Raw genomic sequence first — 57,671 nt, 5'->3', positions numbered from 1 at the left:
AACGCAGGCCACACCGGTCTTGTTAGAGATACAAATGGTTCATCCTGTAAGTCCTCAATATGTATCTCTTCCTTCTCAGCAAGTGGATGCGCCTTCGGTAAACATAACGTACAAGATAATTTTTGAATAGGCTCTAATTCTAGTAATTGTGTTGCAATTGGTGGCCGTAAAAACCCAATATCAATTCGATTATCATGTAGTGCATAAACTTGATCTGGCGTCGACAATTCATGTAGTGCAACAGATACTCTCGGAAATTTCTTTCGGTACTCCCTAACGATAGATGGTAAAATATCATATATAGCTGCCCCTACAAACCCAATTGAAAGAGATCCAACCTCGCCCCTTTGTGCACTTTGTGCAACTTCTACTGCTTTGTCAATTTGATGAAATGCTTTCTTTACTTCTTTTAAAAACATTTCTCCCGCTTCTGTCATCTCAACTTTCCGCTTCGTTCTTGAAAATAATGTAACTCCCATTTCTTTCTCTAATTGCTGAATTTGTTGACTTAGTGGTGGTTGTGTCATTTGCAAACGAGCAGCTGCTCGTCCAAAATGTAACTCCTCTGCCACAACAACAAAATATTGCAAATGCCGTAATTCCATTTCAGATCCCCTCTTCAATTAATATGCATAATATATTAATAACATATCATTTATATATTAGACAAATATTTTTAAAGAACGTATAGTAGAAATTGTTACTTCTTTTTACAATTTTTATGTAAAAAGTGAAAGAGGTGTTCTTATATGAAATGGTGGAAATTAAGCGGACAAATTTTACTATTATTTTGCTTCGCTTGGACAGGTGAATGGATCACGAAACAGATACACCTCCCTATTCCTGGAAGTATTATTGGTATTTTTTTATTATTAATTTCATTAAAATTTAACCTAGTGAAAAAAGAGTGGATTCAAGCCGGCGCAGATTTTTTACTAAAAGAACTTATTTTATTTTTCATCCCTTCTGCTGTCGCTGTTATCCGCTACAAAGATACACTATCACAATATGGTATCGATCTCATTCTCATTATTATGATTAGTACCCTTTGTGTAACCATCGTCACTGGAATCTTAACAGAACTGCTATTAAAGCGGAAAGGATCAGCACAATGATCGGCTTTTTTTGTTTATTATTAACACTATTAACATATTGGATTTCTAAGAAACTCTATCAGCGTTGGAACTGGAGTATACTTTCACCGCTTCTCGTTTGTCCCATCATTTTAATTGCTTTATTACTTGGATTAGATACTTCTTATGAAACATATGATACTGGTGGCCATTGGTTAACTGAACTATTAAAACCAGCAACGGTAGCTTTTGCATGGCCTATCTATAAATACTTTGATTTATTAAAAAAACATGCAAGTGCGATTTTAATTAACGTCATTGTCGGTTCGTTATTATCTGTTATTACTTCGGCTCTTCTAGCAGATGCTTTTCACATTGATTCATCACTAGAACAAAGCTTAGCACCACACATTGTCACAACACCAATTGCAATGGCAATCTCGGAAATGATTGGTGGTATGTCACAATTAACAGCTGTATTCGTTGTACTTACAGCACTAACAGGAGCACTCTTAGGTCCTTCTCTTATTCGCATATGCCGCATTAAAACCGCTATCGCAAAAGGTATTATGCTAGGTACGAGCGCAAACGGGACTGGTACTTCAAAAGCTTTCGAAATTGGACCTGTTGAAGGTACCATTGCAAGTTTATCCATGCTTCTAACAGCTGGGGCTAGTTTAGTCATCGTGCCTGTTTGCTTATCTTGGCTACATTAAACAATGCTATACGCCTATTCTATATCCTTTTCTTCATCTTAATTAGAATTTCACTTCAAATGTCTGTCTCTTTTATATAGATATAATTATGACCGTGTAATTTTATCCCGCATTAATGGGCAGTAAGACTCCCATCTCAAAGTTCAGGGCATACAAAGAAGTTAGGTGGGAGACTAACTTCCCGTAAAAGCCCGATTGGTTCAACTAATAATCAGTGTGGGACGAAGCCCCCCCACTGATTAAAGTTTCACTTTATGAGGAACCAATAATTTTTCAATACATATCGGCAGCATATCTAATAGTGTTTCAAAGGCATAATTTACATCCAGTCGCTCCGTCCATTGATGTGCATCTTTTCCTACTGGCCCCATATTTAATACTGGAACATCAAATTCTTCTAATTCCTGCAGCGGAATGGAATAACCTTTATTCCATAATGGCATATTGTCTACAAGTGAACTCATCGAATCAGCTGGGTATTGTAAGCCGACATAACTCAAATCTGAAATTCCCCCAAAATAATTTTGATTTTTAAATGTAATTCCATGATTGTAGTGAGCATATCTTTCCATTTCCACAACTACCTCTTTAATTAAAGAATTGCGACGAGAACTCACAGCTGGATAGTACGGCGGGGCAAAGAAAAGTACTATCATCGGTGCCTTTTCTTTACATAAAATAGCTAATTTATCAACTAAATCAATTGTTACCGCACGATCATCTTTATCTCCTCTATTTTTTATAACAGTAGATTGAATATCATCTATTTTTTCTTGCCCATGTTGTTCAATTGCATAAGCGATAAGCTCTTCATATGTTAATACATTTACTTTGAGATTAGGTGGTATGAACGGATTATACTTAGAAAAACGATAGGCTTGCTTCTCATACGACTCCTCGATTTTCTCTGCCACTTTCGTTATCTTTTGATGTAACAACGAGATTACATCTGTCATCGTTTTTTCTAGTAAGAACAAATTAAATAATGTGACTGCGCGATGAGGAATTTGTACAGAATAATCCTCCTTTAAGTCCCTTTGAAACAAATTAGTTGGCGGAGGACTCGCTTCACCTTCTACAACATCACAAAGTTCCGTATTCAACTCTAGTTCGGCTGTCAATAATGAAGCCATATAATTCGCATTTAATCCTGCAAAAGGTTCGCCTACATGTGTCTCTTTTCCATAACAAAGAAAGCCAGGTAACACCTTACCAATGGAACCAGTGTAAATATACTTATTTTGATCACCAGGATGACGCGTAAACATAGGCTCTGAATTTAGGACCGTTTTATATTCTAAGTTATGTTCTTTTGCTAAATCTAATAATCTTGGAACAGCAGCTCTCATCCCTACAGAGTTTACTTCTTCATCCGGAACAGCTAATAAAAGGACATTCCCATCAAATCTTCCTTCACAAGCTTGCTCAACCATCGCCATTTGCAAAGCTAGACCACATTTCATATCCATAGTTCCTCTACCAAATAGCCACTCCCCTTGTTCTATATCTTCACGTACATGGTCTGGTAGCTCATCTTTATGGGAATAAAACATAGATGTTAGTTTTTTAGGATGAAATGCATCTGCTTTCCACACTCCATAATCCTGTACATCTACAACGTCAAAGTGACTAACAAGAATTACGGTATTTTTTGTATTATTATTTTTCTTTACTAGAGCAGTAACGAAATAACGTCCATCTCCCGTCGGATTTTTTTGCAAATGATGCGGATTTTGTTTGAAGTAGTCTAAAGCAGATAATTGTTCCACAACAAAATCTGGCAATATAACTTCAGCTTCCGACCCAGTAATACTAGGAATTTCAACAAGATTGCTTAATAATTGAACCAATCGTTCTTTTGATTGCCACTTTGACATATACATCCCTCGTTTTCCATATTATGAAATTATATTCCACTATACGAACAAAAAAATGACGACAGGCTATCAAAATGATTATTCTGATGTTCTGCCGATTTTTATTGATATTTCACGAGCTGCCTGTTTTACCTTACTAATAAGAAAAGACAGTCGATCATCATTAATACGATGACTAATCAACCCAATACTTAATGCTCCTACTACTTTATGATTGAATCCTATAATCGGTGCAGCTACTGAAGCTGTTCCTTCTGTTTTCTCCCCATAACTCACAGCATATCCTTCATTTCTTATCTGCTTTAGTTGATCAAAAAGAACTTGCTTTTGTTCTGATGAAGAAGAAAGGAAATGTTCTACAATGTGTTCCATTTCATTTGTTTTCATATTGGCAAGCATCGTTTTATTTGCGGCGCCAATCAAAAGCGGAATCTGTTCCCCTAAGTTATCGATCACTCTAATTTTTAAAGGACTATCCATTCTTTCAATAATAATAGATTGTGTTCCATTTGGAATGTTCAAGTAGACACTTTCCTCAACTTCAGCCGCTAAACGCTTCATTACTTCTCTTGCAATAGATCTGTAGTCTACCTTCTCTAATTGACGTAATCCTATTTCCATCCACATTGGTCCAGTTGTATACTGTTTTGTTTCTGGAATTTGTGTAACTAACCCATGCTCCATTAAAGAGTTAAGTAATCTATGTACTGTACTAACCGGAAGATGTGTTCTATCAGCTATATCAGAAATAGCCCAATACTCTTTTTCATTTGTAGAATTCAATAACTTAATAATACTTATCGCTCGATCAATAGACTGTACCATAACTCGCCTCAACTTTATTTGTAATATGTTAGTACCTTAATTAACTATCAATTTAGCAAAAATCCGGACTGAAATCAATTAAATGATTTAATTTTCCGAAAATAAAAATATCAATTTGAAAACGCAAACACTATTTAGCCGGCGGTGGAAAATTACAAGACTTACAGTTCAGAACTCCACTTTATCCTGTTGTACCAATTCTTGGTTTTGGATTGTATGGCATTATATTAATAAGTCTTATCTTTATCCCTGAGCAAAGGCTAGGAATATATTGCACTGTACCATTTATCATCTTTTGTTATACCTACTATTACATCAAGATAAAGAAAAAAGGTACTCATAACACTCATACAGAAACTAAAATTAGCAAAACTTTGTAATACTATATCTTCCCCTATTCTTCTCATTGAAAATAAAGGAAAATACTGAATTTGTAACGAAAGACTATATCAACTTCAAAGACAACTCATTCCTAAAAATTCAAGCGGAAGGATGAGAGTATGATTTCTAAATATGTTGTGGAGTGTGTCTTTTGTGAAGAAAACCGAAAGTCTCGGCAAGCAACTGTCACCGTGTCTGCCACTTCTCATGCACTTGCCATTCAAAAAGTAAGAGATGAATGCAAACGCCGCTTTGGAAAAACACTTCTATTACAAACAGAAATTACAGAGGAATTAATTGAACAAAAACAAGAAAGCTGACCATGAATTGGTCAGCTTTCCTCATCCGATCATATTTTCACATGAAGATTAGGGGCATCCTCTTTAAGGATCGGGATTTCACCATTATGTACGTTCCATAATGGACATCGAACAATATATTTCTACACAATGAAATATTGAATAGAATAGGGCAAAACTTGTTCGCATTTTTAGAAAAGGGATAGGGATATAATACTAGTAATACGTCGAATACTCGAACGTTATACTCATTATATTATAGTAAATCCTTTTATATGGGAAATATGAATTACTTACATAATCCATACATAAAACATATTAATATCTTATTTTATATGTTTCGGATTACGAAATACTATCATTGCTAATACCGCTCCAATTAATGCAAGTGTCATATCCCACTGTGTATCCCAAACATCTCCTTGCGTTCCAAGAAACGCTTCTGCGCTTGTTCCCGTTAGTTTTGCAACTGCAAACTCTAATAGCTCATATAATGCACTAAACGCTAAGCAAACTGATACTACAAGTAGCATGAGCCAGCCTCTTTGTTGTATCCCTACTACCTTTACAAGTACTTCTCTTGTTAGTAATGCTGGAACAAATCCTTGCATAAAATGCCCGACACGATCGAAGTAATTTCTTTCTAAATCATACGTATCGCGAAGCCAATTAAATACTGGTACTTCTGCATACGTATAATGTCCCCCGATGAGTAAGATTAACATATGAATCCAAACCCATATGTATGTAGACGTTGTAAATCGAAAATATCGATATGTAATCATTAACATGACTACTAAAACAACTGCCGGCGCGACCTCTAAACACCATGTAAAAAAATCCTTTGGATATATTCCAGATATAAGCAGTGCCAGCCAAAAACTTACAAACAACAATTTATGAAGATGAACAGCCATACTACTCCCCCATTATTTGCTTTCTTACTCTATTAATAACATACATCCAGCTAAAACAGGTGTCATAATCATTGAAAACTTCAAAACAATACGAGGTGCATAATTTGTAAACTTCGCTCCTATATACGCTCCGATCATTGTTCCCATTAAAACTTGCACTAATAATAAATAATCTAAATACCCTTCAGAGCTATAACCAACCCCACCACCAATGGCAATTGGTAGAATAATAAGCATTGTAGTCCCCACTGACTGTTGAATTGATAAACCTAACACCACCATGAGTCCTAGCTGAATAAAAGGGGCTGATCCAATTCCAAAAGCACCTGCCAATCCACCCGTTATTAAACCTAACAAAATACATTTCCCTAATATAACAACAGATGCCTTCTCTCCTATGTTCATAGACATTTTCTTTTGATTTTGAAAAAAAAGTAATCGAATAAACATAAATATCGCTGATAAAAACAACATACTAGCTGTAAACCAATGAAGAAGATGCGCTGGAATCACCGCTCCAAATTTAGAACCAATATATGATCCAACAGCTCCAAATCCCCCAACAATACTACCAATTTTCAATGTAACATTCCCTTCTCTATAATGACTCACCATTCCAGAAAATGTTGTAAATGCCATTGCAGTTAGTGATGTCGCAAGAGCTATATGAATTGGAACTTGAAATACGAGAGTCAGTACACCAATAATAAATCCAGCTCCACCAGCTCCAACAAAGCCTAATAAGATTCCCATTAAAAACATTGTTATAATAATAGCCACTTTCTTTCCCTCCAATAACTCTATTATCTGATAGATTTCTTTTTATGCAAATAAAAAAGCATCCTACCCGGATGCTTTCACTCTTTTTCTATATTCCCCATATGTACTTAACTAATCTTGGTTAATCAAAATCACAGCCGGTCCGGATACGACCACCCCAGCTACTTCAATTTTTTCAAATTCTTTAACTGTAATAGATATAACTCCTTCTCGTTTCATTAATTCCTTACTCAAGGCTTCAGTCGGTATTTTTTTCACCGTCTTACCTCCTTTTCATTCTTGTTACTTTTTATCGGTAATATCTCGTCATGAAACTAGCATGTAAGATTATGAAATTGTTCCAATGCATCTATATATACACTCTCCCTCCCATGTTCATTCCTTATTCCATAAAGAATATACGATTCCTTTTTGTTACATATTGAAAAAATTAAAAAAGCATCCTGTACGGATGCTTCCATCATTTTGATTCACGTGAAAATTTTGTATACACACCAATACCTGCAAGTAGTACTCCTAATCCCGCGAACATTGTACCTAAGCCTAAAAAGAATGAACCTAGTGTTTGTAAATCTTCCATATATGTATCCCCTTTTCTATTATCTCTATATTCAATACAATCAATTATACATAATTTACCATTTTTATTCTATTTATTTTTATCTAAAATAGGCGAGAATACTCCCACCTCAAGGAATGTGAAGGGCGTAGCCCAATGAGTAGGTGGGGGATGAATCGCCTTCGGACAAGGGATGGCGATTTACCATCTCGATTGTCCGACTGCTCGAGTGCTACTTGTAATAAATGAAAAATAGCATGGCGCTTGCGTACGAGTACAAAAAACCTTTTGCTCTTTGTATACGTCTATTCTCTATAAAAGAGTTATAGGAAATCGTAATACTACTGTTTGTTTTTCCATGTCTTCACTCTTGAAAAATATACAAAATATACTAAAAATTATATAATATGTATGTTATAACACGTGAGGAGGTGAAGGTCATGATTGTCAATAAAGCATACAAATTCCGTATCTATCCAAACAGAGAACAAGCAATTTTAATCAATAAAACAATTGGTTGTTCTCGATTTGTATTTAATTATTTCCTTTCTAAATGGAACGATACATACAAGGAAACAGGAAAGGGTTTAGCGTATGGAACATGTTCAGCAGAACTTCCGAAACTGAAGAAAGAATTTGTTTGGTTAAAAGAAGTAGATAGTATTGCAATACAGTCATCTGTCAGAAATCTTGCAGATGCGTTTGACCGTTTCTTCAAGAAGCAAAATGATGCACCACGCTTCAAGTCTAAAAAGAACAAAGTACAGTCCTACACAACCAAGCACACCAACGAAAATATTGCCATTGTAGCCAACAAAATAAAGTTGCCAAAACTTGGTCTTGTTCGCTTTACGAAAAGTCGTGAAGTACATGGTCGCATGCTACATGCTACGATTAGACGTAATCCAAGTGGCAAGTACTTTGTATCACTGTTAGTTGAAACAGAAATACAAGCGTTACCTAAAACCGGATCATCTGTTGGTGTAGATGTTGGATTAAAAGATCTTGCTATTTTGAGCACAGGAGAAGTTTTCACGAATCCTAAATGGTTTCGTACATTGGAAAAGAAGTTAGCTGATGCACAACGTATTCTTTCCAAACGCGAGAAAGGTTCTTCAAATTGAAACAAACAACGTATCAAGGTTGCAAGAATCCACGAACGAATTACCAACGCAAGAACAGACTACTTGCAAAAAATCTCTACTAAAATTGTCAAAAACCACGACATCATTGGTATGGAAGATTTGCAAGTGTCGAATATGCTGAAGAATCATAAATTAGCGAAAGCAATTAGTGAAGTATCTTGGTCGCAATTCAGAAGCATGCTTGCATACAAAGCAAAATGGGGCGGTAAACAAGTTGTTGTTGTATCTAAAATATACCCTTCTAGTCAGCTATGTTCTTGTTGTGGCTACCAAAACAAAGACGGTGAAAATCTAAATCTTCGTGAATGGGATTGCCCTTCTTGTGGCACGCATCACGACAGAGATATTAACGCAGGACAAAACCTTAAAAACGAAGCTGTAAGACGAATGCGCCATGCCAATGATGAACATGAAAGCAATATATAGAAACAAATAAAAAAAAACATAGACATACAATGTTCCCCACAATAAAGCATCTCTATACGTCCCCAATGAAAATCCCCTTTATCACATCAAATTTTTTACATCTTTATTTCTTCCATATGTTCAACAATTTCTTTTATTTCTCGTAATTCTTGTACTGTATATAGCACTTTCCCTTCCAATCTTTCATTTCTAAAATAAGTAACAAGTTGCTCTCTATCTTTCAACCTAGGCAGTACTTCATTGGAAAGATCGATCATTTCATTCTCACTTCCCTTTGTCTCATTTCCGAAATATACAATTGACTTTACTTCTTCTTTTAGAACTTGCGGATTTATCTCTTTCAAATAATCATATAAAATTGTTGAGAGGCGTTTCGCTTTATAAACAGGGTTCCCAACATTCTCCACCTTTAAAATCATTGAATCTCCCTTTTTCATAAAAACAAATGTCTCTTCCTTCTCATATTCATGTTGATATTTACCAATCTCATCAATCATAAATGAATATACTCCTGCATTTTCTTTCGTCAATCCATGTATCATTCTTCCTTGCCACTCTGTTGTCTCAATTACATATATTCCTGTTGGTAATAACAATAAATGATCAACTCGAGTACACCCCATTTTATTTCCATTTCTACTATGTACTTTAGGAAGAAATATATTGGGAATAATGTGTAGTTCGTCTTCAGTTATGATTCCTTGCTGAATAAAACCTCGTTTCATATAATGTAATATTTCATGCGTATTCATTTCTTCACTACTTTTAGAATACGCTCTTAACTCTGTAATAAGATTTTGCAGCATATATATATCATTACTATGTTTTTGCTCCATCTCATTACGTTCTTTATTATGTTGCACAGCTAATTGATTTTTCATCATTCTCATACTTTCTACTTCTCTAGCTGTACTCTCTTTTAAATTATGATATTTTTTACGCTCTACGTTTTTTAATGTTTCCTGCTTTTCTTCATAATCCGCTACAGTTGCAGCTATCTCACTTTGGTAGCGTTCTATCGATTGCGTTTTTTCAAACTCCAGTTGTTGTTTATCCGATTCTAGCTGTTTCATCTTATAAAACAGGACAAATACTCCAGCTAATAAACCTAAAATTACACATATGAGTATATATTCCATCTTTTTTCTCCTTCATTACTTCATATATTGTTATAGCATACAAATAAAAAATATAAATCCTTACTTTGGTTAGTTAGAGAGAACTTCCGGCTATGTATACCTTCCTATCAAATCCCAAGTAAAAACAGAGACAAGTCACCGTTTCTTCTTAACAGCGACTTCTATCTCAAAAATTCAAAGTGAATTTATATATTTCATTATACTATGGTATTAATGCAATTCTATGTAAATTTAGGATATTTTTTCATTATTAATCCATAAACAAAGATTCATCAAAAGAAACCTTCAAGAACCTTGATACTACAAGGCTTTCTGAAGGCTCCCTTTATTCTGAAGTAAATACATATTGTAATATAATCCTTGCTTGCTAAGTAACTCTTGATGCGTCCCGCGTTCTACAATTTCCCCTTCATGCATAACAAAGATTTGATCAGAATCTTGTATTGTAGACAACCTATGTGCAATGGCAATTGTTGTTCTACCTTTTCTCATGCGCTGCAATGCTGTTTGAATGGCTTCTTCTGTTTCTGTATCAATATTTGCTGTTGCTTCATCTAGTACTAACACTTTCGGATTTGTCGCAATCGTTCTCGCAAAAGCAATAAGTTGCCTTTGTCCACTTGAGAATGCAGCCCCTCTTTCTACGACTTCTGTATCATACTGCTCTGATAGTTTCTCAATAAACGTATTCGCTTGCACAAACTTTGCAGCTTCCTCTACTTCTTCATCGGTAATACTTTCACTATACATACGAATATTTTGCTTTACATTTCCAGCAAATAAGAAGGCATCTTGCAGTACAAGCCCAATTTTTTTTCGAATTTCCCGCTCTTCGAATCCCCCTAAATTCGCACTATCTATTTTAATGCTTCCTGATTTAATATTATAAAAACGCATCAATAAGTTCATAATTGTACTTTTTCCGCTTCCAGTATGCCCAACAAATGCAACTGTTTGCCCAGGTTTTACATGGAACGATACATTTTTTAAAACATCACGTTTTCCATCGTATGAAAAGGTAACACCTTTAAATTCAATTTCTCCCGCGTGTACTTTCGGTTCTTCGTTTCCTTGTTGAACGGGTGCTAAATCGTTCTCATCCATCAAATGAAAGACACGTGACGAAGAAACAAGCGCTTGCTGAAAAAAAGAAAGTTTCATCATCATCTCATTTACAGGTTGGAAAAAGCGATGAATATAGTTAACAAAAGCATATAATACACCGACTTCAACCGGACTATTTAAAGCGTCAATCCCAAATAAAGCAAGTACCAATGCGATAGCGATAATATGAACAAGGTCTGTCGCTGGCCGTAAGAACAAGGCATCTAATTTTAACGTACGACGCCCAGCACTATAATGTTTATTATTCACTTCTTCAAATTCTTTTCGCATCCGTTTTTCCTGGCGAAAGACTTGCACAATATTCATCCCTTGAATCGATTCATTAAGCTTTGCATTTAAAATACTTAATTGATTACGAAGTTCTAAATAAAAAACAGAGCTCTTCCGGCGATACATCGCCATAATAGTGAGCATAATCGGAATTAATAAAAGAGAACATAATGCAAGTTTGACATCAAGTAAAAACATTGCTACTAAAATCCCAACTAAAAACACAACATTTTTTACAAACGTAGATAACACACTTACATAAAAATCTTTAATCGCTTCTGTGTCATTTGTTATACGAGAGACAAGGGTACCAATTGGCGTACGATCAAAAAAGCTTAGTGATAACCGTTGTACATGTTCATACACTTCAACCCGCATGTCTTGCACAATTTTGAACGCAGTATTTTGGAAATATAGTAAATTTAAATACGTAAATAAAACCTTAAATAAATGAGCAACCATATAGAGGACAAATAAGGTTACAAGTGCTGACTGTTCAAATTTACGCGGAATTAAATGTTCATCCAAAAACTGCTTAATTAAAAATGGCCCCATCATTTCTGTCACCGTTGCCCCAACTAGAAATAAAAATGCCAGTGACAATAAACCTTTATACGGTTTCATATAAGAAAGTAATCGCCATAAATCACTTCTTTTTTTCTCAGCCATTATATGCCCCCCTTCTCAACTAGCGCTTCTAATTGCTGGTTTTCATACATCTCTTTATACCAACCTTCTTGGCCCATTAGTTCTTCATGTGTACCACGCTCTACAATTTTCCCTTCATCCACAACAAGAATAAGATTTGCATGTTGAATCGCGCTTAGCCGGTGCGCTGTAATAATCGTTGTTTTTTGTTCTCTTTCCCGTTTCAGTGCGGTTAAAATTGTTTCTTCTGTCTTTGCATCAACTGCAGATAAACAGTCATCTAAAATTAAAATTTCAGCATTTGTTAGTAATGCACGTGCGATAGAAATCCTTTGTTTTTGCCCACCTGATAAAGAAACCCCTCGCTCCCCTACGACTGTTTCATAGCCTTCTGGAAATTTCAAAATATCATCATGAATACAAGCAATAGTAGCAGCACGCGTAAGTTCTTTATATGTCGCATCCGCCTTTCCAAACGCAATATTCTCCTCTATACTTGCTGAAAATAAAAAATGGTCTTGCGGAACATACGAAATAGCAGATCGAATACCATGCAGCGTCATATCACGAATATCTTTCCCTCCAACTTGCAATGTTCCGTTAAAATGATCATATTCTCTAATTAAACATTTTAGTAATGTCGTTTTCCCTGCACCAGTACGGCCAACAACACCTAATGTTTCACCTTTTTTTAATGTAAAATGAATATTTTCTAAATTGAGCGTTTCATTTCTCTTATAGGAAAATGAATCAATTGCAAACGTTATATGACCGCTTGCCTCTTTATGCATTGCCCCATCTTTATTCACAACATCTGAAGTTTGAGATAAGATTTTTTCCACACGGTCATAGGAAGCACGACCACGTTCCATAATATTAAATAGCCAGCCAAATGCGAGCATCGGCCAAACAAGTGTCCCTAAATATGTTGTAAATGTAATTAATTCGCCAACTGTTAGTTCCCTGCGAACAACCAATAGCGATCCATAACATACAGCAATTAAGAATGAAAAACCAACAATAAGAGAAATTGTTGGATCAAATAATGAATCGATACGCGCAACTAACATGTTTTTGTGTACAACATCTTCTGACTTCTTCCGAAATGCTTGCAAATCTTCTCTTTCTTGACCAAGTGAGCGAATTACTTTCATCCCGCTCATACTTTCTTGGACCTTATCATTAATCTCAGAAAATGCCTGCTGCGCTTTATGAAAACGTCTATGTAATAAAGTACCATAATAATGAGTCGAAATCGCTACAATTGGCATTGGAATTAAACTTAACAGCGTTAATTTCCAACTAATTGTAAAGCCCATCGCCACAAGAACACACCCACCTACAGCTAATGAATCAACAAGCGTTAAAACGCCCGCTCCCGCTGTTTGTTGGATCGCTTGAATATCGTTTGTTGCATGTGCCATTAAGTCACCTGTACGATGTGATTGGTAAAAAGATGGACTCATGTTTGTAAAGTGCTCATATAATTTCTTTCGTAATTGACGCGCAAGCTTTAATGAAGACCCAAAAATCATGATACGCCATATGTAGCGTAGTATATACATAGTAATCCCAACACCCACTAAAAGAACGACCCACTGTAACAACTTTTCAGATGTGAGCGTATTGTTGTTAATTTCATCTACAACAATGCCAATTACTTTTGGTGCAACAAGTTCAAGCAGTGCGACACCAAATAACAAAATAATTCCCGTTATGTACGCCCGTTTTTCTTGTTTAAAAAACCACGCTAAATTTAAAAATACTTTCATTATATCCCCCTCCCTTGAAATGAGCGATGTTTTCAGTTTATCAAAAACACAGAATTTTTAAAAGTTTTAAATATCAAAAATTTCCAAAAGGAAAGGACACTCTTTCCGAGTGTCCCTGTAGCGCTTATTTCATTTGTTGTTTGTTCATTGCGCTCATCATTTGATTGATTTTCTTTTGGGATGGTTTTTGTCCCATTTGCATCATCATCATTTTTAACATTTGTTCATTAATTGGTGGATTTTTTTGTAAGTAATTCATCATATATTTACGGGCGATGAAAAATCCTAACGCCACGCCTGCTACTAGTGCTAATACTCCCACTAGAACAACTACCCAAATCGACATATATTTTCCTCCTTCATGTTGTCTATATTACAGTGTACTAAAACCTTTTCAATAAGACAAGATTGTATTCGACATTTTTTACACATATGTTCGTGCTTGTTTCAGAGGATTTAGCCAACCATACTTTTTATTTTCATAATCCATTGCTAAAAATGTCAATTCGCATTTCCTGAGCACTTCAAAAAAAGTCGTTTCCATCGATACATTTCCAGATGTACTCATTTGAATATATTGTGATTTCACCGTTATTTCGCCATATTCCGCTCCCGTATAAAGCATGTGTGTATGATGTATTCTCTTATACTTCCCACAGCTACGTAAAGCCTGTTCTAATTTATGATGAATTTTCATTACTTGTAATGGTATCGTAATATACATCATCTGCTTATATAACACTTTCTTTTCTGAAAGGGAACCAGATTCTGAAAATCGAGCAAATAAATCAAAAAACAAATATTCACGACCAAAGTACGCCTTCGCAATCTCTTCTTGAATTAAATACAATTCATACGTTTTCATGCTTTCCCTCCCGATCTGGACAACCTTTTTTCTCTACATTATATAGAAAAAAACACGCAATGATTGTCTGACTACGGAGAAAGAAAAAACTTTTTCTGTCGAATAAACTCATTTACATAAAAAAATCTCTCCATGCCGGAGAGATTTTTTACAAATCATTAAAGCATTTCTTTTACTTTACGAACAACATTTTCTACAGTAAATCCATACTCTTCCATAATCTTCTCACCAGGAGCAGAAGCACCGAATGTATCAATGCCTAGTACATCTCCTTCAAGACCTACGTAGCGATGCCATCCGAATGTAGCACCCATTTCAATTGCGAAGCGTTTTGTTATAGATTTTGGTAATACAGATTCTTTATACTCAGCAGTTTGAGCTTCAAATCGATCCATAGATGGCATGCTGACAACAGCTGCATCAACACCATCTGCTGCTAATGCTTTTTGTGCTTCAACAGCTAGACTTACTTCAGATCCAGTTGCAAGTAGGATTACATCAGCTGTTTCTTTCTTACTTGGAGAAACTACATATGCACCTTTTGCTACTTTTTCATAAGTATCGTCTTTTGCACCTTCTAATGTTGGAAGGTCTTGACGAGTTAAAACTAATGCAGTTGGTGTTTTTGTAGACTCTAAAGCTAATCTCCAAGCCGCAACAGATTCGTTCCCGTCAGCTGGACGAATAACAGATACATTTGGCATTGCACGAAGCGCTGCTAATTGTTCAACTGGTTCATGTGTTGGACCATCTTCACCAACAGCGATACTGTCGTGTGTAAATACATACGTTACAGGCAATTGCATTAATGCTGCAAGACGAATTGCTGGACGTAAGTAATCAGAGAAGACGAAGAACGTACCACCGTAAGTTTTTAAACCGCCATGAAGTGCGATACCGTTCATTGCTGCACCCATTGCAAACTCACGTACACCGTACCAAATGTTTTTACCGCTGTAATCAGCTCTTGTAAAGTCTTTTTCGTTATTCATGTATGTTTTGTTAGAACCAGCAAGGTCCGCAGATCCACCGAAGAATGATGGTACAGACTCTGCAATTGCATTAATTACAGCACCTGAAGAATTACGTGTTGCTGCTTTTGATCCTAATTCATAAGTTGGTAAGCTTTGTTCCCAACCTTCTGGAAGAAGACCGTTCATTGCTGCTTGCAGTTCGTTTGCTAATTCTGGATATGCTTGTGCATAGTCACCAAGCATTGTATTCCACTCAGCTTGAGCAGTTTCACCAACAGCTTGTACTGTTTTACGGAAGTTTTCATATACTTCTTCTGCTACATGGAAGTCTTGTTCTGCAGTCCAAGCGTATGCTTCTTTTGTTAATTTTGTTTCGTCTACACCAAGTGGAGAACCATGTGAAGCTGATTTTCCTGACTTGTTTGGAGAACCGAAACCAATTGTCGTTCTTACTTCAATTAGTGTTGGGCGTTTTTCGTCAGCTTTCGCGGATTCAATTGCTTTTGCAATTGCTTCAACATCGTTTCCATCCTCAACACGAATCACTTGCCAGCCGTATGCTTTGTAACGATCTTCTACACTTTCAGAGAATGAACGATTTAGATCGCCATCTAGTGAAATGTCATTAGAATCGTATAGTACAACAAGACGACCTAATCCTAAATGGGCAGCTAATGAAGATGCTTCAGCAGAAACGCCTTCCATTAAATCACCATCACCACAAATAGCGTATGTATAATGATCAACTACATTATACGCATCACGGTTGTATTTTGCTGCTAAATGTCTTTCAGCCATCGCCATACCAACAGCGGTTGAGATACCTTGTCCAAGTGGACCAGTTGTTGCATCTACACCTGCTGTATGACCATACTCAGGATGTCCTGGAGTTTTGCTACCCCATTGACGGAAGTTCTTTAAATCATCCATTGTTACATCGTAACCAGATAAGTGTAATAGGCTGTATAATAACATTGAACCATGACCTGCAGATAATACGAAACGATCGCGGTTAAACCACGTTGGATTATTTGGATTATGTTTCATAAATTTCGTCCATAATGTATAAGCCATTGGTGCTGCACCCATTGGCATTCCTGGGTGACCAGAGTTTGCTTTTTCAATCGCATCAATGGATAATGTGCGAATCGTGTTGATAGAAAGTTGTTCGATTGAATGTGACATGCTATTCTTCCCTTCGCTTATAGTAGTAAACGTTTTATACATCTATATGATATCTTCCCTCGCAAGATTATACAACATGTATCGACAAATATGTTGATATTTTTTCGATTTTTTATGAAAAAAACGATGGTTTTAGAAATGTATGGGTATTCAATCTGTCATACTTTTTCATTATTTTTATTTTATAAATACAATGAATTATCTGTATATTTATTCGTAACTAATGCTTTTCTCATTTATTCCCCCCTGTCTTCTTTCTCCATTCTCATTCATTTACAAAAGTCACAACTATATTGCATGCTTATTTTCTCTATTGCTGCCTATTGTATTTTGACTAAACTTCAAACTCCAAAATGCAAAATGTATCCTTTTCCTTCCTCCACTTTATGAAGCAATCTAACTAAAGACTCTAATTTTTCACAAAGAATATCTCGGTCAAACATCAGTCTTTCATACTCTCCATCTGTATCATAACCATTCGTCCATTGAAATGAACCTGTCAGTTTGATATTTTCAGGAGCTAGCGAAAACAAACCAATTAATGAACGAAATAGTTTCCCTGCCATTTCTGCCCCTTCTTTCTCAATTTTTGTAATGCCATAATAATGAAGTCCAAATCCCTTTTCTCTCTTAGAAGGATTATAAGTAGGAATCCCATATAAAAAGTCTGAAATATACATAATAATTTCATCATGTAATATGACACAATCTTCAATAATTGTTCCATCTTTATAAAAAAATGCACTGTCATTCCAAGAAAAATCTTCAACACCTAGCTCTCCTTGTTCATTTGGAACAAATACAAATTCATGTTGCAAAGCCATAGCATCCATCCCCCCTTTTGTACATCTTACGATAAGCTAAAAATATGTTCATTTCTTTATTCTCTCACCCAATCACTATAGCTACATACGAACACCTAACCATTCATTTATGCTCTGTATGGACATGAATGCTATCACTACTTATCGATGTCACGCCAAGGGCTTGTACACATATATGATAATGCAACATCTTTCCACTCACATTCCATTTCAAAGACCAACCGTCCGCTCCATTACTATCATATCCGATTAATTCTCTTTCTTTCCATGTTGCTGTACCCGTTGGAACGAGCCAAAATAGCATAGTTTCCGTATTTTCCGCTTTCACATATACCATAATCTCTGTTGCTTCTTTTGGAATTAGAATCCAATTATTCACTTCTGGCATATTTGTATATGTTTTTATAATCCCAGGAAGTGGTTCGTGTATTCGCAAAGGCTTAACTACAACAAAGGCACTTATAACGCTACATAAAAACAACACTTTACTAAAATAAAACATCCTATCCCCCCATCGCATACTAGTATTGCCTCAAATCTTTTTCATATAAATAGTTACAAACTCTATTCAAATCCAACCAAAAAAAGACAAGTTTTCCTAGACACCGGATAGCTCGTCTTTCTCATAATAAACTTCACCAATTTGATTGATTTTTTTCGCAAGAAACTCATCCTCGATATACTTGTTCACCCTACATGAGTAATCTCCAAATTTCGCTTTTATATAATCCGTTTTCGAATGGAACTAGAAATAAAATCAATAATAATAACCATCAGAATAATCCCGAGCAAAATAATTCCTACACGAGACCAATTTCGAGAGCTTAACGCAAAAATAAGGGGTGTACCAATCCCTCCGGCTCCAATGACACCTAATATAGCAGCAGATCGAACATTAATTTCAAACCGATAGAGCGTATAAGATAAAAAGTCAGGCAATACTTGCGGCAAAACCGCATACCAAAGTACTTGAAAACGACTGGCTCCGGTAGCAATCAATGCCTCAGTAGGACCTTTCTCTATATTCTCAATCCCTTCAGAATATAATTTCCCAAGCATACCAATCGAATGCACCCCTAAAGCTAGAACACCTGCAAAAGAACCAGGACCGACTGCTTTTATAAATAAAAGAGCCATCACTAATTCAGGAAATGTACGAATAAAACTTAGTACAAACTTTCCCGTTCCAGAAGTCACTTTCCCCGTACTCATATTCGCAGCTGCCCAAAATGCAAATGGCACACATAAAAAGGCTGATATAAATGTACCTAATATTGCAATTGCTAATGTATCGATTAAACCGTGCAGCAAATCCTCACCATCTGGTAAAGATACATATGCCCAATCTGGATTGAATACCCCTGTCATAATTGCCTTTGTAATTTGACCGGCTGTTTCTTTTATCCCATCAATCGGTACTCCTGAAAATGCCCAAATGTATAAAGCAGCGAGTGCAATAAAAATACTTAAACGATATATACTTAATCTCTTTGGTTTTGGCACCGTTATTGTCGTCTTACTCATCACAATTTCTCCCGTAATACTGTACTTATATAATCAATTAGCAATACAACAACAAGTGTATATATAATAATAGAAGCTGTTTGTTGGTATTGTAAAAATCCAAGCGTACGATCATAATATAATCCGATTCCACCAGCGCCAACTAACCCTAACACAGCCGCTGCACGTACATTCACTTCAAATGTATATAAAACGTAGGAAACGAAATGCGCCGTTACTTGTGGAATGACTGCATACACAATCCATTGCACTTTATTGGCTCCAACTGCCGTCATTGCTTCTAATGGCCCCGGATCAATTGATTCAATCGATTCATATAATAATTTCGCAACAAGTCCAACTGAAAAAAAAGTAAGAGCTAAAATACCAGGAAGCGGACCAATTCCAAAAATCGCAACAAAAATTGCCGCTAACAATAAATCTGGTACCGTCCGAATTATATTTAGAACAAATCGAGCTGGGCCATAGAAAAAAGCAGATGGAAATATATTACTTGCTGCAAATAATGCAAGTGGAATAGCAAGGATTGCCCCAAAAGTTGTTCCAATAATCGCCATACGGAGCGTATCTAAAATTGCTGGTGTAATTGTTTCAAAATAGTTCCAGTCTGGTGGCACCATTTCTTTCAGCAAGTCCAACATATTTGGAAGGCCCATGACAAGTTTTGAGAAAGATGCATCCACCTGTACACTACTTCCTAAAAATAATACGATAATAAGAACAACTGTTAACACGTGTTTCATATTATTTTGCGGCTTCGGCATTGACTTTATATTCATTGTCACTTCGTTCATTTTACTGCCACTCCTAAAAACTCATCTTTATGAATAGAACGACCATAAATTTCAGCAAACTTCTCATCCGTTGCTTCTTCCACCAGTCCATCAAAGACAATTTCTCCTGCATGTAATCCAATAATACGTGTTGCGTATTCTCTCGCTAAATCAATCGAATGCAGATTGACAATGGTCGTAATACCAAACTCTTTGTTAATTTTCTTTAAATCTTCCATCACCTGTTTCGTAGTCAATGGATCTAACGAAGCAACCGGTTCATCTGCCAAAATAATTTTCGCCTCTTGTGCTAATGCTCTTGCAATCGAAACACGTTGTTGTTGCCCTCCCGATAACTCATCCGCTCGTGCGTATGCTTTTTCTAAAATATTTACACGTTCTAACGCCTGAAATGCAAGTTCCACATCTTCTCTCGGAAAAAGACCGAGTGTTGTACGCAATGTAGAATGATACCCGACACGTCCAGCTAATACATTTTTCAGCACAGTAGATCGCTTTACAAGATTAAAACTTTGAAAAATCATACCAATATCCCGACGAAATCGTCTCAATTCTTTTCCTTTTGCAGTTGTGATCGATTGTCCATCAATTAAAATTTCTCCTTCTGTAATTTCATGAAGTCGATTAATAGATCGTAATAGTGTCGATTTCCCAGCACCGGACAATCCTACCATCACAACAAATTCACCTTTATGAATCTTCACATTAATCTGATTCAATCCTTTTGTACCATTCGGATATAATTTGGAAACATTTCGAAACTCTATCACACATCTTACCTACTTTCTATATGTTATAAACAATCGAAAAACGGCTAACTAACTGAAACTGAATCACATTTCAGCTAGTTGGCCATTTTTCGTTAACACTCAAACTTCCCCACGAATTACTGCGTTTTTACTTTCTTTCCGTAGTCACGAACGATATCAAATTTACTATCATCAGATTTCACATATCCTTCATGTGAATACACTTCTTTAATAATTTTATGACCTTCTTCGTTCTTTCCAATCTCAATAAACGCATCTTGCAATTTTTTGCTCCATTCAGTATCTAAATCAGAACGTACAGAAATCGTATCATTCGGAATTTTTTCTGTAAATTTCACAATTTTTGTCTTATCAAATACATCTGGATAATCTTTTTTTACAATATTACGTGCATCTTGAAATACAACTGCCGCATCAACATCACCATTTAAAAGAGCAATAATAGATTGATCATGACCTTTTAATGTAACAGGTTTCACATCTTTTAACGGATCGATTCCCTCTTTCATTAAAACTGCGGCTGGCCATACATAACCTGCAGAAGAAGTTACATCTTGATACCCTATTTTTTTTCCTTTTAAATCTTTCATACTATTTATATTAGAGTCTTTCTTTACAACAAATTCAGATTTATAGAAGTCTACCAAATCTTTCGTCGGCTCTCCTGTCACATCATCTACTCCAAAGCGCTGCGCTTGCAATATTACATTCGCTGCTTTCTTTTCATGTGCTAATACATATGCCGTTGGGGGTAAAAAACCAACATCCACTTGCTTAGAGGCCATCGCTTCTACAATGGTGTTGTAATTCGTTGAAACACTAACCTTTACCGGAATATTAAGCTTATCGCTCAACAATTTTTCCAACGGTTTTGCTTTTGCCTCTAACGTATCCGCATTTTGAGAAGGGACAAATTGGACGTTTAACGTTTTTGGAACATATCCTTTTTTAGTATCTTCACTTTTACTTGTACTCGACTCCTTCGCTCCACAACCACTTAATAAACCAGCTGCTAGCACAGCCGCTGCACCCATTGCAAAAATTTTTTTAAACATGCCAAAGCCTCCAATTTTTTAGTTATAAAATGACAAGCTGTAAACATGTAGAAATATAGCATATATTTTCAAGTATAATGTTTAATTTACAGAATCTTTACACTTTCTAAACATTCCGCATAAACTTCCTCCTAAATATCTGTTATGATTTATCATAAGATAACAATAGAAAAGGTTGATAACATTGACTCAAAATAAAATTGTAAACATAAACATTTTATTAACAAGTGATATACACGGTACAGTTCATCCGCTTCACTATCGAAATAATGAACCAGCAGAAATAGGCCTAGCAAAAATCGCAACCCTTATCAAACAAGAAAGATCACAAGATGAAAACATAATCTTGATTGACAATGGTGATTTCATTCAAGGTACTCCATTCACCTACCATTATGCTACCTATGAGCAACATAAAAATAACCCAATGTCCCTTATCGCTAATTACATTGGTTATCATGCAGCTATTATCGGAAATCACGAGTTCAACTATGGAATGGATGTATTAAACAAAGCTGTTTCAAATGCAAACATGCCCTATCTATCGGCTAATATTTTAAATAAACATACAAAGGACCCTTACTTTGGAAAACCATATATTATAAAACATATACTACCTAATATAAAAGTGGCTATCTTGGGAGTTACAACACATTACATCCCGAATTGGGAGCAGCCACATTATATTAAAGATTTACTATTTGAAGACGCACTAGAAACAACAAAAAAATGGGTCGCTCTCATTCGTGAACAAGAGCAACCAAACTTATTAGTCGTAGCGTATCATGGTGGTTTTGAGAGAGATTTACACTCCGGAGAACCGACAGAAATTTTAACTGGTGAAAATCAAGGGTATGCGATGTGTCAAGAAGTAGATGGTATTGATATATTATTAACAGGCCATCAACACCGCTCTATTGCGAATATGAAAGTAAATGGTGTAACAGTTATACAAACCGGATGTAATGGCCATTCATTAGGGAAAATCCAAGTGGCATTGGAACAAAATAAAGACCGGTGGATTATTAAAGAATGCCATTCAGAACTGTTATCTTCCAAAGGCGTTACAGCAGATGAACAGGTCCTTTCACTTGCATTGGACTATGAGAATCAGACGCAAAAATGGCTAGATCAACCAATCGGTACCATTATCGGGGATATGCGGATTCAAAGTGCGACGCAAGCACGCTTACACGGGCATCCTTTTATTCGATTTATAAATAAAGTACAAATGGATGTGGCTAAGGTCGACATTTCTTGTACAAGCTTGTTTCACAATGAATCTTCTGGTTTTCCAAACCACATTACGATGAGAGATATTGTTTCTAATTATATTTATCCAAATACGCTAAAGGTCATCCGCGTTACAGGAAAAGATATAAAAGACGCTCTTGAACTATCTGCCGAATATTTCACATTAAATACAGACGGGGATATAATTGTAAACCCTACTTACATCGAACCGAAACCACAGCATTATAATTATGATATGTGGGAAGGAATTTCCTATATATTAAACATTTCAAAACCAATTGGAGAAAGAGTTGTTTCCTTACAATATAACGGTTCCCCCATTTCCTTTCATCAAGAGTACGATGTTGTCATGAATAATTATCGTGCAAGCGGTGGAGGAAATTACTTTATGTATCAAAATAAACCCATCATAAAAGACATATCAACTGATATGTCTGAACTTATCGCCAACTATATATTAAAACGAGGGATCGTGAAAGCATCAAACAATCATAACTGGAAAGTTACGAAATGAGGATTATCTCTATTAAAATCAAAAAAGATGGGCTCCGCCCATCTTTTAATTTAACTTTGTATTATCTTGCTTCTTTAACGCCTTTAATTTCGTCGGAGTAATATCTTTACCCTCTTCGTTAACAACTTTAATTCCTTTTAGTTCGTTTAACATGTTTTGACGAAATCCTTTTAGATATTGTTCACGGAGCGATTGACGCTCACGTTGTTCTTCTTCAGTTAAGCCTTCAGCTTTCGCTTTTTTTGCTAAGAAGTTAATACGTTCAATGAGTTCGTGACTTAGCATCTCGAATCCCCCTTCTACTTAAAACTGATACTTATCATACAATAGTTAGTCTTGTTTATCAAGCAATTGCTTTGTATATTCCACGTATCTTCGATGCACTGTTGCTTTTGACACATCATGCCCAAAACCACGAAGCGTCGCAGCAATTTCTTCAAACGTTAATTCATTACGACGAAGACGTACAATTTCTTCAATCGGCACTTCTTTCTTGTCACGTCCTGTACTTAAATGACGATTTTTAAAATTTTTTTCCGGACGAAATCCTCGTTCTACTGCACGCTGCATGCCACGTTTAATCTTCAAATTATGAATCTTTCTCTGATATTCTTCAACTATACCGATAATATCTAGCACCATAGAATCAGCATCAGAAAGTTGTAATTCACCATTATGCGTATGCGTATATACTTTTATTCCTTCTTTATGTAAACAATGCATTAAGGCAATCTTTGCATTCCCTCTTCCAAGACGTGTTTCATCTTGAATAAGAAGCACATCAACCTGTTCAGTTCGAATGATGTCTAGCACTTCTAATATACCATCTCGCTCAATTGTATAGCCACTTGCCTTCTCCTCAAACACCTTTATAACATTCATTTGATATCGCTTAGCTAAATGCAATAATTCATCTTTTTGGCGTGATAATGAAGTTTCTTGGGCTTCTTTCGTTGTGCTTACACGGGCATAAATGATTGCATTCACTTTAAATCCCTCTTCCTTATTTCGATTTTTCTTTTAGTGTACCACAAATCGCTTTTTCATTCGAACTTATGTTTGTAGAATGTTTTTTCTCATGTTATACTTATAAGTAAGAAAATTGAAAGAAAACGAGGTGTTAAAAAACGTGGAAAAGTTAACAAAACGCCAGCAAGACATTCTCGACTTCATTAAGCTAAAAGTACAAGAAAAAGGTTATCCACCTTCCGTACGCGAAATTGGTCAAGCGGTTGGCCTTGCTTCTAGTTCTACGGTGCACGGACATTTATCACGTCTAGAAGAAAAAGGTTACATTCGACGTGATCCAACAAAACCGAGAGCTATTGAAATTTTAGGGGAAGTAAAAATCGAAACAGAGACACAATCAGTCGTTCAAGTCCCTATTATTGGGAAAGTTACAGCTGGTTTGCCAATTACAGCAGTTGAAAGTGTAGAAGAGCATTTCCCGCTTCCTGCAAATGTTGTTGCTGGAGCAGACCAAGTATTTATGCTACGAATCTCTGGAGATAGTATGATTGATGCAGGTATCCTTGACGGAGACTTGGTTGTTGTTCGTCAACAGCATTCTGCATACAATGGAGAAATTGTCGTTGCTTTAACAGAAGATAATGAAGCAACTGTGAAACGTTTTTACAAGGAAAAAGATCATTTCCGCCTGCAACCCGAAAACTCTTCTTTAGAGCCAATCATTTTAGATAAAGTTTCTGTTATTGGAAAAGTAATCGGTGTATACCGTGATTTACATTAAAAATAGACCAGCAAAACTGGTCTATTTTTAATTTACTTCAATTGTTACATCTCCAGCAGATGTGTTCCCGCTAATTTTCACACTACCATTCCCTATCGTTATCTCTCTATCTTCTTCCTTAAAAATACTCACTTCTCCAGCAAATGTTTTCCCACTAACAGTCGCATCTTGAGGCTTCTCAAGTAAACGAATGTCAACGTCACCTGCAGTTGAACTTGCTTCTAAATCATATTTGGAGTCATGATCAATAACATCTACATCTCCACTTGTTGTTTTCGCAACAACTTTGCCACTTACTTTTTTCATTTTAACTTCGCCTGCTTTTGAAGATCCTTCCACTTTCTTCGCTGTTACTCGCTCGATCTCTACATCTCCACCTAGTGTCGCTGCCTCTACACGTTCACTTTTCACATCATTTACCGCTATCTCACCTGCAGAAGAGCTTACTTTTATTTCTTGATAGAGACGTTCTGGGACAATAATTGTTATCTTTGGCGTTTTAAATCCAAACGATAAAAATGAAAAATCCAAAGAAATTCCTTTTTTTATCTTACCTTGAACCTTTAGTGTATCCCCCTGTTCCTCAATACTCACTTTTTGTTTCTCAATATTCCCTGTTTGTTTTATATAAAAAGAAGAATCATTGCCCTGCTGAATTGTAACGTCCCCAGCATCCAAACCAATTTCTAATTTTTTAATTGTTTCATTCTTAATAACTTTTTCTTTCTCTCCTCTTTCCACCGCATCCACTGCTTTTGTATATGTTTGCGATACCCCAATAACCCCAATGATAATACAAGCAACAGCTACCAATACTATTTTTTTCATCTCACCTATTCCCCTTTAATCATTTTGAGATTCCAATTGACATAACCTACACAAACATTTTTAAACCATTTTGTACAGTAGTAAGCAGATATACATAACAATAATCCCACTCCAACAAATGCAATTGAAACAAATACATCGAGCCATAAGAAAGTACCTGTTAGTACTTTAACTACTACTAGCAGCGGGGCCACAACCGAGGCAACTCCCCCAACCCAAAGTGAAAAGATAAAACTTGCGATTACAACTAAAGGACCTAATACAATAATAAAGTTTAATAGACTAAGACCAATCGCCGCCGTTACAGCTCTTGTAATATTCGAAGCTGACGGATCTTTTTTCATCTCATCAAAACGGTATAATGCCAACATTTCTTTCGCAATTGCTTTTGGTGAGCCGAGCCCTTTTATAATTTCAAATTCTGTCTTCCCTTCCTCTATCCCAAACTGAAAATGCTCCTCATAATCGTATAAAATATCTCGGCTTTCTTCTTCTGGTAACTTTCTAAGATGTCCCGATAATTCTCGAAGAAACTGTTCTTTGTTCATCTCATTACACCTCTTCAATAATTTCTTGTACCCCTTTAGCAAAATCACGCCACTCCGTTACAAGTAAATGGAGTTGCTCTTCACCTTGATTTGTTAATTGATAATATTTACGCGGTGGTCCTTCTGTCGATTCTTTTAAATACGTGTGAAAATAACCCTCTTTTGTTAAACGACGTAATAACGGATATACTGACCCTTCTGATATTAAAAATTTATTTGAAATTTGCTGAACGAGTTCATAACCGTAGCAATCTTTTCGTTTGACAAGCGCCAGCACACAAAGTTCTAACACACCTTTTTTAAACTGGACGTTCAAAAATACTCCTCCTCTTTAATTAGTACTACTCAATACAAGGTAATTCCCTTCTCCATAATATACCATTTACTATTATTTATTACAAGGTACTGTCGTCTATTTAATAAAATACGATATACTCTTCTCTTTACAAAAAATAAATTTTAAAAAATAAGAAACACAAAAAAACGGTAACTCCCTAGCAGAGGAATTACCGATTTTTTCATGATAACAGAGCACTCACCCCATCGATTGCTGCATCTGTTTTTGCTTCAACCTCTCTTCCAACACATGAATCATAAACAAGAAATGCTCTGCTTCTCTTGTAACATGATCGGCTAGTAAAGGATTAATTACATTTCGAATCTGACACGTTTGAATAAGTTCCAGCCCTGCTTTTTTGAAGTTCCTCAATTCAACGGTAGCATTTTCACTATCTTTATTTAATTTCCCGATAATTGGATATGTTGGTTGTTTTTGATATAGCATCGATTCAACATCTCTAGCTTGGTTAAGAAGAACTTCAAAATCATCCCCAAATTTTAAAGCAGTATGAACTAAATTCCGCTCTGATTGGTCAAGCAAAGAGGCAATAAAACGAGAGTGCTCCATCATAATTCTTAGCCAAAACACATTTTCACTAATTATTGCATCTTGAATCGGATCCATTTTTCCTTCATTAAACTTCTGAAGCGTTCTTATAAAATATTCCGCTTCTCGCGCAACATGATCTACTAATAATGGAAAATTGAAACCACTTACCTTACAATTAATAATTAAAATCAAAAGATTTCTTTTATAATTACGAAACGCATAAACTAACTGAATACTTTCTTCATTTAATTGCCTGACCGCTTGAACGGTTTGAGGAATAGAAAATGCTTTTTGTAAATGCCGATCAAAAAGCTGAAAAAACTGATCTACTTGCTGAATTAAGTTTTTATCTTTCCGATTAAATCCTTCACTAAGGAAAAGCGCATGTTCCTTCATAATTCTTAACCAAAATCGATTTTCAGTTAAGGATCTTTCGATAAATAATTGTTCTGTTAACGATTCAGAAGGTGCAGCTTTCAATTCCGGCGGAAGTAACATAGCCCGCTGTGTATCCATGACAAAATGCCCAGGAATAGATTGTTGTCCACCATTCATTAAAATCCCCTCCTAACACCCTTACAAGCACCCTTACTACATCATGTATATGAGCCGGCAACATTCACTATACCCCCAAAAACCACCATTAAAAAATTTCAAATGCATCGTTTTTTCGAGAAACTTCTATCGGATGAAAAAGCTCACACTTAACTACCAGGTGAGCTTTCTTTTATCTATTTATTACCTGGTGCAGGCTGGTCCACTCCTCTAATACGATGTTTGTGTCCATTATCTTCTGTTGTATAAAAATCATAATAATGGACATGCATTCCATTTCCAACTGGAATAGCTGGTCCTGAATGTGCCTTGTAATAATGCGTATGCCCGTCTTCGAATACTACATATCCTTCTGTATAGTGTATATGCCCCCCGTCCTGCAACGAAATTGACGGAGAAGTTACATCTAGGCATTGATGTACATGACCTGCCTCAATAGATGTGTAATCAACAGATCCATGATTATGATTCGGGATAAATCCTGAAACAAAATCAGCTTTGCCCACCCTGTTCACGCTACTCACTCCTTGTCCATAAGTATATAATTTATAAACTTATATGCTAAAAATCAAAATTAATACCTGTTAAAACAGTAATGAAGTAGCTTAAAGCTAAATTTCATTACTTTTAGCACGAAAACGAGGCATATATAAAAGCATACAAAAAAACCGAATAAGTAACTTCTTATTCGGGTTATAGTTCAGTTTCAATGTAATTAGCCCCACTTGACCTTCACTTCTTCCTCCCTACGAGCTAACTTCTACCTGTGTGCCTAACAGATTACTAAACACCCCTTGTCTTTCCTTTGCTAATTGACTAAATGCTCCTCTTTGAACGATTTCTCCTTTGTCTAATACAATAACCTGATCAGCATTGCGTATTGTTGATAAACGATGAGCAATAACGATAATGGTCATCGTTCCCTTTAATTTTTCTAACGCATCTTGAATTTTCGCTTCATTTTCAGTATCTAAGGCACTTGTTGCTTCATCTAAAACTAGAATCGAAGGTTTTCTTAAAATTGCCCGAGCTAACACGAGTCGCTGTCGTTCTCCTCCAGAAAGTTTAACTCCGCGATCTCCAATACATGTATCAAGCCCCTGTGGAAGCCTTCTTACACACTCAGAAGCCGCAGAAAATTCTAGTGCCTGCCAAATTTGTTCTTCACTTGCATTCGGTTCAATCATTAACAAATTTTCTCTTATACTTGCATTGAATAGAAATGGATCCTGCGGAACATAGCTAATAGATCGCCTTAACGACAATAAATTATCACTTGTAAGAGGCGTACTATCTATTAAGACTTCCCCTTTTTCTGGCTGCATGAGTCCCATTAAAATATCGATTAATGTGCTTTTTCCGGCACCTGAACGTCCAACAATGGCAGTCATACAGTTAGATGGTATTTGTAAATGAATGTTTTGAAGAGCATATGAAGGTCCCTTTCGATTATATCGAAAATATACATCACGACACTCTAATCCTTGTTTAACAAGGATTGGCTTCACATTTTCATATTGATAATTCTCACCTTTTAACTCTCTAGCCTTCTTGCATTCTTTCTGTAATTCTATCAAAGCCTTAAAGGCTGGAATAGAAGAAGCAACCTGCTCCAGATTAGACTGAATCCCTGTAAATCGCGGCCATAATTTAGAAAAAACCAGAATAATCAACAATAATTCTTCTGATTGGGCATGAAAGAATGTTACAGATAAAAAAATAAAACATACGATGAGAACAGCCAAGGAAATTTTATAAAAAAGCTGTGAAGCAGATCTCATTTCCATATATTCAATTTGTTCGCGAGTCATTTTTTGTGTTAAAGAGCGAAACCAAGTTAGCCGTGACTCTTCTAACGTATTACTTTTTATATCTTTAATCCCATTAAAATGGTCCGTTATACCTGAAAGATAGCTTTGTGCTAACTCGGATGTTTTACTTCCGAGTATTCTCGCCTTTTTAATAAAAATACGAGAAGCTAATGAAAAAAATAAGCCACAAACTAAAACAAACATAGTTATTTTGGCAGATAACCAAAAAGCAATAACAACCTGTATAAGGGTAAAAATAATAGCAGCTAAAAGCTGCAAAACAAGATTAATCCCATAGCTAACACGTGCTAATTCTGAAGTTAATGCATTGATCAGATCTGTTCTTCTTTTTTCTAGGAAGAAATTCCATTTCACCTGCAAAATATCACTATACGTTTCCAATCTTAACTGACGAGTAAAATTTTGTTGAATTTTCACATCTCGAATTGTTACATTTCTTTGTAAAAGGCTTTGACTGACGACTACTAAGATGTATATACCTAAAATAAGAGGTAGGCTAGTTGCTTTTGGGAATTCCTGCACAAGTTTGAAAATAAATGAAATAGGAGAACCACTACCCCCTATATTGACAATTCCACTCATACTTATCATAGAAACTAATAAAAGAATTCCCACACCTTCAAGTAAGCTAATCAAAACCATTCCCAAAAGATTAATATAAAGGATTCTTCCAGCAAACGAGTGTAACTGCTCCATAAAATATATAATATGCTTCATTTTTATCCCCCTCTATGGTAAAGCGTGTTTCCTTGCTTTCCTCCAGAAGCATAAAAGAGGACGTAAAGGAAAATACAAAATGTGAAGGGATTTAGGTAATGGTAACGTTTTAGCATCGATCGGATAAGGATAAAGATAGCTCATAATAAATAAAATCTTTTGCCGGTTCGACATTAATGAAAATAAATGTCGACTGTGGTACACAGCTACTTCTTCAGGAACAGGATCCGTATGTAAGTTCACCATTTTCTTGAAATAAAATAGCGCCTCTTGCGCTAATTGCCTTGACCGCTTTTTTGCCGTCAATCCTATCATTTCTTTATTTACCGGAGTATGTAATAGTTGAGAGGCCAGGATTAGCGCTTGTCCTCCTATATGAAGAAATTGATATCTTTTCAATAACTTATTAATCTTTTCCCAATCAAGACTTTGTTTTACGATTTGGTGTATATCTACTAACCAACGCAGCCTTGACCAACCATGCCGTGCCCCATGAGAAACAAGAAATAAAAACAAATCCTCGCTTCCTAAAAAGGATATATTATAATAGCTTGTAAGTGTGCTTTTTCGTCTTCTCTCCCACAATTCTTCAAAGCTTGGTTCTTTTCCAGGACCAGGATTTAACCTCCAATGAATTTCAAGTTTAATTTGCTTTTGTGGATGAAAAAATGTTATATGATGGTGTCTCCATTTCCAGTCATTTAATATCGTTTGAATATAATCATCTTTCACATATCCCTGTTCTAAAAGTAGTTTTTCTGCTTTTCCTAGGTTATAAATGGGAATAAGAACATCCAAATCGCAAGAGGTTCGCAAGGATATATCTCCATATAGATCATGAGCAAGTACCGGACCTTTTAAAAAAAGAGTACGAATCTTATTTGTAGTAAACAATTCACTTACTTGTTCCATTTCAGCACTTAAATGAAGCATTTGAAACGTATTTTTTCGGAACCTTTGGTGCAAAATTTGAACGATATGAGAAGGAATTAAATTCCCTTCCATCTCTTTCACCTTTAGATAAATCAATGGATAAACACGGTGATGCATAACTAGTTCCAGAAACTTATTCCAATCTATGTTCCTAAACTGTTCTTTGCTATATGCTGATACAATATCATCGCCTTGCGACTTCAAAATTTCAAACAAGAATTTTAATTCCTTAGACATGAATTCTACATTGAGACTAAAATCTTTACTCATTGTATGCTCCTTTAGTAGTTTCCTCGTTTATCCTCTTTGCAAATGTTCCAACGACAGTGAATTTTTCCATTCCTTCTGCTCCAGTAATATAACAAGGACCGCTTCGTAACCATGCATGGGCGATTAATTTCCCACTATCATCTTTAGCAGTTCCTAAATAAAGAGTACTTTCGATTTGACGTTTCTCGAGCATTTTCATCCCAGCTATAGCTTTGACAAGACATTGACTTTCCCATAAAGTATAGCGACTCATAATACATATGGCATGGGACACATTTTTCAATGTGTCCCTGTGTAGCTGAATGTGAGTAAATGATGTTTCATTCATGTAATCTCCCAAAGAAGGTGCAACTTTAGAAAATGATATACTTTTCAGAACACGAGCCCACCCTAAAAAAATAAAAGCCTCTATCAACAAAAGCTTGGTTTTCGTATCCAACAATAAAAATATCCTTAGCCTTTTCACAATATTCATTAATCCTTTCCTAACAGTTCTAATAAAAAATATGAAACTATGTATTAGGCTGATTTTCCATATGAATTAAATTTTCTTGAAATAAACACTCTAAAAAGGAAAGAACTTGTTCTTCACAATTCATTCGCTCTACATCATAATTAGATAATAATGTAGCAATTAACTGCGTAACCGTGATTGGCTCCTTAATAAGATCCCATATGTCTCCTCCCATTTCACCTAAATTGTAATACTTTCCCTTTTGGACATTTAGCATTACCTTCTCTCCATCCATGTCGCTTACGATGTTCCCTGTGCTTTGTACAACCCGGCACTCTAACAAAATTTTTTGCGTATTAATCATCTATATTCCTCCTTCATGTAAAGAACTTATAATGAGAGATACAAGCTCTGGAGCTGTAAATCTTGAAGTTGGGCGCTGTAATTGAAATATATCTATCTTATTTATCGTATTTATTGAGGTTGTAAAATGCCATTCCATCAATCCTAATCGCTGGATTAAAAAATTACGAAATGTATGGCGAAATAATGCATGCAAACGCTCCAGTCCTTCAATTCGAATCATTTCAATACTTTCATCCTTTGTTTTCACTAATTCAATCACACCTGCAAGAGGTAATGGGTTAGCAAAAAATTGAGATGGTACAGGTACAGCATACTTCGTTTCTCTTTCAAACAATGGACGATAATGAGTCGTTTCCATCCCCAACTCGTTTAAGCTTTCTTGCCATAACTTTTGCTGCGGGTAAGACGGCATAACTACTGGAGTATTTTCATGAGAGAGAGAGACAGCAATGACATCATCACTTAAAAGCTGATATCCTTTACTCAAAAATGTTGAAGCAAGCGTTGATTTCCCAGCTCCTGAGTCACCTACTAAAGCATAAGCCTTTCCATTAATTGCCACCACACTTCCATGTAACGGAAGTATCTTTCTCTGCATTAACAGTGCACCCATACAAGTGCCAAGAAGGTAAAGCCGAATTTTAGCTTCTTCCGCCCCTACCATAGGTGAAAAAATGATTTTTTTCCCTTCTTGTATAGCAAATATAGCTGTATGAGGAACTTGAAACATCACTAGATTTTCGTCAACCACAAACCTTTGTTGTTGTCCAGCAGTATATTTACGCCACTGTCCCGATAAATCGGCAATTTCAATTGTAATATCTGCCATGCCTTTCTGTTCACTCATTTGAAGTAATTCCGGCAAGGGAATTTCGCTTACTATTCTTAACCCAAAAGCCTTGTATGCCATTTTCCCTACGGTATCTATCATCTTTCTCACTCCACATTATCAACTTATCTTTAAAGCCCTTATATGGTTTAGACTATATAAGGGCTTTAAAACATCTTCATAATTAGCTATACTTCACAGGGTCATCTGGATCAGGTTGAACCGCATCAGGAGTTTTATGACCAGGTCCAGCCATAGTCATGTTAATATCAAGTACTTCTAATACTGGTTTTTTCCACTCTTTTTTCATCGTACCACCTCCTTTCTAATAAAAGTTTTTTATAAAACGATAGAAAATTAAACTACGCATTAAAATCCTAAAATCTAAATCAAATGCATATTCTGGCCGCGGTTCATCACGAATCTTTAAAATCGCATCCTTAATCACTTCTATATTAATAAATTCGGATATCACAGAATCCTCAATAATTTGATCAAGTTCCTCAATAAACGTATTCCAATAAGGAGCCATACGATAAACCCCGTCTGCTCCCTGAACCCCTCGAACTCGTTGATTTAACCTAACCTTATCAGGCAAAAAGTTTTTTGTTGCTCTCCGAATAAGCGCTCGATCTAAACCATTTTGAATATACTGTTCTTCCGGGACTGATAAACAAAATTGAATCATTCGTAAATCATTCGTTGGATCACGATCCCATAAAGAGTACCGTAAAGATAATTTCGTTCCATATGTCCCATTTATACTCCAGTAGTACAATTGTTCAAATTGTTGTTTTTTCATATCGTATGCAGTTGAAATGGAAGAACCGGTCATATCAATATCATGCTCTTTAAGCTTCTCGACAACGTTCATTTTCTTTGCAAATTCCGGATTGATGATTATTGGAAAAAAACTTTGCTCTTCTGAAGAAAATAACTGATTTAAAGATGGAAATGCCTTTCTTCTTACTACCTCTAAAACACGCGATTTTTTCACTCCTATGTTTCTACTATATAAATACAGTTCACGAAACAAACGAATCCAATGCAGCCTTTTCAAAAGCATCGCTTGATAGTCTAAAGTTGGCCCCCACGATACTGTCCAATTACCTCTTTGTCCGCTCAAAAGTACGCCTACTCCTTGCTGACGTGCTTCCTCATAAACCCCTTTTAACCAAAATGTATTCTCAAAAAATTTATATGGCATCTCCAATGTTTCCAGCCAATCATCAACTTCTGATAGGGGGCTCCTGCCTGCAAAATCTAAATAATAATCCTGTATATTTCCGACATACTGTACAGTCGATTGAATAAAGGGTCTTTCATTTGCTACTCTCCCCTTATGCGTCCAATCTACAAAACCCTCTACCGGGACATAACTGAACGTATGTAATTTTTTATTCTCCATCCGTAAATCTCTTGCAGCAAAGCTAACGACAGAACCCGAATCCAGCCCTCCGCTCAAATGAGCTCCTACTTGATGATGCGTACGTAAACGCGCCTTTATCGCACTTTGATATACTTCTCGAAACGCTTCTTCATATTCCTCATTTGACTTAAGCCGAAGTTTTTCTCCAGCAATCGGTGTATAATATCTCGAAAATTTTACGCTTTCACTAGTCACCAAGATAGTATGTGAAGGAGGTACCTGCTCTATATGTTTATAGACTGTTAATGAAGGATCTACTGATTCAAAATTCACAGGTATAGCCAAAAATTCAGCAATCCACTGTTCATGTAGCTTCTTCTCAATATACGGTAAAGTAAATAGCGGATTTATAATCGTACAAAAAGAAAAACGCTGCTGGTCACGGTAAAAATAAAGCGTTCGACTCCCAGAAAAGTCCCTTGCTCCAAACAATTTTTGCTTTCGCTCATCCCATATCATAAAAGCAAAGTCACCTACTAAATATTTAGGAGTTTCTTCCCCCCACTTTTGATAGGAGAGTAAAATCAACTCGCTATCTGTTATGCTTTTTCTATCGACATGATCTACTTGTAATCTCTCAAATAATTCAGTACGATTATCAATAATAGCATCTGCTGTAATCGCCATTTGTCTTTCATAATCATAAAAAGGTAATTGCTCACCAATGGATTCCGGTGTAATCCATTGTGCATGGCAGCCAAGGAATACATTCTCCTTATGCCATATTTGAACATCATCAGCAGGATATTTTTGTAAATCTTCCATTAATCCTCTACCTTGCTCACTCGATATAGGCTCGTCATTAAAATGAACAATACCAGTTATAGCACTCATGTTTTCCTCCCGTTACACAACAAGTAAGTAAAGTCCAATCAGATAAATAATCACTACTATGTAGTTGACCCCTATATTGTGTCGCTCCGCATTTGTTCTTTAAAAAGAACAAATGTTTTAAATTCAACAAAAATAACAAGTAAATACTACTTGCCATCTGATTTTTTATTAGCTGTTGATTTCGTTCTATCGAAAGAATTATTATAGAATTAAATTACCATTTTAGTATTATTATGTCAAATAATTATCAGAATTTTTAGTTACAAGGGAATCTACGTAAACAAGTTCATTATAATGAACTCGTTACTTGCTCAATATTCTTAACTTCGTCCGCCAAGAAAAATAGCATCCCTTCCCGAATTAGAATAAAAAGGTAATAAGGGATACCTTTTTGCAAACAATTTTAAAAGTAATAAAACTTTATCTGATATAGACTCAATTATCCTTTACGTTTACACATACCATTCAAGAGGTACTTAATTTTATAAATTGAAACTTTAGCGGGATAAAGCGTTTTTGATACATCCAATAACTCTTTGTTGATCCTCTTCTGTCATATTAGAACCAGAAGGAAGACAAATACCTTTTTTAAATACTCGTTCAGCCACATCATTATGTTTACTATGAGGATAATATTTCCTGCCTTTAAAACATGGCTGCATATGAAGTGGCTTCCAAACTGGACGCGCTTCAATATTTTCTTCAGCCAAGGCCTCCAATAATGATTCTATAGCTACACCCGCTTCTTTTTCATCAATCGTTAACGTTGTGAGCCAGCGATTCGAGCGAGTTTTTTCTAATTCAGGCATAAAGTAAAATCCAGGTATGCTATATAATTCTCGGTAATAATGTTCAAATATGAATCTCCTAGCGCTCACTCTATCTGCTAACACCTCTAATTGAGCCCTTCCAACACCGGCCAATAGATTACTCATTCGATAATTGTACCCCATCTCACTATGCTGATAGTGAGGTGCTGGATCCCTTGCTTGAGTTGCTAAAAATCGTGCTTTTTGTAATGCTTCCACGTCATCAGAAATAAGCATTCCTCCACCGGAAGTTGTAATAATCTTATTTCCATTAAATGAATACACACCAAATTTTCCAAATGTGCCACTTGCTTTTCCTTTATATGTAGAACCAAGGGATTCTGCTGCATCCTCAATTACAGGGACATTATATTGATTACATAATGAAAGAATTTCATCTATTTTAGCGCTCTGCCCATATAAATGAACAATAATAATGGCTTTTGGCAATTCTCCTTCCTTTTCAGCCTCATGTAACGCATGTTCTAATGCTTGTGGTGACATGTTCCATGTTTCCGGATCTGAGTCAATAAATATTGGTTCGGCTCCCAAATAAACAATGGGATTTGCACTTGCTACAAAAGTAAAACTTGAGCAAAACACTTTATCCCCCCCTTGGACATCTAATAACCGCAGAGCCAAATGAATAGCAGCAGTTCCTGAACTAACCGCTACAGCACCCTTAGCTCCTACAAAAGATGCAATTTCTTTTTCAAAAGCATCTACATTTGGACCAAGGGGAGCAATCCAGTTTGTATCAAATGCGTCTTGAATATATTTTTGTTCATTACCACTCATGTGCGGAGAAGAGAGATAGATTCTTTTTTATGCTTTGTCATTACCATTCTTCATCACCCCTAGCAACTCGTTTCATTGATAACTTTGGCTGGAATACCAACAGCAGTACAATGAGGAGGAATATCATGTATTACAACAGATCCTGCTCCAATAATAGACCATTCGCCAATTTTAACACTTGGAATCAGAGTAGCCGCTGCTCCTATATGTGCACCTTCTTCTATGATGACAGAACCTGTAAGTGTAACATGAGGAGAAACATGCACAAAATCACCTAATATATTGTCGTGGTCAACGATAGAACTTGTATTTATAATGGTATGATTGCCAATTAAAGTGTCGGCATTAATAACTACATTAGGCATAACAACTGTACCGTTTCCTATCTTGGAACTAGGGCTGACGACGGCTGTTTTATGTATTAATGTAGCGTAAAAATCATCAGACAGACATAATTTTCTGTTAATTAACTTTCTAACTTTATTATCCCCTATCGCTATAACAAACTTTACTTAATTAAAACAGTTAATCATTTCATATGCAGTTGAAACTGGTCCAAAATAAATATTATCTACAATAGTTATATCTTCATAGCGATCATCTAAATATCCAACAATTTCATATTCCTTATTTGATAAGATAATATCTTGGACGACTTGACTATGACCGCCTTGTCCAATCATTACAATTTTCATTCGCTCCCCTCTCTTACAAGTGATTTTGCACCTGTAAAACGTTCTATTGTTACATGGCCAGCTTGGTTTATTCCTTCTGATTTAAACACTTTTATTACTGTAAGAAATAATATTTTCATATCGATTAAAACGGATTGATTATTTACATACCATACATCTAATTCAAATTTTTCTTCCCAAGTAATCGTATTTCTCCCATTCACTTGTGCCCACCCAGTAATTCCAGGTCTTACGTTATGTCGTTTAGCCTGCTCCTTTGAATATAAAGGCAAATATTCCATTAACAATGGTCGTGGTCCCACTAAACTTAAATCACCTTTTACAACATTTATAAGCTGTGGCAATTCATCTAAACTATACTTTCTAATAATTTTTCCAAATGAGGTTAATCTAACATAATCAGGTGACAGCTCACCATTACTATCTCTTGCATCAGTCATTGTACGAAACTTATAAAGATAAAAAGGTTTTCCATGTAACCCTGGACGTTGTTGCTTAAATAATATGGGGGATCCTAATTTCAATCTAACTAGGACTGTTACTACAAAAATAACGGAAGAACAACACAATAATAACGACAAAGAAATAACTACATCAAAAAGTCGCTTCATTAATAATCATACTCCTAGCTAAGATTTTTACGAATGCCCTTTCACAATAAATCCTAGCGACAATTTTTAAAGTTCCACTTACTTTTTAAGCAACAACTTATTTCGATGTATGCATAATCGAAATAAGTTGTTGCTTAATTTCTTCTATTAAATATTTTACTTCCACACTTTTTGATTCTTGACCTCTTATATATATATGCATGAGTATCTCTCTAAGTTGTTGCTCAGTTAATTTCTCAGAAATATTCATTTTTAACCACGCTTTCGCAAAATATGATTGGTTTTCTAAATACAGTATACTCATCAATTTTTGGCAATATATTCACTTTTGTTGGGATTAAATTCATAAAATCCCCTTTATGATTACATATCAATAAATCTATATTATATTTGGGCAAATCCAAGCTTTCGAGCATATTAATTAAACTTCTTTCTATCCCACCAATTTCCATACCATAAATAGAGATTAAAATATTTTTCTTCATAGAAATCCTACACTAGCTACTTTTACTAGTGTAGTTGATGGAAACGTTCTCTCTTTTATTTATAAAAAGCGTATTAGAAGGAACCTGTCCTTTTACAACACTTCCAGCAGCTACTACAACATTGTCTCCTATTACTGTATCTCTTAAGATGACTACATTAGAACCAATCCAAACATTATCACCTATTATTACCTTACCTTTTATAAGATGATCACCTGCAAGATTTTTATAATTATGGTCATGATCATTGATACATACATTAGGAGCGATCTTCGTATTTCTTCCAATCGATACTTTATTTACACAATTAATATTACAATTATCATTAATGAATACTTTCTCCCCTATATTCAGCACCCCATTAAAATCAATCCTGAAACTAGCATTTTTTCTTATAAACACAAATTTACCTATGTTAACTTTTGCCTTTTTATTAAAAATCTCTATCCTGCTGTTAGCTTGAAGCGAAAAGATGGAACAGTTTATATTCCGAAAATAAATGATTTTATAAAAAGAACCTCTCAATATACCCATCAAATGTGACATATTCATCAATATAGTAAAATATGCCCCTCTGTTTCGCCCTTCTGTAACTAACATTTGAATTATTTTTTCGATATACTAATCATGATATTTCTCCTTAAATAATTCTTTTTTCTCCACTTCTTTTCCTAACTCTCTAAACATCGTTTAACTATGGCGGGTTTTTCTTGTCCTCCAAACCAACGGTAATGAATGATACGAGGAATTTTTTCCACGGCGCTACTCATCGTAAACCTCCCTTACTTACTGTTAGATTCCCATAAAGAAAGGATACAATCATAGGAAATTACTCTTATAAATAATCCCCAAAGTAATCACATGCTCATAAACAAAATAAACAAAGTAAAATACTAAAATTGTATAATAGACCAACTTCTGATCCTTCTCGGTAAACAGCTTTACAACCCAAGAAATTAATATTAATTGGTATAATCCAAAATAAATAGCAAACCTTGCAAAAATCCAGTTTTGTGTTGAAATCAGCATAAAAACCATACCTAGCAATGCCATATTTACAATATAATCACTCTTCGGAAAGAGTTCTCTCAACCTTTCCCTGCCAAGATAAGCAAGTATAAGTGGGGCGGCATCAACTGCAACCCTAAGGATATTGGCACCACCTTCATGAAAATCTTTGTAATGGCCGTACTGAGTATCCCCTATCGCCGCAAAGAAAACTTCAGAGAATTGATTAAACCCTAATATGATAAATACCGCTAAAAAAAGAAGGATAAACGTTGCCCCTGACCACGCTTTTCTTCGAATTAAAAAATATATTGGTATAAGAACAAGCGCACTTTGATGAAATGTTGATGCAAGTAGAACAATAAGAATGTATCTTTTCCAGTTACCGTCAAGGATATATTTTGTGGCAGTAAAAATAATGGCTGTAGCTAAATATTGCCTAATCCCATTCATCGATGTTAAGTACATTCCAGATGTGATATAAACATACAAACTTAAATCAATTAACCTTGAATACTTATATAAAACGAATACGATTATTACATTTGTTATTAATGCTGTAATAAAAACCATGACCTGAGGATCCTCTGTATACTTTTGTAAAATTAGTTGCAAAATATTAAATCCCATATCTTTATTTTTTTGGATATATTCCCAATTAAAATCAGTAATGGTATATGTATGCATATAAAAGTATGTATCTCCAATATTGGTTCGAAGGCCAGATACCAACGTAAGGGACAAGGTAGCCATCAAAACTAAAAACTGATTCGGTTTTATCAGTGCAGGGATCGTAGTTCTAGGCATAGCAAAATATCTTGCAAAAAAAGAGAGTGTAAACACTAAAGCAAGATTCATCCAAAGTATAGTCATCTATTATTTCCTTTCAGCATATTACTAAACTGTTATGTTCCTTCTGAAATTCTTATTTTGGTTATGATGTACCAATAAAGCACCATCCCAAGCGGAATAGCGAAAAGTGTAAGTGTTTTACATGATGTCTCACTTATAAACTTTTTATTTTTTGACATAAGACTACTAGATACATAATGAATCGCTTGTCTATATTTAAATGGCTGACTGGCAAATGGCAACTTCATAAGCTCCTTACGATAAAAAGCAAAACCTTTTGGATTCCTACGATACTGGTTTAACATGTTCATGGATGAGCCATCAGGCAAATATTCAACACAGCAAAGGACTTCATTCATCAATAACATCTCATACTGCCGATCGAGCATATAATACTTATATGCCAAACCTACATACTTTTCATTTTTAAAGACTGGGTATGGATACTTCTTCGTCAGTTCCGTACGATATACAAGCTTCTTATCACCAGTCACACCATGCGTATTATGGAGATCAAAAAGTGTAGAACTTTTAAGACTCTCCGGTAACTTTGAACCAATAATGCGTCCATCTGTGTACGAATCAAGCCCAATCATGCCACTGACTTCCTCATTTCCATAGCTCTCCCAAAAAGAAAGTATGTTTTCTACGGCATCATCAGGCATATAGTCATCTGAGTCAATACATACATTCAGTTCCGTTTCGATCATCTCATATGCTGTATTATGAGCACCATGCATACCTTGATTTTGTTGCCATTGATATTTTATTTCAATACAATTTTCAGCACTCCAACTGCTCACCAACTCTTTTGTATTATCACCGGAACCATCGTCTATAATTAACCATACAAACTCCTTGCATGTTTGGCGTTTCAAACTTTCATAGCATTTGTGAAGACAGTACGCCCGATTATAAGTAGGTGTAAAAACCGTTAACTTCTTCAAATCATTCACCTCGACACTGCTAAATAAAAGTCCTGTGTTAATTCCGCAATATTTTTTATATCGTACCCTTTTTTAACTAATGCTTGACCTGGCATATTCCTTAGTAAACTTCTAACCGCTATCCTTTCTATTTTTTCTATCCATACCTTTTTATCATTTAAAGACAAATACTCAACTAAATTCATTCCCATATCAACTTCCTGTGTAATAACGTCTGATATTATACAAGGCAATCCGGCTCCTTGCGCCTCTATAAGAGTAACTGGCAAACCCTCATGAATAGATGGGAATACAAACACATCAAATGCTTGAAGCAATTTTTCTATATCACTACGCATGCCAAGAAACTTTATATTATCCTTCAGACTCAAATCCCTTACTTTTTTTTCGATTTCTAATCGAAGCGGTCCGTCCCCTACCAATAGGAGAATAGAATCTGGTTTCAACTTGATTAATCGAGCAAACACATCTAGAAGAAAAGAATGATTTTTTTGATGCGCGAATCTTCCGACATGTCCAACCACAAAAGTATTTTGGTGAATTTGTAGTCCATCTCTCACTTGTTTTCTAATTTCTGAAGAAAACGCGAATCTATCACACTCAATCCCATTCTTTAAGATTCTAGCTATACCTGCCTTATCTGCAAATAACCATCGAGCTGCGGCAGTCGAGCATGCTAGCAAATGTGTTGAACATGGTACAATAGATTTTCCTGCGTACCATTTATATATCTTTGCCGCTACCCCACCCTCACTGCTAGTATTATGACTGTGAGCGATTCGAATGGGTATACCTGCTTTTTGAGCTGAACGGAGTACAAACCCACTCATTTTATCCATATGCGCGTGTACAATCCTGTATTGTTGATGGGACGCGAAGAAAGTATTTAAAGTCTTCATGTATCCTGTATGACCAACATCAGTTATATATGGAATTCGATGAACTTTTCCTCCTAGCGCTACTATTTCATCATCAAACACACCTTCTTTACAAGTCAGAAAATCGAATTGGACTTTGGAACGATCTAAATTTCGGTATAAATTCATAATTAAAGTTTCAGCCCCGCCTCGATTCATATTTACGACTACATGTAATACCCTTAATGGATGGCCCACTTTAACTCCTCCGTTTCATCCATAAGCATTGCATAAATACCTTCCTTTTCTTCTAATATTTCATTGATGGCATATGTATTTTCAACCATCATACGGCCAGCACTCCCAAACTGAACATTCAGCTTTGGGTTTTGCGCAAGAAGTTTCATCTTATTAGACATCTCTTCTATATCATCACGATCTACAATCCAACCATTTTCATTATTAAGGACAAGCTCCCTATGTCCCCTATTATCAGTAGCTACAACCGGAAGACCACAAGCCATAGCCTCCATAATATTAACTGGTAAACCTTCGCGGAGACTAGATGCAACCGCAATATCACACATTGGTAATAATGCAACGATATCAGTTCGATAACCGAGAAAATGAACCATCTCGGCAATTCCTAACTGAACAGCTAGTTTCTTACAATCTTCCATTAATGGTCCGTTCCCTGCGAGTAGAAGTTTTGCATGAGGGACTTTGTTCTTTAGTAAGGATAACGAATGAAGCAAAAGTTGCTGATTTTTATTTTTATTAAATTCAGCGGCATAAAACATTAAAAAATCACTTGGTTTATAACCAAACTGCATCTTTACATTTTGTTTATGAAATTCTTTTACCGGTTTGAAACGTTCTGTATCCACTCCTATCCCATGAACACGTTCAATACGCTCTGCTTTAAATCGATGTCGCATGGCAAGAGTATAATCTTCCTGATTAATTGTTATGAGACAATCGGTATAAGAAGCTAGTCCTTTTTCGATCGGATAATATATAAGCCAGTTTATGAGTGGGGCTCCTTTACAAAAATGAAAGCCATGGGCTGTGTATATTACTCTTGTTCCTTGTTTTCTCGCTTTTCGCGCAGCTAAGCGGGCGAGTACCCCTCCCATCGGTGTATGACAATGAATGATATTATACTTGTTGTGCTTGATGATTGATGCAAGCTCCTTGTATGCATAAAAGTTTTGTAGTTTTAAAGGGGATCTCTGGATAGGAATATCATACTTTTTATCTACATACGGAAGTTCCATATTACCGTTTGCCGCGACATGTACTTCCCATGCCTGCTCTTTAAACCATTTCATATATGGCAAATGAAATGCTTTGAAATGATAGTCTACTGTTGCACAAAACAACACTTTCTTAGACACTTAACTCACACACCCATCTCACTATATTTTCAGTCAAGATACAACTGTCACAAGCATCTAACCGGATATTGGAATTAGCGTTTTTGGGACGTTATGATTATTAGCTAAATATAATAGCTTATTCCGCAACTCTTCTTGACTTAAGTCAGAGTATGTAGAAATGATGTTTTCAATTTCTTCGATATAAATGTTAGTTTCTTTCCCAACATAAATCCTCGGATAAACTTGTTGTTCATTGACTTCATCATCTTTTAACAATTCTTCAAAAAGTTTTTCACCAGGCCTCATTCCAGTAAACTCTACTCCAATTTCTTCAACAGAGTTACCTGATAGTTTTATTAAATTTTTAGCAAGGTCGACAATTTTCACTGGTTCCCCCATATCTAACACAAAAATTTCCCCTCCTTTCGCTAACGCTCCTGCTTGTATAACGAGCCTTGATGCTTCCGGGATGGTCATAAAGTAACGAACCATATCTGGATGAGTAACCGTAACTGGCCCACCTTTTTGAATTTGTTTTTTGAATAACGGAATTACACTACCTCTACTGCCTAATACATTGCCAAAACGAACAGCAACGAACTTTGTATCACTCGTTTTATTTTTGTGTTGAATTATCATTTCAGCCAATCTTTTCGTTGTTCCCATGACACTTGTCGGATTCACTGCTTTATCAGATGAAATCATTACAAATGTCTCTACACCATGCCAGCTTGCTGCTTCTGCAATATTCATCGTTCCAATCAAATTATTTTTTACCGCTTCTTCCGGATTATTTTCCATTAAGGGTACATGTTTATGCGCAGCAGCATGATAAACAACATATGGGCGATATTTGTTCATCACCAACATCATCTTCTTATCATCTTGTATATCCGCAATTTCGGGGGTAAATATAATCTGTTCGTTACCATATAACTCTTTCAATTCCATTTCAATGGAGTAAATACTGTTTTCACCATGCCCCAATAAAATCAATTGCTTCGGATTAAATTTTGTGACCTGTCTACAAATTTCTGAGCCGATTGAACCGCCAGCACCAGTCACCAAAACAACCTTGTCAGTTATATATTCTGAAATAATATTCATATCCAATTCAATAGGATCTCGACCTAACAAATCTTCTACTTGTACATCACGAAATTCGTTAACCGAGACTTTCCCTGTTACTAAGTCTTCTAGCATAGGAAGAATTTGCGTTTTCGCTTTTGTTTTTGAGCATTCTTTAAAAATATCATTTAGTCCTTTCCTACCAAGTGATGGAATTGCTATTATAATGCTTTCAATATTCAATTCTCGAACGGCGCGCTCAATCCGATCAACCCCTCCAATTACCGAAATTCCTAAAATATCAAGATTATGCTTTTTCACATTATCATCAATAAACGCAACAGGTAATAATTCTGTAGCATTATTCTGTAACAACTGTCTTGTCACCATTGTTCCAGCAGAACCAGCACCGATAATTAAAGTTCGCTTTTTCGTAGCATTCTTTTTAAAATATGCATCTCTGTACATCCGCCAAAGAAAACGTGATCCTCCAATTAGTAAAATATGAATCATCCAAGTCACAACAAGTAAGCGAAAATAAATTTTGTTTATCATTACTTGTTGTACAAAAGCTGTAGTAATAATAGAAAATGTAATGGCTTTTAAAATAATCAGTAATTCCCCTATACTTGCATATTCCCATGCTTTTTTATACATTTTGTAAATAAAAGCAAAAAAATGATGACTGAGTAATAAAGTTACAGAGCTAATAACTGATGATATCGCGATAACATGGAAACTAGCATTTACCAAAAAATAACTGAAGAAAATCGCACTTAATACAATTAGTGAATCTATTAAAAGTAATAACGATATCCTCTGTCGATACGTCATAAAAATCTCCCCTTTTAATCAATTCTTTACACAAAAAATAAAGTTTATAACTATGAGCTCTTTTCAAAAATTCATAGTTATAAACTTTATTAGAAATTAGGCATTTAACCTATCCTCACACCACACTCTTGATGACTGGCATCTAAGGTTTATTCCAACCCACAGCATGATCGAGTGCCCCCATTGATAATGGTAAGGAGACATCACCACATCAAATTCTTTAAAAGAATGTCCTTCTCTTTATAAAGAACATCATAGTTAAAAAATTCTTTAACTTACATTCCCATAATGCCGCCATAAAAAGAAACATTCACTCTATTCATCTAGCTGTGTATTGTAAAAAACTTATGCCTTATTGTTTAAAATTGCTCCCACTAATCTCCCTCTTGTAAAACTTAATATCCTTTTCGCTTCAACCGCATCCTCATTCACTGTATGATTACAACTTAATACTAACAATACCCCATCACATCTATCAGCCAAAATGCTCGCATCCGTCATCTCTAAAACTGGTGGAGAGTCAAATAATATGCTATCATACTGCTCCATCACTTTTCGGATTAAGCTCTCCATTTCCACGGAACTAAGCAGTTCCACTGGATTAAATGGAACTGGTCCGCTTGTTAATACGTCAAGACTTCCAATCTCCGTATGGATTACAGCCTCCTCCAGTGTCTCTTTTCCAATCAAGATATTTGTTAGTCCAATTTTATTTTCAAGTTTAAATATTTCATGGATTGTCGGTTTTCGTAAATTCGTATCAATCACCAGTACTTTTTCACCTTGCTGAGCTATAGAAACCGCTAGATTAGCAGTAGCAGTTGACTTTCCTTCTCCAAAATTTGGAGAAGTAATAACGATAGTACGCTCTTTACCTGTGACAGATGAAAATTGAAGGTTCGTACGAATTGTACGATATTGTTCAGAAACTTTAGAGTTTGGTGCAACATAAGTAATTAAGCTTTCTTCCTTGATTCTGTCTTTTTTTCCTCTATTTTTGTAAACCAATTCCCTTCCCCCCTCAGTGATACAGGTCCCTTTTTATTATATTTGTCGGTTATGTTTTTCTTATTCATTTTAGAAATGCTTCCTAAAGTAGGAATATCTAATAATTTTTCAATGGCCCGCTCCGATTTAATTGTGTCATCTAGCGAATCTAGTAAAAAGATAAATCCGATACTTAATACGAAACCAACAAAGAAGGCAAGCATAATCGTATTCGTATGATTTATGTTAATCGGTGTAGAATATTTCTTGGCTGTTTCCTCCGGTAAGATGTTTATGTTATTAAAATTGAATATATTAGCAACCTCTTGCTTATAAACAGTTGCTGTCGTATTTGCGATTTTAGCTGCAAGCACAGGATCCGTATCAACCACATTAATTTTCACTACTTGGGACCCTTGTACACTTTCAGCACTTATTTGTCCACTTAATGCGCTTGCTGATCTATTCATATTCAATTCCGCAGCTACTTTCTCTAGTACAGCCGGCTCATTTATCATTACTTTCAGTGTGTTCATCGTTTCAGTATTCGCTTGAATAATTACTCTGGCAGAAGATGCGTATAATGGGGTCTTTAAGAAAATACTATAAGCCGCTCCCACCGATGTAATGATAACTGTAAGCACAATGCTTATCCATAGTCGCCTTCTTATAACAGCAAATAAGTTCTTAAGATTTATTTCCTTCTCCATAGCTTCCCTCCGCAAGAATTTTTTATAGGCAAGTCAAACACTGCTTAGGATTAATTAAACGGTCTAAAAATTACCTCCTTGCGGAAATAAATTCGGATATTTCCATCTTTTTATTATGTAATTTTTTCATATATATATTCCGTTAATTCATTAAATAAAATAAAAATTCATTCTATTTAAAATCATTTTAATTCTTTGTAAAGAACGAGTCAATATTAATATTCCATAAATTGTTTATACTGTTTACACATCCCATTTTCATTCCATCACAAATCAATTTTGTTGTTATCAAATTTGCTAACTCCATTTCATAACATTTTAATTTCCCATCATTTACTACCATCTTTTGAATACGGTCTATTTCTAATATCCTATCATCGTCACGGAACTTCACATTTCAGAATGCAAAATTACTGAATATAAGAATAAACAATTCGAAAATCTAGCTTCGATTATTATGAAAGTAACTGTGCAGAACAACTCTAATTCAATTTTAGAAATTCCTCGCGAATACTATATTGAAGACAACAACAAACCAAATCGGCATTTTCAGTCAGCTAAGTATGGATACCTTACAGCCAAACGAAGGGAAAACATATGATTGTAGCGGAGAGATCATATAGGATAATTATAAACAAAAGAAATGGAAAGATGATCTTCAATTAGTTATTGGTCACACGCAAGAAAAATAAGAATACCGATCAAGAAAGTCACTCATAAGCCTGTAGATATCTAAACAAAAAAAACGCCTCCACAAAGGGGACGGATTTTATCATACCAATACTATATTTGTAAAAGTGTTTCCTGAATCAACAAAATTTCGAATGTGATTTTTATTGAGATAAGGTTTTAAAGTAAGTGGTGCTGATCCTGTGTAAACAAAATCGTTATTTTCTAGAATTAATTCGTTCACACCAACAGCTAATCCAGAAGACAATAGCGCATTAAATGATTGATTATTTATTATAACTTTGCAATTTACTGCCTTGTAAGTTGTATACTGCCTATTTGTCTCTGAGAGGAACATATAAGCTTTTGAATTATACACGAGCTGGCAATCCTCTAGTAAAGTATAAGGGTTTTGATTATCTGTGTTTGTTATTCCTGCTTGTGTTGCTGTATCAGTTAGCTTACATTTTTTAAATACCGTATTAAGTGGACATCCGCTAAAGATATGGTTCCGCACCTCGCAGTTAGTAAACTCAGAGTTGTGTATTTTACAAATCTCAACTAACTTGTTATTAAGAGGTTCAATACGTACTCGTAAGTTTTCAAACTCACAGTTATCTAGCTCGTAAGTCTTCAATGTAATTTCCCTTGTAACGGTACTCTTAAAAGTACAATCTTTAATCTTTTTAGCTTTAATCCAGAAGCCAGAAACATCTTCGTCGAATACTATATGATTACTCCAAAAGCTACAGTTATCGTTAATAAATATACTAGCAGGGTTTCTGAATTGATTTTGCGAGAAGCTAACTCTATAAGAGATGACGTTCATATTAGTTGTTCCACCTACAAACGTGTTGTCTGTTACGCTGATAAGTGGAGAGTAAAAAATAGGACTCATTAAACCTAAGTTAACCTGACTATTAAACACTGTATTGCCTCTGATTTTACCTGATGCGGTTCCGTAAATGTTTATAGCTATGTTGTCTATATTGTGGATTGTGTTGTCGTAGATATCTATATCGTAACAACCTACGAGTATGCCATGATAACTTCCATACATCTCATTATGTCTTATCACACAGTTAGCTCCATAGGAGTCCTCCATATTGATTGAGTAACGAGTCGGATCATTAAAGATAGGTTTACCATCTATAAAGCGTCCTAGGGCTTTTCCGTTGTCCCTGATAGTATTGTGCTCGATAACATTATAGCTTCCTCCCCCTGTTATTCCTCCTCGGTGGCCATTGTAGATTTCACAATGCGTTACTGTATTGTGGCTCGGCATAGGACCATACCAGAGAGTGATACCTAAATTCTTGGCTGTTACTGTCTCGTCAAAAAATTGAAAGCGAATCTTTTTAGCGTTAACTGGGATGGTAATATCTGAATAGATACGTCTTTTCTTGTGAACTCCTATAAACTTATCAGCTTGATCATAAAAGAAGATATCGAAATTCTTATTGTTAAGATTAGTTGTACGAGCATAACCTGCACCAGCTACATACATAGATTGATACGAAGGAATAATGTTCTGTGGAAGGTTGAGAAATTTAGAGATAAGTGTTTTACCTGTATTAGTTATTGGTAGCCCTGTTGCGTAATCTAACGAGTTAACTGTTAAGCCTGGATCAAATTCAGCATAATCTGCATAACCTGTGCTTAGAAAACTAATATTGTCTCCCATATAGTCCCTAATTGTACAATTACGTAATGTGTTATAGCTAGCACCCTGACGAAATACAACTCCATAGGAGTGTTCCTGAGCCACTTCACGAGAATCTAAAAAGCTTCTATCCTCTCTACAACCTACAATCTCGCCATTGCACAAGTAAGAGTTGCTAACTTTAGAAAAAACAAAACTGATCCCCTTAAAGTTGTAATAATCAGTAGTTGTCCTATTATCGAATGGTGATTTTTTATTAGAATCATATATTACTTTTAGTGTTGAGCCATTTAAATTAAAGCTTAAATTAGTAACCATGATAATTTCACGAGGATAACATAGAGCGTAAATACCTTTGGGAAGAATAACTTCAGAATAATTATTGTTTGCCGCAAATTGTAATGCATTGTTTATCCCCTGAATATTCTTATCAGCTTGTATATAATCAGCATCTACGTAGGGTTTAGTGGGTAATCCTTCTTTGATCCCCCATCGATCTAATTCAATTAAAAAATTCAATTTTCATCACCTCTCCATATTCTTAAAACAGTATATTCATTAATAAAAAAAACGTCCCATAAGGAGACGGCTATTATTTTTTTCTGTTTCTGAACTGATTACCTTAAACTCGTCTCTCCAATTCGTCCAATAACTATTCCCTTGGTTAAACGTTGAATTTATTTAGTTCTTTACAGGAATGACGGTAACTATACGCCAAAATCGAGTCTTTTTAATTCACTCATTACATCATCACATGCTGTATTACAGCTTGAAGCCGGAGCAAGCATGAAGTATTTACAAGAACGTCTTGGACATGGCAGCATGCAAATTACAGCTGATGTATATTCTCACATTAGTAAGAAGCTAGACCAAGAAGCAATGAACAAATTTGAGGAACATATGCGGAATATTTTAGAAGAATTTTCGAGATGTTTGTGGGCATTTTGTGGGCATCGATTTAAAGTATTAAAATCACAACTGTTTTGCCCACATAAAAAAAGCCCCCGATACCGTAGTATCAAGGCCTCACACTCTTAGTAAAGAGTCATATATTGATCGCGTTCCCATTGGTGAACTTGCGTGCGGAACAAAAATCAATATAGATTTGTATCTATTAAGCTATGCATAAATGTTGTAGTACCAATGTTTAACGACAATTGTTTGTATATTGACTTTCGATAATATTCGTTTGCTTTTGAAATAAATATGGTCAAAATATGGTCATTAAACGGCCGACAAAACATAGCCTGCTTTTGCGGGCTTTTCTTCTCTATTTTCTTATTACGGATAAACTTTGATATGACAAGAAAGATATGTGGGCGAATTGTGGGTAAAAAACACCTAGCAGAAGTTTGCTTAAATTTGGCATTATGTTGCTTTTTTGTTTCCACAAAGGAGACAAATATTAATGAAGAAACTTGTGGACCTCGGCATAATCCGCCAGGTATCTATGAAAAGTAATTCTGATATGATGCAAACTGCTAATGCTATAGTAATTCGACCTATTGTGGAAGAAGTGTCCGACAAGGAACCTACTAAAAGTCCTACAAAGTGTCCTACCATTAAAACACCCCCTGTTTCCTTAAAACAAAATATAAAAGATATAAACAAACGTAATAGTAATGAGAATAGTAATACTACTGAAGAGAATATTAAACAAGCTGATTTGTTGCTCACTGGGTTCCAGAACGTTTCGTTTCTTTAACTAGCTCTTTTTATTCTGAATCAAAAACAATTCAAGAACTGTAGAAGGTTGTAAGACAGTGTAATAGAGTTGTTAATTACACAACAGGTGATAAAGCATTTACTAAAGACCAGGAGCTTACTATTGGCTTAAAAACTATTAAAGAGTTTGTTATGAAAGTGAAGTCTGGAATAAAAATGAAGTATGGTAAATTTACTTATTTCAATGGGATTGTAAATAACTTAATGGACAAGTTCTACTTCGATAAAGAGTTTATGGGATTATAAAAAAGCTCCCAAACGCTGAGGAACCAATAAGGGAATTTTTTCAAAAAGCATATGGAGCGGGATTTTCTACAACCGTAATACATTTTTTCATATTGTTAAAACACTCAAAATTTTTCTTAAGGATGGGAAATCTTTATATCTTATTTATATAATTTATGCTATGGTTCAATATGTTAATTAATTACAATACTTTTTAAAAGGAGGATACATAATGAAAGCAACGAAACTCCTATCATTAGCAATACCTATTCTATTATTAGTAGGTTGTGGGGTAGGAGATAAAGATTCTATCCCTAAGACTGAGGAAACTAGTAAAGCAATATTGAAAACAGTAATATCTGAAAAACAGTATCCGTATTATATTTGTGAGCAACTGGTAGAGTTTCAATTCAAGAAGGATGAAATATTGTTAAAACTAGGAGAAGCTTCAAAAGATAATAAGAAATATAAAGATGTATTTAAAACAGCAAACGATATGGATGAAGCCTTAGACCGTATGGAGAACATAATAGTACCTGATAAATACAAAGACATTCATAAACTCGTACAAGAAGGGATAACAGATGCCAGAAAAGGAACAAAGTTAATAAAAGACGCTGATAAAGACGATGGACTGAAGATTCAAGAAGCTGTATTAAAAAGTTCTCCACATATGTCAGGTGTAGATGGAGAACAGTGGAGAGAAGCAATTTATAAGTTAAATCAGGAAACCAAAGATGCCTACGCCAAAGCACTTGATAAAAAAATGGAAGAACATACAAAGTAATAGAGTAACTTGTAATTATACATACAATCATTCAACTAATAAGGGGTAATAGAAATATGAAAGCAAAGAAACTTGTAACGTTAGCACTTCCAATCATGTTATTAGTTGGTTGCGGAACAGACAAAGCAGAGAAGAAAGAAGACTGATAGCTTAAAAGTATCAGAAGCGAATAGTCAAGACGTATCAAAGGTTAAAGCAGAGAAAGAATATAAGTCAAAATTAAACTCTTTAATGAAAGATATTACGAAGGAATCACTGGAGTTAAACGAAATCTTGACTAGTACTAAACCAATAGAAGAAAAAGACACAGAATTTAGAGAGAAGTCACATGCTATATACGAGACAGCAGAAAAGTTAGTTGCGTTAGACCCTGGAGATAAATATCTAGACGTACAAAATACTGTAAAAGAAGCTACGTATGCACTAAGGGAAGGCGTAAGTTCAATAAGAAACGGATTAACTATGAGAGACGGAAGTGTAGTTCAACAAGGTGGGGAGTCAATGGATAAAGCGTCTAAACTAATATTTGAAGTAGATAAAAAGTTGAAAGAGACAAAATAAAGGGTATAACAATGAAACGTAAACTATTAGCAGTTGCATTGCCAGTTATGTTAATTAGTGGGGTAGGTTGTTCTAAAGACAATGCAGAAAAAAGAGGACTGATAGTTTACAAGTAGCAGTAGATTATAAAACTTCTATACTTGACTTAAGTAAAGAGTTAGAAAGCAAATTATCTACAGAAGAATTAAAAGAGTTACTTATGAATGCTAAAGTTTAATACATAGTAAAAAAGCCGACTCAATTACGAGCCGGTTTCTTTTATGTTAACGTACGTTTACGTATGCATCACTAGCTGTAATGTAGTACGTATTCCCTTTCGAATTGTGTACTTTGTATTGTGGTGATCCATTGACAGTTACTTTTTCATCGATTGTAAACCCTAGTCCTGCATCTAAAGTACCAGCAACGTCTTTATCCTGCCAAGATGGAGAGTCATAGAAACGTAGTTTGTCCACTTTGGACACAATACGCTTTCCTGCAATCGGATTAACTGGCTCTTTCTTCTCAAACTTGATGTAAGAAGGATTGTTATATACCCATTGATTTCCTCCAAGATTTAACCAACCATCTTTTTCTCCCCATACTTGGTATGATTCTGGTTTATTTAACTGACGAATAACAGAGTAACTTGCACCTGCCCCTTTACGAAGAAAAACCCTCAACACGTTATGTGTCAAGGGTTTAAGCCTCTTAGTAAAGAGTCATATATTGGTCGCGTTCCCATTGGTGAACTTGCGTGCGGAACATATTTTAAGCCATGAAAACAAATCGAATTCGGTGTGAAATATTGATTTATCAACGTTTCGTAAATTCACCACCGCAAAACGAATCAATATATACTATGTAAAATCGGGCATCTTTCGGGCAAATACCGGGCAATTTTAAATCAAACTAAAAACAAAAAGCACAGCGTGTATATACAGTGCGCCAACACTATATATACCGTCCGCCTACTCAAGATAGGCAAACACCTGCTGTACTCTTACGGACTATTTTACAGTACGTAAGGGCTCCTAGCAACAGTTTGCTTACGTTCGGCATTCTGTTGCTTTTTTGTTTCTACAAAGGAGCCCGAATCTAATGAAGAAACGTATCGATGTGATAGCAAGTGAAGAATCCTTCCACAATCTTTCTACATTTAAAGAATTAGAAGGAATGAATAAAACTGTACGTACATACAGAGATACAATTCGTATGTCTATTAAGCGTACTGACGTACAATCTAAGCTCATTGTACTACTTGAAATTTTAAAACGCCACAGCTGCAAATATGTAGGCGTTAGTTTCCTATGCAAAAATACACTTGCTGCTATGTTAGAAGTTAGTTATAAAACTGTACAACGTTTAATGAAGAAACTTGTGGACCTGGACATGATCAAGCAGATAGCTATGAAACGTAAATCTGATATGATGCAAACAGCTAATGCAATTATTATTCAACCTATTGTGGAAGAAGTGTCCGACAAGGTACCTGCTAAAATTGAAACAAAGTGTCCGGCCAAGAAGACAACCCCTGTTTCCTTAAAACAAAATATAAAAGATATAAACAAACGTAATAGTAATGATAATAGCAATACTCCTGAAGATAATATTGAACGAGCTGATTTTGTTGCACATTGGGTACCAGAACGTTTTGTTTCTTTAGTTAGCTGTTTTTATTCTGAATCTAAAACAATTCATGAACTGTGGAAGGTAGTAAGACAGTGTAATAAAGTTATTAATCATAGAACAGGTGATACAGCATTCAATAAAGACCAGGAGCTTACTATTGGCTTAAAAGCTATTAAAGAATTTGTTATGAAAATTAAATTCGGAGCAAAAATGAAAAAGGGTAAATTCGCATACTTCAATGGGATTGTAAATAATTTAATGGACAAGTATTTCTTTGACCGCGAATTTATGGAGATGTAATATTTACAGCCCTCTCCTTAAATTGGCATTATTTACTTATTAAGGAGGGAGATTTTTGAGTTTAAATATGTATCTAGGGGAAGTACATACCCAAACACAAAGTATGAATGCCGTATGTACCGCTACCATTCAAGGTATGGAACAAGCCATTCAGTCAATTGATGCTTTTGCAATTGATACTGTTTTACAAGGACATACATATAGCAGTGCAAAATCATTTTTTGTACACACCTTTCGTCCTTTAGCACAAGGAATCATTTACTTATGTGAAGAATTAATTCGTCAGAATAATGCCTTTCCGAACGGCTTTCAATCACAAGTAGCTTCAACCGATGTAATCGAACAAGAAATATTAGAACAAATTCAAGGGATTGACCAAACGAGAGCAAATATGGAAGCCATCAGTCAAACTGTACCCCTTCCAGGTACGGACGCTATGATGGGTATTTTTGATATGATGAAACGGAAACTGCAAGAAAAGCTAGAACATCTACATGAATTTAATTATACTTCTAGTAGTAATTATGATACTGCACTCCAACTAGCCGCTAGTATTGCTACAGGTCTTGCAGAAGTCCAAAGCGGAAAAGGTTTTAGTCCTGCAAGTGGCACATTTAGTACGCAAGGGTTGAATATGGAGTGGGCTACTTCTATTCAATCATTTGAAGAAAAGATGACACGTAAAGCGGACAATTTTGTAAATAGCAATTTATCAGGTGATAATATCGAAGATAGTGCAACGTTTGGTAAACCCTCTGAAAAATCTATGCTTAGAAAAATTTGGGATGGTGTATACGTTGGTTCTGGTCAAGTTATTGGAGGTATTGTAGAAGGGTTTGATTCATTAGACGATACAGTAACAAAAGAAAATATTAAGTATGCTATAGGTCACCCTTTAGAGACATTTTCTACTGCATGGAATACTTTTTCAGATTCATTTATGAATGATGTTTGGCATGGTGATTTAGAAAGTGGTACAAAGTGGGGAACAAATATTTTTATGGAACTTGGATTAGGATGGCTGGGAGATAAAGGGATAAGCAAAGTAGGGAAAATAACTACACTTAGTGAAGGTGTGAATCTAGCAAAATTCTCAGAAGGCATCTCGTCCGTTTCGAATCAAATGCCATTGAAAGACCGATTTGCTTTTGCTGATATGAGTCCATTCAAAAATGAACTTTCTACGTCTAAAGATTTTTTCATAAGAGCAAGTAGTGGAGAAGGAAATTTAAGTAAATCTGGTAAAAGTGTAGAAAAACGTAAGGTCCCACCTGCTGTAAAAAAGGTAGATGAATTAGGTGAGTATTACGAAGTAACTATAAAGTTTGAAAAGAATGTAAAATGGGGTAATGAACTCCGAGATATGAATTTACGTGATTTTGATCGTAAAGTGAAAAAATTACAAGACTTGAGTGATGCAAACTTACTACAAAAAACAAAACCTATTAGAGATCCTCAAGTAACAAAGCAGTATAGAAAGGATGCTATAAAGAAGATAATTGAAATATATTATCCACGAGATAAAGAATTAGCAAAAAAATTAATTGATAAAGTAAAATATGATATGGATCCAGATCATCGATGGGATTTAGGGCTTAATAGAGAAGATATTAGGAGTAATCTTCAATTTATGGATCAATTTACAAATAGAAGAATTGGTGGACTTTTAGGAGTACAATTAAAAGATGCTCCTTATGGTTCGAGAGTGAAAATAAATATTGAGAGGGAATAAAAAATGGATAAATCAGTATTGAAAAAAATAGAATTAGTTAAGAATATTTTAGGTGATGACCCATTTAGTTTGGTTATTGGTGAAATTGTGGAAGAAGAAAAAATAATTGATGAAAAATTAGAAGAGACTATTTTAAAAGATTATTATTTCATTACAAGAAAATATAAAATATTGAATGGTGGAGTAATTACTATATATGGTCATCAAAAACTTGAAAGTATTCAGTTTTATGCGGAAGACATGCCAGGTGGTGCTGATAAATGGCTTTGTATAGGGACAATAGAAAATTACCCATTATTTATTGATAAGATTAATGGGGAAATATCTTGTTTGTTTGGAGATTTAATTGATCAAAACTTTGTTATTGAATCATATGGTGATTTTAATAATTTCTTACAAAATTATTATTTAGG

At 35.3% G+C, this 57,671-nt stretch carries 55 protein-coding genes and 7 pseudogenes (2 of these 62 cut by a window edge); 15 read left to right on the top strand and 47 right to left on the bottom strand.

The annotated features are described in order from the left end of the window. Positions 1-605 carry the 5' portion of an acetoin biosynthesis transcriptional regulator AlsR gene (gene alsR / locus ACX5JI_RS05615; RefSeq protein ID WP_459500077.1) on the bottom strand. It extends 298 nt beyond the left edge of the window, so the window shows 605 of its 903 coding nt (coding positions 1-605); it begins with the start codon at positions 603-605; its stop codon lies off the left edge, out of view. Positions 606-749: 144 nt separating this feature from the next. Between alsR and ACX5JI_RS05610 the strand changes: the two genes are divergently transcribed. Together ACX5JI_RS05610 and ACX5JI_RS05605 are read left to right on the top strand one after the other, a co-directional pair. Then, positions 750-1,115 carry a CidA/LrgA family holin-like protein gene (locus tag ACX5JI_RS05610; RefSeq protein WP_459500076.1) on the top strand — a complete coding sequence of 122 codons (366 nt, stop codon included), beginning with the start codon at positions 750-752 and terminating at the stop codon, positions 1,113-1,115. After that, complete coding sequence (locus ACX5JI_RS05605) at positions 1,112-1,789, top strand: LrgB family protein (RefSeq protein WP_459500075.1); 678 nt, start codon at positions 1,112-1,114, stop codon at positions 1,787-1,789. The genes ACX5JI_RS05610 and ACX5JI_RS05605 overlap by 4 nt, the downstream gene beginning before the upstream one ends. A gap of 239 nt (positions 1,790-2,028) precedes the next feature. Here the strand turns inward: ACX5JI_RS05605 and ACX5JI_RS05600 are convergent, their stop codons facing one another. Both ACX5JI_RS05600 and ACX5JI_RS05595 read right to left on the bottom strand, forming a co-directional pair. Further along, positions 2,029-3,666 (bottom strand): M20/M25/M40 family metallo-hydrolase, encoded by a 1,638-nt coding sequence (locus ACX5JI_RS05600; protein WP_459500074.1) that lies wholly within the window; start codon positions 3,664-3,666, stop codon positions 2,029-2,031. Between the two features lie 78 nt (positions 3,667-3,744). Then, positions 3,745-4,491 carry an IclR family transcriptional regulator gene (locus ACX5JI_RS05595; RefSeq protein WP_459500073.1) on the bottom strand — a complete coding sequence of 249 codons (747 nt, stop codon included), beginning with the start codon at positions 4,489-4,491 and terminating at the stop codon, positions 3,745-3,747. Between the two features lie 122 nt (positions 4,492-4,613). Here ACX5JI_RS05595 and ACX5JI_RS05590 point away from each other — a divergent pair. Continuing rightward, positions 4,614-4,871: pseudogene (locus tag ACX5JI_RS05590) on the top strand (amino acid permease); the annotation flags it as partial. Positions 4,872-4,991: 120 nt separating this feature from the next. Beyond that, positions 4,992-5,192 carry a DUF3903 domain-containing protein gene (locus tag ACX5JI_RS05585; protein ID WP_459500072.1) on the top strand — a complete coding sequence of 67 codons (201 nt, stop codon included), beginning with the start codon at positions 4,992-4,994 and terminating at the stop codon, positions 5,190-5,192. A 305-nt stretch (positions 5,193-5,497) separates the two neighbouring features. On the opposite strand, the gene ACX5JI_RS05580 is transcribed toward ACX5JI_RS05585, so the two are convergent. From ACX5JI_RS05580 to ACX5JI_RS05570, 3 genes are all read right to left on the bottom strand, one after another. Then, entirely contained in the window at positions 5,498-6,088 is a 591-nt protein-coding gene (locus ACX5JI_RS05580) for a DUF2238 domain-containing protein (protein ID WP_459500071.1), read from the bottom strand. 24 nt (positions 6,089-6,112) lie between these two features. Then, on the bottom strand, positions 6,113-6,868 hold the full coding sequence (locus ACX5JI_RS05575; RefSeq protein WP_459500070.1) for a sulfite exporter TauE/SafE family protein: 756 nt from the start codon (positions 6,866-6,868) through the stop codon (positions 6,113-6,115). A 111-nt stretch (positions 6,869-6,979) separates the two neighbouring features. Next, positions 6,980-7,126: a BC1881 family protein gene (locus tag ACX5JI_RS05570; protein WP_459500069.1), complete on the bottom strand. Its 147-nt coding sequence runs from the start codon at positions 7,124-7,126 to the stop codon at positions 6,980-6,982. A gap of 741 nt (positions 7,127-7,867) precedes the next feature. Between ACX5JI_RS05570 and tnpB the strand changes: the two are divergent. Then, positions 7,868-8,998 (top strand): annotated as a pseudogene (gene tnpB, locus ACX5JI_RS05565) (IS200/IS605 family element RNA-guided endonuclease TnpB). Positions 8,999-9,093: 95 nt separating this feature from the next. On the opposite strand, the gene ACX5JI_RS05560 reads toward tnpB, so the two are convergent. The 12 genes from ACX5JI_RS05560 to ACX5JI_RS05505 form a co-directional block, all read right to left on the bottom strand. After that, complete coding sequence (locus ACX5JI_RS05560; RefSeq protein ID WP_459500068.1) at positions 9,094-10,137, bottom strand: nuclease-related domain-containing protein; 1,044 nt, start codon at positions 10,135-10,137, stop codon at positions 9,094-9,096. A 300-nt stretch (positions 10,138-10,437) separates the two neighbouring features. Next, on the bottom strand, positions 10,438-12,201 hold the full coding sequence (locus tag ACX5JI_RS05555; RefSeq protein WP_459500067.1) for an ABC transporter ATP-binding protein: 1,764 nt from the start codon (positions 12,199-12,201) through the stop codon (positions 10,438-10,440). After that, positions 12,201-13,952, bottom strand: coding sequence for an ABC transporter transmembrane domain-containing protein (locus ACX5JI_RS05550; RefSeq protein ID WP_459500066.1), 1,752 nt, complete (start codon positions 13,950-13,952; stop codon positions 12,201-12,203). The genes ACX5JI_RS05555 and ACX5JI_RS05550 overlap by 1 nt, the downstream gene beginning before the upstream one ends. 124 nt (positions 13,953-14,076) lie before the next feature. Continuing rightward, positions 14,077-14,298 carry a YneF family protein gene (locus ACX5JI_RS05545; RefSeq protein ID WP_003199214.1) on the bottom strand — a complete coding sequence of 74 codons (222 nt, stop codon included), beginning with the start codon at positions 14,296-14,298 and terminating at the stop codon, positions 14,077-14,079. Positions 14,299-14,376: 78 nt separating this feature from the next. Continuing rightward, positions 14,377-14,817 (bottom strand): sporulation inhibitor of replication protein SirA, encoded by a 441-nt coding sequence (sirA, locus tag ACX5JI_RS05540; protein WP_459500065.1) that lies wholly within the window; start codon positions 14,815-14,817, stop codon positions 14,377-14,379. Between the two features lie 158 nt (positions 14,818-14,975). After that, complete coding sequence (gene tkt / locus ACX5JI_RS05535; RefSeq protein ID WP_459500064.1) at positions 14,976-16,976, bottom strand: transketolase; 2,001 nt, start codon at positions 16,974-16,976, stop codon at positions 14,976-14,978. A gap of 341 nt (positions 16,977-17,317) precedes the next feature. Next, complete coding sequence (locus ACX5JI_RS05530) at positions 17,318-17,800, bottom strand: coproporphyrinogen III oxidase (protein ID WP_459500063.1); 483 nt, start codon at positions 17,798-17,800, stop codon at positions 17,318-17,320. Between the two features lie 103 nt (positions 17,801-17,903). Beyond that, the gene (locus ACX5JI_RS05525; RefSeq protein ID WP_459500062.1) at positions 17,904-18,302 is read right to left on the bottom strand and encodes a hypothetical protein; all 399 of its coding nucleotides are present in this window, start codon (positions 18,300-18,302) and stop codon (positions 17,904-17,906) included. A 218-nt stretch (positions 18,303-18,520) separates the two neighbouring features. After that, positions 18,521-19,324 (bottom strand): phosphonate ABC transporter, permease protein PhnE, encoded by an 804-nt coding sequence (gene phnE, locus ACX5JI_RS05520; protein WP_459500061.1) that lies wholly within the window; start codon positions 19,322-19,324, stop codon positions 18,521-18,523. Next, complete coding sequence (gene phnE, locus ACX5JI_RS05515) at positions 19,324-20,118, bottom strand: phosphonate ABC transporter, permease protein PhnE (protein WP_459500060.1); 795 nt, start codon at positions 20,116-20,118, stop codon at positions 19,324-19,326. Before phnE (ACX5JI_RS05515) ends, phnE (ACX5JI_RS05520) begins: the two co-directional genes overlap by 1 nt. Continuing rightward, positions 20,115-20,888: a phosphonate ABC transporter ATP-binding protein gene (phnC, locus tag ACX5JI_RS05510; RefSeq protein ID WP_459500059.1), complete on the bottom strand. Its 774-nt coding sequence runs from the start codon at positions 20,886-20,888 to the stop codon at positions 20,115-20,117. The genes phnE (ACX5JI_RS05515) and phnC overlap by 4 nt, the downstream gene beginning before the upstream one ends. Positions 20,889-21,004: 116 nt before the next feature. Next, a complete protein-coding gene (locus ACX5JI_RS05505; RefSeq protein ID WP_459500058.1) occupies positions 21,005-21,943 on the bottom strand; it encodes a phosphate/phosphite/phosphonate ABC transporter substrate-binding protein in 939 nt (312 codons plus the stop codon). A gap of 184 nt (positions 21,944-22,127) precedes the next feature. Between ACX5JI_RS05505 and ACX5JI_RS05500 the strand changes: the two genes are divergently transcribed. Further along, positions 22,128-23,711, top strand: coding sequence for a bifunctional metallophosphatase/5'-nucleotidase (locus tag ACX5JI_RS05500; RefSeq protein ID WP_459500056.1), 1,584 nt, complete (start codon positions 22,128-22,130; stop codon positions 23,709-23,711). 45 nt (positions 23,712-23,756) lie between these two features. On the opposite strand, the gene ACX5JI_RS05495 is transcribed toward ACX5JI_RS05500, so the two are convergent. Both ACX5JI_RS05495 and ACX5JI_RS05490 read right to left on the bottom strand, forming a co-directional pair. Then, positions 23,757-23,996, bottom strand: coding sequence for a DUF896 domain-containing protein (locus tag ACX5JI_RS05495; RefSeq protein ID WP_003199228.1), 240 nt, complete (start codon positions 23,994-23,996; stop codon positions 23,757-23,759). Positions 23,997-24,041: 45 nt separating this feature from the next. Further along, on the bottom strand, positions 24,042-24,698 hold the full coding sequence (locus ACX5JI_RS05490; RefSeq protein WP_459500055.1) for a YneB family resolvase-like protein: 657 nt from the start codon (positions 24,696-24,698) through the stop codon (positions 24,042-24,044). 142 nt (positions 24,699-24,840) lie between these two features. Here ACX5JI_RS05490 and lexA point away from each other — a divergent pair, with 142 nt between their 5' ends. Next, on the top strand, positions 24,841-25,461 hold the full coding sequence (gene lexA / locus ACX5JI_RS05485; protein ID WP_459500054.1) for a transcriptional repressor LexA: 621 nt from the start codon (positions 24,841-24,843) through the stop codon (positions 25,459-25,461). A gap of 27 nt (positions 25,462-25,488) precedes the next feature. Here lexA and ACX5JI_RS05480 read toward each other — a convergent pair whose 3' ends face one another. The 26 genes and pseudogenes from ACX5JI_RS05480 to ACX5JI_RS05360 all read right to left on the bottom strand — a co-directional run bounded on the left by ACX5JI_RS05480 (position 25,489) and on the right by ACX5JI_RS05360 (position 50,836). Further along, positions 25,489-26,289 carry a DUF4097 family beta strand repeat-containing protein gene (locus ACX5JI_RS05480; RefSeq protein WP_459500053.1) on the bottom strand — a complete coding sequence of 267 codons (801 nt, stop codon included), beginning with the start codon at positions 26,287-26,289 and terminating at the stop codon, positions 25,489-25,491. Positions 26,290-26,294: 5 nt separating this feature from the next. Beyond that, a complete protein-coding gene (locus tag ACX5JI_RS05475; protein WP_459500052.1) occupies positions 26,295-26,837 on the bottom strand; it encodes a DUF1700 domain-containing protein in 543 nt (180 codons plus the stop codon). Positions 26,838-26,841: 4 nt separating this feature from the next. Further along, positions 26,842-27,153 carry a PadR family transcriptional regulator gene (locus ACX5JI_RS05470; RefSeq protein ID WP_459500051.1) on the bottom strand — a complete coding sequence of 104 codons (312 nt, stop codon included), beginning with the start codon at positions 27,151-27,153 and terminating at the stop codon, positions 26,842-26,844. Between the two features lie 219 nt (positions 27,154-27,372). Beyond that, positions 27,373-28,281 carry a DUF2935 domain-containing protein gene (locus ACX5JI_RS05465; RefSeq protein ID WP_459500050.1) on the bottom strand — a complete coding sequence of 303 codons (909 nt, stop codon included), beginning with the start codon at positions 28,279-28,281 and terminating at the stop codon, positions 27,373-27,375. 176 nt (positions 28,282-28,457) lie between these two features. Then, entirely contained in the window at positions 28,458-28,796 is a 339-nt protein-coding gene (locus ACX5JI_RS05460; protein WP_459500049.1) for a YmaF family protein, read from the bottom strand. Positions 28,797-29,027: 231 nt separating this feature from the next. Next, on the bottom strand, positions 29,028-30,830 hold the full coding sequence (locus ACX5JI_RS05455; RefSeq protein WP_459500048.1) for an ABC transporter ATP-binding protein: 1,803 nt from the start codon (positions 30,828-30,830) through the stop codon (positions 29,028-29,030). A 12-nt stretch (positions 30,831-30,842) separates the two neighbouring features. Beyond that, positions 30,843-32,033 (bottom strand): nucleotidyltransferase domain-containing protein, encoded by a 1,191-nt coding sequence (locus ACX5JI_RS05450; protein ID WP_459500047.1) that lies wholly within the window; start codon positions 32,031-32,033, stop codon positions 30,843-30,845. Beyond that, the gene (locus ACX5JI_RS05445) at positions 32,026-32,508 is read right to left on the bottom strand and encodes a lasso peptide biosynthesis B2 protein (RefSeq protein WP_459500046.1); all 483 of its coding nucleotides are present in this window, start codon (positions 32,506-32,508) and stop codon (positions 32,026-32,028) included. The genes ACX5JI_RS05450 and ACX5JI_RS05445 overlap by 8 nt, the downstream gene beginning before the upstream one ends. A 37-nt stretch (positions 32,509-32,545) precedes the next feature. Next, positions 32,546-32,851 carry a lasso peptide biosynthesis PqqD family chaperone gene (locus ACX5JI_RS05440; protein ID WP_459500045.1) on the bottom strand — a complete coding sequence of 102 codons (306 nt, stop codon included), beginning with the start codon at positions 32,849-32,851 and terminating at the stop codon, positions 32,546-32,548. After that, positions 32,852-33,784 carry an aldolase gene (locus ACX5JI_RS05435; RefSeq protein ID WP_459500044.1) on the bottom strand — a complete coding sequence of 311 codons (933 nt, stop codon included), beginning with the start codon at positions 33,782-33,784 and terminating at the stop codon, positions 32,852-32,854. An 82-nt stretch (positions 33,785-33,866) separates the two neighbouring features. Further along, positions 33,867-33,992, bottom strand: a complete 126-nt coding sequence (locus ACX5JI_RS05430; protein WP_459500043.1) for a paeninodin family lasso peptide — start codon at positions 33,990-33,992, stop codon at positions 33,867-33,869. 15 nt (positions 33,993-34,007) lie between these two features. After that, entirely contained in the window at positions 34,008-35,945 is a 1,938-nt protein-coding gene (locus ACX5JI_RS05425) for an asparagine synthase-related protein (RefSeq protein ID WP_459500042.1), read from the bottom strand. A 497-nt stretch (positions 35,946-36,442) separates the two neighbouring features. Further along, positions 36,443-37,552, bottom strand: coding sequence for an aminotransferase class I/II-fold pyridoxal phosphate-dependent enzyme (locus ACX5JI_RS05420; protein WP_459500041.1), 1,110 nt, complete (start codon positions 37,550-37,552; stop codon positions 36,443-36,445). 59 nt (positions 37,553-37,611) lie between these two features. Then, a pseudogene (locus ACX5JI_RS05415) lies at positions 37,612-38,247 on the bottom strand (acetyltransferase). Further along, positions 38,244-38,858, bottom strand: coding sequence for a sugar transferase (locus ACX5JI_RS05410; RefSeq protein ID WP_459500040.1), 615 nt, complete (start codon positions 38,856-38,858; stop codon positions 38,244-38,246). The pseudogene ACX5JI_RS05415 and the gene ACX5JI_RS05410 overlap by 4 nt, the downstream one beginning before the upstream one ends. Before the next feature lie 97 nt (positions 38,859-38,955). Beyond that, positions 38,956-39,108: a YwzD family small protein gene (locus ACX5JI_RS26415; protein WP_505307669.1), complete on the bottom strand. Its 153-nt coding sequence runs from the start codon at positions 39,106-39,108 to the stop codon at positions 38,956-38,958. Beyond that, entirely contained in the window at positions 39,095-39,343 is a 249-nt protein-coding gene (locus ACX5JI_RS05405) for a hypothetical protein (RefSeq protein ID WP_459500039.1), read from the bottom strand. Before ACX5JI_RS05405 ends, ACX5JI_RS26415 begins: the two co-directional genes overlap by 14 nt. Before the next feature lie 12 nt (positions 39,344-39,355). Further along, positions 39,356-39,943, bottom strand: coding sequence for an acyltransferase (locus ACX5JI_RS05400; protein WP_459500037.1), 588 nt, complete (start codon positions 39,941-39,943; stop codon positions 39,356-39,358). Positions 39,944-40,162: 219 nt separating this feature from the next. After that, positions 40,163-41,224 (bottom strand): EpsG family protein, encoded by a 1,062-nt coding sequence (locus tag ACX5JI_RS05395; RefSeq protein ID WP_459500036.1) that lies wholly within the window; start codon positions 41,222-41,224, stop codon positions 40,163-40,165. 32 nt (positions 41,225-41,256) lie between these two features. Beyond that, positions 41,257-42,150, bottom strand: coding sequence for a glycosyltransferase family 2 protein (locus ACX5JI_RS05390; protein WP_459500035.1), 894 nt, complete (start codon positions 42,148-42,150; stop codon positions 41,257-41,259). A gap of 5 nt (positions 42,151-42,155) precedes the next feature. Further along, positions 42,156-43,265 (bottom strand): glycosyltransferase family 1 protein, encoded by a 1,110-nt coding sequence (locus ACX5JI_RS05385; RefSeq protein ID WP_459500034.1) that lies wholly within the window; start codon positions 43,263-43,265, stop codon positions 42,156-42,158. Further along, positions 43,250-44,404, bottom strand: a complete 1,155-nt coding sequence (locus ACX5JI_RS05380) for a glycosyltransferase family 4 protein (protein ID WP_459500033.1) — start codon at positions 44,402-44,404, stop codon at positions 43,250-43,252. The genes ACX5JI_RS05385 and ACX5JI_RS05380 overlap by 16 nt, the downstream gene beginning before the upstream one ends. A 57-nt stretch (positions 44,405-44,461) precedes the next feature. Beyond that, positions 44,462-46,288: a polysaccharide biosynthesis protein gene (locus tag ACX5JI_RS05375; RefSeq protein WP_459500032.1), complete on the bottom strand. Its 1,827-nt coding sequence runs from the start codon at positions 46,286-46,288 to the stop codon at positions 44,462-44,464. 345 nt (positions 46,289-46,633) lie between these two features. After that, complete coding sequence (locus ACX5JI_RS05370) at positions 46,634-47,296, bottom strand: CpsD/CapB family tyrosine-protein kinase (RefSeq protein ID WP_459500031.1); 663 nt, start codon at positions 47,294-47,296, stop codon at positions 46,634-46,636. After that, positions 47,245-47,985 (bottom strand): YveK family protein, encoded by a 741-nt coding sequence (locus ACX5JI_RS05365; RefSeq protein ID WP_459500030.1) that lies wholly within the window; start codon positions 47,983-47,985, stop codon positions 47,245-47,247. The genes ACX5JI_RS05370 and ACX5JI_RS05365 overlap by 52 nt, the downstream gene beginning before the upstream one ends. 772 nt (positions 47,986-48,757) lie before the next feature. Next, on the bottom strand, positions 48,758-50,836 hold the full coding sequence (locus tag ACX5JI_RS05360) for a right-handed parallel beta-helix repeat-containing protein (protein WP_459500028.1): 2,079 nt from the start codon (positions 50,834-50,836) through the stop codon (positions 48,758-48,760). A 162-nt stretch (positions 50,837-50,998) separates the two neighbouring features. Between ACX5JI_RS05360 and ACX5JI_RS05355 the strand changes: the two are divergent. From ACX5JI_RS05355 to ACX5JI_RS05335, 5 genes and pseudogenes are all read left to right on the top strand, one after another. Next, positions 50,999-51,235, top strand: a pseudogene (locus ACX5JI_RS05355) (site-specific integrase); the annotation flags it as partial. 481 nt (positions 51,236-51,716) lie between these two features. Then, a pseudogene (locus ACX5JI_RS05350) lies at positions 51,717-52,288 on the top strand (helix-turn-helix domain-containing protein); the annotation flags it as partial. A gap of 211 nt (positions 52,289-52,499) precedes the next feature. Next, the gene (locus ACX5JI_RS05345) at positions 52,500-53,054 is read left to right on the top strand and encodes a hypothetical protein (protein ID WP_097795780.1); all 555 of its coding nucleotides are present in this window, start codon (positions 52,500-52,502) and stop codon (positions 53,052-53,054) included. Positions 53,055-53,110: 56 nt separating this feature from the next. Then, positions 53,111-53,197, top strand: a pseudogene (locus ACX5JI_RS05340) (DUF7018 domain-containing (lipo)protein); the annotation flags it as partial. 88 nt (positions 53,198-53,285) lie between these two features. Next, complete coding sequence (locus tag ACX5JI_RS05335) at positions 53,286-53,615, top strand: hypothetical protein (protein WP_459500287.1); 330 nt, start codon at positions 53,286-53,288, stop codon at positions 53,613-53,615. Positions 53,616-53,878: 263 nt separating this feature from the next. Here the strand turns inward: ACX5JI_RS05335 and ACX5JI_RS05330 are convergent. Beyond that, positions 53,879-54,271, bottom strand: a pseudogene (locus ACX5JI_RS05330) (SH3 domain-containing protein); the annotation flags it as partial. 424 nt (positions 54,272-54,695) lie between these two features. On the opposite strand from ACX5JI_RS05330, the gene ACX5JI_RS05325 reads away from it, so the two are divergent. The 3 genes in view from ACX5JI_RS05325 to ACX5JI_RS05315 are tightly spaced (at most 55 nt apart) and all read left to right on the top strand, a layout consistent with a single transcriptional unit that may run on beyond the window. Then, complete coding sequence (locus tag ACX5JI_RS05325) at positions 54,696-55,526, top strand: helix-turn-helix domain-containing protein (RefSeq protein ID WP_459500027.1); 831 nt, start codon at positions 54,696-54,698, stop codon at positions 55,524-55,526. 55 nt (positions 55,527-55,581) lie between these two features. Then, positions 55,582-57,258 (top strand): T7SS effector LXG polymorphic toxin, encoded by a 1,677-nt coding sequence (locus tag ACX5JI_RS05320; protein ID WP_459500026.1) that lies wholly within the window; start codon positions 55,582-55,584, stop codon positions 57,256-57,258. Between the two features lie 3 nt (positions 57,259-57,261). After that, positions 57,262-57,671: the 5' portion of a hypothetical protein gene (locus ACX5JI_RS05315; protein ID WP_459500025.1), read on the top strand. 115 nt of this gene lie beyond the right edge of the window; 410 of the gene's 525 nt are visible here — the first part of the coding sequence; the start codon lies at positions 57,262-57,264; its stop codon lies beyond the right edge, outside the window.

The organism is Bacillus sp. C1, from assembly GCF_054570475.1.
Note: the sequence above shows the minus strand (reverse complement) of the source record. Positions and strands in the feature narration are given on the sequence as shown.

Coding starts and splice junctions, on each gene's coding strand:
- ACX5JI_RS05495 (WP_003199228.1), bottom strand. CDS start 23,996: ATGCTAAGTCACGAACTCATTGAACGTATTAACTTCTTAGCAAAAAAA.
- ACX5JI_RS05585 (WP_459500072.1), top strand. CDS start 4,992: ATGATTTCTAAATATGTTGTGGAGTGTGTCTTTTGTGAAGAAAACCGA.
- ACX5JI_RS05455 (WP_459500048.1), bottom strand. CDS start 30,830: ATGAAGCATATTATATATTTTATGGAGCAGTTACACTCGTTTGCTGGA.
- ACX5JI_RS05445 (WP_459500046.1), bottom strand. CDS start 32,508: ATGAATATTGTGAAAAGGCTAAGGATATTTTTATTGTTGGATACGAAA.
- ACX5JI_RS05560 (WP_459500068.1), bottom strand. CDS start 10,137: ATGGAATATATACTCATATGTGTAATTTTAGGTTTATTAGCTGGAGTA.
- ACX5JI_RS05605 (WP_459500075.1), top strand. CDS start 1,112: ATGATCGGCTTTTTTTGTTTATTATTAACACTATTAACATATTGGATT.
- ACX5JI_RS05450 (WP_459500047.1), bottom strand. CDS start 32,033: ATGAGTAAAGATTTTAGTCTCAATGTAGAATTCATGTCTAAGGAATTA.
- ACX5JI_RS05525 (WP_459500062.1), bottom strand. CDS start 18,302: ATGTTTTATTTTAGTAAAGTGTTGTTTTTATGTAGCGTTATAAGTGCC.
- ACX5JI_RS05475 (WP_459500052.1), bottom strand. CDS start 26,837: ATGAACAAAGAACAGTTTCTTCGAGAATTATCGGGACATCTTAGAAAG.
- ACX5JI_RS26415 (WP_505307669.1), bottom strand. CDS start 39,108: ATGAATATTTCTGAGAAATTAACTGAGCAACAACTTAGAGAGATACTC.
- ACX5JI_RS05435 (WP_459500044.1), bottom strand. CDS start 33,784: ATGATAGATACCGTAGGGAAAATGGCATACAAGGCTTTTGGGTTAAGA.
- ACX5JI_RS05325 (WP_459500027.1), top strand. CDS start 54,696: ATGAAGAAACGTATCGATGTGATAGCAAGTGAAGAATCCTTCCACAAT.
- ACX5JI_RS05430 (WP_459500043.1), bottom strand. CDS start 33,992: ATGAAAAAAGAGTGGAAAAAACCAGTATTAGAAGTACTTGATATTAAC.
- ACX5JI_RS05425 (WP_459500042.1), bottom strand. CDS start 35,945: ATGAGTGCTATAACTGGTATTGTTCATTTTAATGACGAGCCTATATCG.
- ACX5JI_RS05610 (WP_459500076.1), top strand. CDS start 750: ATGAAATGGTGGAAATTAAGCGGACAAATTTTACTATTATTTTGCTTC.
- phnE (WP_459500061.1), bottom strand. CDS start 19,324: ATGAGTAAGACGACAATAACGGTGCCAAAACCAAAGAGATTAAGTATA.
- ACX5JI_RS05345 (WP_097795780.1), top strand. CDS start 52,500: ATGAAAGCAACGAAACTCCTATCATTAGCAATACCTATTCTATTATTA.
- ACX5JI_RS05580 (WP_459500071.1), bottom strand. CDS start 6,088: ATGGCTGTTCATCTTCATAAATTGTTGTTTGTAAGTTTTTGGCTGGCA.
- ACX5JI_RS05465 (WP_459500050.1), bottom strand. CDS start 28,281: ATGAATGGTGGACAACAATCTATTCCTGGGCATTTTGTCATGGATACA.
- ACX5JI_RS05405 (WP_459500039.1), bottom strand. CDS start 39,343: ATGAAGAAAAATATTTTAATCTCTATTTATGGTATGGAAATTGGTGGG.
- ACX5JI_RS05595 (WP_459500073.1), bottom strand. CDS start 4,491: ATGGTACAGTCTATTGATCGAGCGATAAGTATTATTAAGTTATTGAAT.
- ACX5JI_RS05395 (WP_459500036.1), bottom strand. CDS start 41,224: ATGACTATACTTTGGATGAATCTTGCTTTAGTGTTTACACTCTCTTTT.
- sirA (WP_459500065.1), bottom strand. CDS start 14,817: ATGAAAACGTATGAATTGTATTTAATTCAAGAAGAGATTGCGAAGGCG.
- ACX5JI_RS05545 (WP_003199214.1), bottom strand. CDS start 14,298: ATGTCGATTTGGGTAGTTGTTCTAGTGGGAGTATTAGCACTAGTAGCA.
- ACX5JI_RS05420 (WP_459500041.1), bottom strand. CDS start 37,552: ATGAGTGGTAATGAACAAAAATATATTCAAGACGCATTTGATACAAAC.
- ACX5JI_RS05335 (WP_459500287.1), top strand. CDS start 53,286: ATGAAAGATATTACGAAGGAATCACTGGAGTTAAACGAAATCTTGACT.
- ACX5JI_RS05530 (WP_459500063.1), bottom strand. CDS start 17,800: ATGGCTTTGCAACATGAATTTGTATTTGTTCCAAATGAACAAGGAGAG.
- ACX5JI_RS05365 (WP_459500030.1), bottom strand. CDS start 47,985: ATGGAGAAGGAAATAAATCTTAAGAACTTATTTGCTGTTATAAGAAGG.
- phnE (WP_459500060.1), bottom strand. CDS start 20,118: ATGAACGAAGTGACAATGAATATAAAGTCAATGCCGAAGCCGCAAAAT.
- ACX5JI_RS05440 (WP_459500045.1), bottom strand. CDS start 32,851: ATGATTAATACGCAAAAAATTTTGTTAGAGTGCCGGGTTGTACAAAGC.
- ACX5JI_RS05505 (WP_459500058.1), bottom strand. CDS start 21,943: ATGTTTAAAAAAATTTTTGCAATGGGTGCAGCGGCTGTGCTAGCAGCT.
- ACX5JI_RS05600 (WP_459500074.1), bottom strand. CDS start 3,666: ATGTCAAAGTGGCAATCAAAAGAACGATTGGTTCAATTATTAAGCAAT.
- tkt (WP_459500064.1), bottom strand. CDS start 16,976: ATGTCACATTCAATCGAACAACTTTCTATCAACACGATTCGCACATTA.
- ACX5JI_RS05375 (WP_459500032.1), bottom strand. CDS start 46,288: ATGACGTATCGACAGAGGATATCGTTATTACTTTTAATAGATTCACTA.
- ACX5JI_RS05400 (WP_459500037.1), bottom strand. CDS start 39,943: ATGTTAGTTACAGAAGGGCGAAACAGAGGGGCATATTTTACTATATTG.
- ACX5JI_RS05550 (WP_459500066.1), bottom strand. CDS start 13,952: ATGAAAGTATTTTTAAATTTAGCGTGGTTTTTTAAACAAGAAAAACGG.
- ACX5JI_RS05480 (WP_459500053.1), bottom strand. CDS start 26,289: ATGAAAAAAATAGTATTGGTAGCTGTTGCTTGTATTATCATTGGGGTT.
- ACX5JI_RS05410 (WP_459500040.1), bottom strand. CDS start 38,858: ATGAAGCGACTTTTTGATGTAGTTATTTCTTTGTCGTTATTATTGTGT.
- ACX5JI_RS05555 (WP_459500067.1), bottom strand. CDS start 12,201: ATGGCTGAGAAAAAAAGAAGTGATTTATGGCGATTACTTTCTTATATG.